Source organism: Bartonella sp. CM31XJBT (genome assembly GCF_028618555.1).
GTDB lineage: Bacteria > Pseudomonadota > Alphaproteobacteria > Rhizobiales > Rhizobiaceae > Bartonella.
Map to the genome: position 1 here is coordinate 57,672 of NZ_JAQITD010000001.1, position 57,272 is coordinate 114,943.

The 57,272-nt window shown below is 42.3% G+C and carries 61 protein-coding genes and 1 tRNA gene (2 of these 62 cut by a window edge); 9 read left to right on the top strand and 53 right to left on the bottom strand.

Features of this window, described 5'->3' with window-relative positions; translation table 11 throughout:
* A protein-coding gene (gene argH, locus PVV63_RS00225; RefSeq protein ID WP_273790089.1) for an argininosuccinate lyase crosses the window boundary here: on the bottom strand, positions 1–406 show its 5' end (the start). Its footprint begins 995 nt before the window's first position; 406 of the gene's 1,401 nt are visible here — the first part of the coding sequence; it begins with the start codon at positions 404–406; its stop codon lies off the left edge, out of view.
* A gap of 32 nt (positions 407–438) precedes the next feature.
* Between argH and PVV63_RS00230 the strand changes: the two genes are divergently transcribed.
* A complete protein-coding gene (locus PVV63_RS00230; RefSeq protein WP_273790090.1) occupies positions 439–1,134 on the top strand; it encodes a TlpA disulfide reductase family protein in 696 nt (231 codons plus the stop codon).
* 2 nt (positions 1,135–1,136) lie between these two features.
* Here the strand turns inward: PVV63_RS00230 and PVV63_RS00235 are convergent, their stop codons facing one another.
* From PVV63_RS00235 to PVV63_RS00265, 7 genes are all read right to left on the bottom strand, one after another.
* Positions 1,137–1,613, bottom strand: coding sequence for a YaiI/YqxD family protein (locus PVV63_RS00235; protein WP_273790302.1), 477 nt, complete (start codon positions 1,611–1,613; stop codon positions 1,137–1,139).
* A gap of 30 nt (positions 1,614–1,643) precedes the next feature.
* Complete coding sequence (locus PVV63_RS00240; RefSeq protein ID WP_273790091.1) at positions 1,644–2,498, bottom strand: YihY/virulence factor BrkB family protein; 855 nt, start codon at positions 2,496–2,498, stop codon at positions 1,644–1,646.
* A 409-nt stretch (positions 2,499–2,907) separates the two neighbouring features.
* On the bottom strand, positions 2,908–3,837 hold the full coding sequence (locus PVV63_RS00245) for a prephenate/arogenate dehydrogenase family protein (RefSeq protein ID WP_273790092.1): 930 nt from the start codon (positions 3,835–3,837) through the stop codon (positions 2,908–2,910).
* Positions 3,838–5,791: 1,954 nt separating this feature from the next.
* Positions 5,792–6,832, bottom strand: a complete 1,041-nt coding sequence (gene holA / locus PVV63_RS00250; RefSeq protein WP_273790093.1) for a DNA polymerase III subunit delta — start codon at positions 6,830–6,832, stop codon at positions 5,792–5,794.
* Positions 6,833–6,836: 4 nt separating this feature from the next.
* Positions 6,837–7,631 (bottom strand): ABC transporter ATP-binding protein, encoded by a 795-nt coding sequence (locus PVV63_RS00255; RefSeq protein WP_273790094.1) that lies wholly within the window; start codon positions 7,629–7,631, stop codon positions 6,837–6,839.
* The gene (locus PVV63_RS00260) at positions 7,624–8,520 is read right to left on the bottom strand and encodes an ABC transporter permease (RefSeq protein WP_273790095.1); all 897 of its coding nucleotides are present in this window, start codon (positions 8,518–8,520) and stop codon (positions 7,624–7,626) included. Before PVV63_RS00260 ends, PVV63_RS00255 begins: the two co-directional genes overlap by 8 nt.
* 64 nt (positions 8,521–8,584) lie before the next feature.
* Positions 8,585–9,562: an ABC transporter substrate-binding protein gene (locus PVV63_RS00265; protein WP_273790096.1), complete on the bottom strand. Its 978-nt coding sequence runs from the start codon at positions 9,560–9,562 to the stop codon at positions 8,585–8,587.
* Between the two features lie 186 nt (positions 9,563–9,748).
* Between PVV63_RS00265 and PVV63_RS00270 the strand changes: the two genes are divergently transcribed.
* A tRNA-Gly gene (locus tag PVV63_RS00270) sits at positions 9,749–9,823 on the top strand.
* 278 nt (positions 9,824–10,101) lie between these two features.
* Here PVV63_RS00270 and PVV63_RS00275 read toward each other — a convergent pair.
* The 43 genes from PVV63_RS00275 to PVV63_RS00485 all read right to left on the bottom strand — a co-directional run bounded on the left by PVV63_RS00275 (position 10,102) and on the right by PVV63_RS00485 (position 45,387).
* Positions 10,102–11,562, bottom strand: coding sequence for a replicative DNA helicase (locus PVV63_RS00275; RefSeq protein ID WP_273790097.1), 1,461 nt, complete (start codon positions 11,560–11,562; stop codon positions 10,102–10,104).
* On the bottom strand, positions 11,519–12,541 hold the full coding sequence (locus PVV63_RS00280; protein ID WP_273790303.1) for a phage late control D family protein: 1,023 nt from the start codon (positions 12,539–12,541) through the stop codon (positions 11,519–11,521). Before PVV63_RS00280 ends, PVV63_RS00275 begins: the two co-directional genes overlap by 44 nt.
* A complete protein-coding gene (locus tag PVV63_RS00285; RefSeq protein WP_273790098.1) occupies positions 12,541–12,795 on the bottom strand; it encodes a tail protein X in 255 nt (84 codons plus the stop codon). Before PVV63_RS00285 ends, PVV63_RS00280 begins: the two co-directional genes overlap by 1 nt.
* The gene (locus PVV63_RS00290) at positions 12,792–13,253 is read right to left on the bottom strand and encodes a phage tail protein (RefSeq protein WP_273790099.1); all 462 of its coding nucleotides are present in this window, start codon (positions 13,251–13,253) and stop codon (positions 12,792–12,794) included. The genes PVV63_RS00285 and PVV63_RS00290 overlap by 4 nt, the downstream gene beginning before the upstream one ends.
* A gap of 13 nt (positions 13,254–13,266) precedes the next feature.
* Positions 13,267–15,603 (bottom strand): phage tail tape measure protein, encoded by a 2,337-nt coding sequence (locus PVV63_RS00295; RefSeq protein ID WP_273790100.1) that lies wholly within the window; start codon positions 15,601–15,603, stop codon positions 13,267–13,269.
* Positions 15,604–15,734: 131 nt separating this feature from the next.
* Positions 15,735–16,148, bottom strand: coding sequence for a hypothetical protein (locus tag PVV63_RS00300; RefSeq protein WP_273790101.1), 414 nt, complete (start codon positions 16,146–16,148; stop codon positions 15,735–15,737).
* A gap of 9 nt (positions 16,149–16,157) precedes the next feature.
* The gene (locus PVV63_RS00305; protein WP_273790102.1) at positions 16,158–16,676 is read right to left on the bottom strand and encodes a phage major tail tube protein; all 519 of its coding nucleotides are present in this window, start codon (positions 16,674–16,676) and stop codon (positions 16,158–16,160) included.
* A 3-nt stretch (positions 16,677–16,679) separates the two neighbouring features.
* The gene (locus tag PVV63_RS00310) at positions 16,680–17,963 is read right to left on the bottom strand and encodes a phage tail sheath C-terminal domain-containing protein (protein WP_273790304.1); all 1,284 of its coding nucleotides are present in this window, start codon (positions 17,961–17,963) and stop codon (positions 16,680–16,682) included.
* A 204-nt stretch (positions 17,964–18,167) separates the two neighbouring features.
* Entirely contained in the window at positions 18,168–19,526 is a 1,359-nt protein-coding gene (locus tag PVV63_RS00315; RefSeq protein ID WP_273790103.1) for a Bgr_08870 family protein, read from the bottom strand.
* A gap of 13 nt (positions 19,527–19,539) precedes the next feature.
* Positions 19,540–22,683, bottom strand: coding sequence for a DUF4815 domain-containing protein (locus PVV63_RS00320; RefSeq protein WP_273790104.1), 3,144 nt, complete (start codon positions 22,681–22,683; stop codon positions 19,540–19,542).
* A gap of 1 nt (position 22,684) precedes the next feature.
* Positions 22,685–23,803: a phage tail protein gene (locus tag PVV63_RS00325; protein ID WP_273790105.1), complete on the bottom strand. Its 1,119-nt coding sequence runs from the start codon at positions 23,801–23,803 to the stop codon at positions 22,685–22,687.
* Complete coding sequence (locus PVV63_RS00330; protein ID WP_273790106.1) at positions 23,803–24,684, bottom strand: baseplate J/gp47 family protein; 882 nt, start codon at positions 24,682–24,684, stop codon at positions 23,803–23,805. Before PVV63_RS00330 ends, PVV63_RS00325 begins: the two co-directional genes overlap by 1 nt.
* Positions 24,677–25,057, bottom strand: a complete 381-nt coding sequence (locus PVV63_RS00335; protein WP_273790107.1) for a GPW/gp25 family protein — start codon at positions 25,055–25,057, stop codon at positions 24,677–24,679. Before PVV63_RS00335 ends, PVV63_RS00330 begins: the two co-directional genes overlap by 8 nt.
* A 3-nt stretch (positions 25,058–25,060) precedes the next feature.
* Positions 25,061–25,261: a hypothetical protein gene (locus tag PVV63_RS00340; protein WP_273790108.1), complete on the bottom strand. Its 201-nt coding sequence runs from the start codon at positions 25,259–25,261 to the stop codon at positions 25,061–25,063.
* Positions 25,262–25,273: 12 nt separating this feature from the next.
* Positions 25,274–25,867 (bottom strand): baseplate assembly protein, encoded by a 594-nt coding sequence (locus tag PVV63_RS00345; RefSeq protein ID WP_273790109.1) that lies wholly within the window; start codon positions 25,865–25,867, stop codon positions 25,274–25,276.
* A complete protein-coding gene (locus tag PVV63_RS00350; protein ID WP_273790110.1) occupies positions 25,864–26,385 on the bottom strand; it encodes a hypothetical protein in 522 nt (173 codons plus the stop codon). The genes PVV63_RS00345 and PVV63_RS00350 overlap by 4 nt, the downstream gene beginning before the upstream one ends.
* Positions 26,382–26,876, bottom strand: coding sequence for a phage virion morphogenesis protein (locus PVV63_RS00355; RefSeq protein WP_273790111.1), 495 nt, complete (start codon positions 26,874–26,876; stop codon positions 26,382–26,384). The genes PVV63_RS00350 and PVV63_RS00355 overlap by 4 nt, the downstream gene beginning before the upstream one ends.
* A gap of 1 nt (position 26,877) precedes the next feature.
* Positions 26,878–27,300 (bottom strand): gp436 family protein, encoded by a 423-nt coding sequence (locus PVV63_RS00360; RefSeq protein WP_273790112.1) that lies wholly within the window; start codon positions 27,298–27,300, stop codon positions 26,878–26,880.
* Positions 27,301–27,315: 15 nt separating this feature from the next.
* Positions 27,316–28,281 (bottom strand): capsid protein, encoded by a 966-nt coding sequence (locus tag PVV63_RS00365; protein ID WP_273790113.1) that lies wholly within the window; start codon positions 28,279–28,281, stop codon positions 27,316–27,318.
* A gap of 12 nt (positions 28,282–28,293) precedes the next feature.
* On the bottom strand, positions 28,294–28,635 hold the full coding sequence (locus PVV63_RS00370; protein ID WP_273790114.1) for a hypothetical protein: 342 nt from the start codon (positions 28,633–28,635) through the stop codon (positions 28,294–28,296).
* On the bottom strand, positions 28,632–29,660 hold the full coding sequence (locus PVV63_RS00375; protein ID WP_273790305.1) for a phage protease: 1,029 nt from the start codon (positions 29,658–29,660) through the stop codon (positions 28,632–28,634). Before PVV63_RS00375 ends, PVV63_RS00370 begins: the two co-directional genes overlap by 4 nt.
* Positions 29,661–30,375: 715 nt before the next feature.
* Complete coding sequence (locus PVV63_RS00380; RefSeq protein ID WP_273790115.1) at positions 30,376–31,581, bottom strand: phage minor head protein; 1,206 nt, start codon at positions 31,579–31,581, stop codon at positions 30,376–30,378.
* Positions 31,574–33,175, bottom strand: a complete 1,602-nt coding sequence (locus PVV63_RS00385) for a DUF935 domain-containing protein (protein WP_273790116.1) — start codon at positions 33,173–33,175, stop codon at positions 31,574–31,576. The genes PVV63_RS00380 and PVV63_RS00385 overlap by 8 nt, the downstream gene beginning before the upstream one ends.
* A gap of 12 nt (positions 33,176–33,187) precedes the next feature.
* Positions 33,188–34,810: a hypothetical protein gene (locus PVV63_RS00390; RefSeq protein WP_273790117.1), complete on the bottom strand. Its 1,623-nt coding sequence runs from the start codon at positions 34,808–34,810 to the stop codon at positions 33,188–33,190.
* Positions 34,803–35,384 (bottom strand): phage protein Gp27 family protein, encoded by a 582-nt coding sequence (locus PVV63_RS00395; protein ID WP_273790118.1) that lies wholly within the window; start codon positions 35,382–35,384, stop codon positions 34,803–34,805. The genes PVV63_RS00390 and PVV63_RS00395 overlap by 8 nt, the downstream gene beginning before the upstream one ends.
* Entirely contained in the window at positions 35,347–35,703 is a 357-nt protein-coding gene (locus PVV63_RS00400; protein ID WP_273757093.1) for a hypothetical protein, read from the bottom strand. Before PVV63_RS00400 ends, PVV63_RS00395 begins: the two co-directional genes overlap by 38 nt.
* A complete protein-coding gene (locus PVV63_RS00405; RefSeq protein ID WP_273790119.1) occupies positions 35,700–36,014 on the bottom strand; it encodes a DUF2730 family protein in 315 nt (104 codons plus the stop codon). The genes PVV63_RS00400 and PVV63_RS00405 overlap by 4 nt, the downstream gene beginning before the upstream one ends.
* Positions 36,011–36,253, bottom strand: a complete 243-nt coding sequence (locus tag PVV63_RS00410; RefSeq protein WP_273790120.1) for a hypothetical protein — start codon at positions 36,251–36,253, stop codon at positions 36,011–36,013. Before PVV63_RS00410 ends, PVV63_RS00405 begins: the two co-directional genes overlap by 4 nt.
* On the bottom strand, positions 36,219–36,557 hold the full coding sequence (locus PVV63_RS00415) for a hypothetical protein (RefSeq protein WP_273790121.1): 339 nt from the start codon (positions 36,555–36,557) through the stop codon (positions 36,219–36,221). The genes PVV63_RS00410 and PVV63_RS00415 overlap by 35 nt, the downstream gene beginning before the upstream one ends.
* Entirely contained in the window at positions 36,550–36,837 is a 288-nt protein-coding gene (locus PVV63_RS00420) for a hypothetical protein (RefSeq protein WP_273790122.1), read from the bottom strand. The genes PVV63_RS00415 and PVV63_RS00420 overlap by 8 nt, the downstream gene beginning before the upstream one ends.
* Positions 36,834–37,415: a peptidoglycan-binding protein gene (locus PVV63_RS00425; protein WP_273790123.1), complete on the bottom strand. Its 582-nt coding sequence runs from the start codon at positions 37,413–37,415 to the stop codon at positions 36,834–36,836. The genes PVV63_RS00420 and PVV63_RS00425 overlap by 4 nt, the downstream gene beginning before the upstream one ends.
* Positions 37,416–37,502: 87 nt before the next feature.
* The gene (locus PVV63_RS00430; RefSeq protein ID WP_273790124.1) at positions 37,503–37,910 is read right to left on the bottom strand and encodes a helix-turn-helix domain-containing protein; all 408 of its coding nucleotides are present in this window, start codon (positions 37,908–37,910) and stop codon (positions 37,503–37,505) included.
* A 6-nt stretch (positions 37,911–37,916) separates the two neighbouring features.
* Positions 37,917–38,534 (bottom strand): regulatory protein GemA, encoded by a 618-nt coding sequence (locus tag PVV63_RS00435; protein ID WP_273790125.1) that lies wholly within the window; start codon positions 38,532–38,534, stop codon positions 37,917–37,919.
* A 10-nt stretch (positions 38,535–38,544) separates the two neighbouring features.
* The gene (locus PVV63_RS00440; protein WP_273790306.1) at positions 38,545–39,168 is read right to left on the bottom strand and encodes a DUF3164 family protein; all 624 of its coding nucleotides are present in this window, start codon (positions 39,166–39,168) and stop codon (positions 38,545–38,547) included.
* A 14-nt stretch (positions 39,169–39,182) separates the two neighbouring features.
* Positions 39,183–39,434, bottom strand: a complete 252-nt coding sequence (locus tag PVV63_RS00445) for a hypothetical protein (RefSeq protein ID WP_273790126.1) — start codon at positions 39,432–39,434, stop codon at positions 39,183–39,185.
* Positions 39,431–39,694: a hypothetical protein gene (locus PVV63_RS00450; RefSeq protein WP_273790127.1), complete on the bottom strand. Its 264-nt coding sequence runs from the start codon at positions 39,692–39,694 to the stop codon at positions 39,431–39,433. The genes PVV63_RS00445 and PVV63_RS00450 overlap by 4 nt, the downstream gene beginning before the upstream one ends.
* A complete protein-coding gene (locus PVV63_RS00455) occupies positions 39,691–40,722 on the bottom strand; it encodes an AAA family ATPase (protein ID WP_273790128.1) in 1,032 nt (343 codons plus the stop codon). Before PVV63_RS00455 ends, PVV63_RS00450 begins: the two co-directional genes overlap by 4 nt.
* Before the next feature lie 337 nt (positions 40,723–41,059).
* Entirely contained in the window at positions 41,060–43,039 is a 1,980-nt protein-coding gene (locus tag PVV63_RS00460; protein WP_273790129.1) for a transposase domain-containing protein, read from the bottom strand.
* Positions 43,036–43,494 (bottom strand): hypothetical protein, encoded by a 459-nt coding sequence (locus PVV63_RS00465; protein ID WP_012232200.1) that lies wholly within the window; start codon positions 43,492–43,494, stop codon positions 43,036–43,038. The genes PVV63_RS00460 and PVV63_RS00465 overlap by 4 nt, the downstream gene beginning before the upstream one ends.
* Positions 43,491–44,498 (bottom strand): ParB/RepB/Spo0J family partition protein, encoded by a 1,008-nt coding sequence (locus tag PVV63_RS00470; protein ID WP_273790130.1) that lies wholly within the window; start codon positions 44,496–44,498, stop codon positions 43,491–43,493. Before PVV63_RS00470 ends, PVV63_RS00465 begins: the two co-directional genes overlap by 4 nt.
* Positions 44,498–44,896 (bottom strand): hypothetical protein, encoded by a 399-nt coding sequence (locus PVV63_RS00475; RefSeq protein WP_273790131.1) that lies wholly within the window; start codon positions 44,894–44,896, stop codon positions 44,498–44,500. Before PVV63_RS00475 ends, PVV63_RS00470 begins: the two co-directional genes overlap by 1 nt.
* Positions 44,880–45,020 (bottom strand): hypothetical protein, encoded by a 141-nt coding sequence (locus tag PVV63_RS00480; protein WP_273719933.1) that lies wholly within the window; start codon positions 45,018–45,020, stop codon positions 44,880–44,882. Before PVV63_RS00480 ends, PVV63_RS00475 begins: the two co-directional genes overlap by 17 nt.
* A gap of 73 nt (positions 45,021–45,093) precedes the next feature.
* On the bottom strand, positions 45,094–45,387 hold the full coding sequence (locus PVV63_RS00485; protein ID WP_273790132.1) for a helix-turn-helix transcriptional regulator: 294 nt from the start codon (positions 45,385–45,387) through the stop codon (positions 45,094–45,096).
* A gap of 152 nt (positions 45,388–45,539) precedes the next feature.
* Here PVV63_RS00485 and PVV63_RS00490 point away from each other — a divergent pair, with 152 nt between their 5' ends.
* The 4 genes from PVV63_RS00490 (at position 45,540) to PVV63_RS00505 (ending at position 48,117) form a co-directional block, all read left to right on the top strand.
* On the top strand, positions 45,540–46,070 hold the full coding sequence (locus tag PVV63_RS00490) for a helix-turn-helix domain-containing protein (RefSeq protein WP_273790307.1): 531 nt from the start codon (positions 45,540–45,542) through the stop codon (positions 46,068–46,070).
* An 81-nt stretch (positions 46,071–46,151) separates the two neighbouring features.
* Positions 46,152–46,670 (top strand): helix-turn-helix transcriptional regulator, encoded by a 519-nt coding sequence (locus PVV63_RS00495; RefSeq protein ID WP_273790133.1) that lies wholly within the window; start codon positions 46,152–46,154, stop codon positions 46,668–46,670.
* 966 nt (positions 46,671–47,636) lie between these two features.
* Entirely contained in the window at positions 47,637–47,819 is a 183-nt protein-coding gene (locus tag PVV63_RS00500; RefSeq protein ID WP_273790134.1) for a hypothetical protein, read from the top strand.
* 16 nt (positions 47,820–47,835) lie between these two features.
* Complete coding sequence (locus tag PVV63_RS00505) at positions 47,836–48,117, top strand: N-acetyltransferase (protein ID WP_273790135.1); 282 nt, start codon at positions 47,836–47,838, stop codon at positions 48,115–48,117.
* A gap of 1,939 nt (positions 48,118–50,056) precedes the next feature.
* On the opposite strand, the gene thiD is transcribed toward PVV63_RS00505, so the two are convergent.
* Positions 50,057–50,911, bottom strand: coding sequence for a bifunctional hydroxymethylpyrimidine kinase/phosphomethylpyrimidine kinase (gene thiD / locus PVV63_RS00510; RefSeq protein ID WP_273790136.1), 855 nt, complete (start codon positions 50,909–50,911; stop codon positions 50,057–50,059).
* Positions 50,912–51,039: 128 nt separating this feature from the next.
* On the opposite strand from thiD, the gene PVV63_RS00515 reads away from it, so the two are divergent.
* The 3 genes from PVV63_RS00515 (at position 51,040) to PVV63_RS00525 (ending at position 55,105) form a co-directional block, all read left to right on the top strand.
* Positions 51,040–51,846, top strand: coding sequence for a 1-acyl-sn-glycerol-3-phosphate acyltransferase (locus tag PVV63_RS00515; protein ID WP_273790137.1), 807 nt, complete (start codon positions 51,040–51,042; stop codon positions 51,844–51,846).
* 693 nt (positions 51,847–52,539) lie between these two features.
* The gene (locus PVV63_RS00520) at positions 52,540–53,637 is read left to right on the top strand and encodes a D-alanyl-D-alanine carboxypeptidase family protein (protein ID WP_273790138.1); all 1,098 of its coding nucleotides are present in this window, start codon (positions 52,540–52,542) and stop codon (positions 53,635–53,637) included.
* 406 nt (positions 53,638–54,043) lie between these two features.
* The gene (locus PVV63_RS00525; protein WP_273790139.1) at positions 54,044–55,105 is read left to right on the top strand and encodes a GTP-binding protein; all 1,062 of its coding nucleotides are present in this window, start codon (positions 54,044–54,046) and stop codon (positions 55,103–55,105) included.
* Positions 55,106–56,684: 1,579 nt separating this feature from the next.
* On the opposite strand, the gene PVV63_RS00530 is transcribed toward PVV63_RS00525, so the two are convergent.
* On the bottom strand, positions 56,685–57,272 hold the 3' portion of the coding sequence (locus PVV63_RS00530) for a murein L,D-transpeptidase family protein (protein ID WP_273790140.1). It continues 162 nt past the right edge of the window; only the last 588 of its 750 coding nucleotides appear in the window; its start codon lies off the right edge, out of view; its stop codon occupies positions 56,685–56,687.

Sequence of the window (57,272 nt, forward strand, 5' to 3'; positions counted from 1 at the left end):
GTGCTATCTTTTGCGTTGCTTCACGTACCCACAAGCGAAAATCAACAGCAACTTGATCATTGCGTGAACGCGCCGTATGCAAACGCCCAGCTACAGGACCTATCAATTCGCTCAGCCGCGCTTCAATATTCATATGAATATCTTCAAGCTTTCGTGAAAAAACAAATTTACCGTCTTCAATTTCTTGGCGAATAAGTTTCAAACCATGAACAATTTTTTCATAATCTGATTGTGAAATGATTTTCGTTTGCGCTAACATAGCTGCATGAGAAAGAGAACCTTCAATATCTTGTCGATAAAGTTTTTGATCAAAATCAATAGAAGCATTAATTTCTTCCATAATTGCAGCAGGGCCTGCCGCAAACCGACCACCCCACATTTGGTTCTTTAACTTCTCATCTGTCATATTCTGAAAACACCCATCCAAAGGACAAAATTATGATTTTTCAAATTTTCATCAGCAAAAAAAACAATAAAAAAAGGCAACTTTCCCTTGCATTCTTTATCATTGCATTGAGTTTATACGCAACCATAAACTACGATACCAAAAGAGAGTTTTTTCTTTTCAATTTCATTTCAGCAGCACAAGCACAAGAAATAAACATTAATAAAGCACGAGCAGAAAAAATGATGGCGATACGAAAAGCAGCAAAAGGCTTTTTTAGCCACATACGATTTGCTGATACGCCCTCAGATATGAATAAACTCTCTTTCAAGGATATTCTAGGAAAAGAGCACACACTCAGCGAATTTACTGGAAAACCAATGCTGGTCAATCTATGGGCTATTTGGTGTGCACCTTGCCGCACAGAAATGCCTGAACTTGCGCAATTAAAACGTGAATTAGGTGGAGAAAACTTTGATGTCATAGCTATTAATATCGATAAAACTGCTTCTCCTGAAAAAATTCAGCAATTTTTACAGAATATTCATTCAGATAATTTGCTTTACTATCGCGATGAAACAATGGATATTTTCAACAATGTTAGAAAACAGGGGCTCGCTTTAGGACTCCCCATTACATTGCTCATTGATAAAGAGGGATATCTCATTGCTTCTTTCAATGGTGCAGCTCCATGGGCCAATGACGATGCCAAAGCACTTATAAAAGCAGTCATTAAAGAAGCCCTATAACTTTAATAACCGCGTCTTTTTAAACGTTGTATAACAAGATCCAGTGCTGACAAAAAAGCAGAACGGTCTTTACGAGAAAAAGGACGGGGACCACCTATTATACTGCCCTGTCCACGCAAATCTTCCATCAAATTGCGCATCGCCAAAGCCTGACCAATTGAATTTACATCAAAAATACGCCCCGTTGGCGAAAGACAAAAACCCCCAGCTTGCACAACCCGTGCTGCTAAAGGAATATCACTGGTAATAACGATACTTGCCTCATGCACATGTTCTACAATCCAATCATCAGCACCATTGAATTCACCAGCAACGACCACTCTTTCAATGAGTGCTTCATCTGGAAGGGACAAAGAACGATTTGCCACAACAAATGTCTTAAGCTGATAACGATTCATCACACGATAAACTTCATCTTTTACAGGACAAGCATCCGCATCAATCAACAAAGTGATAGCAGGCTTTATTGGGATATTCATACCTTGGCTTTCAAGCAATAATAAGCTCTTTCATTCATCTGAATGTTGCAAATCCTTGCGATAAAACATTATCGCCGCGTTTATTTCTCCTCCCAAAATAAAAATTGCACTCAATATGTAGAGAAAAATAATAGCAACCATAATAGATGCCAACCCTGCATAGGTAGAAATATAATCAAACATCGTTAAATATTGCGCAAAAGCGATAGAAGCCATAAACCATATAAACATTGTCACCACTATTCCTGGTAAAATATCTATAATTTTCCGCCGCCCTGCTGGAAGCCATTTATGAACAATCAAAAGACTGATAAACAAAATAACGATTGCAACTGTATAACGCCATACACGAATAACAGCAATATATTCAGTCATAAAAAAAGAATGATTTTGCATAATTTTGATCAACAAAGGCGCCAGAATCAATAAAAAGCTAATCACAACAAGACCAACAGCTCCAAGGATTACAAAAAACAGACTTTGAAAACGACAAAATAACAAACTCCGTCGATCAGTAACACGGTAAGCTTTATTTAAAGCCGTACGCAAAGCCTCTATCCCATTAGAAGCAAAATAAGCCGCTCCAATGACAGAAAGCGTCAACACACCTCCTCGATGAATGGTTAAAACATTGACAATTTCCTGAGATAAAGGCTCTGCAATAACATCAGGCAATAACTGCACCAGTGCTTTAATTTTTTGCGGTGTATAGGTAAAAGCCCCTAGAAAACGAGCAAACGATGTTCCAAAAATAAAAAAAGGGAAAAATGCTAAAAGCCCCGATAGCGCAACATGGCTTGCAAAAGCACTCCCATTATCACGCCAATAATGACTTACTGCGTCACCCAAAATACGATAGCTATACCAAAAGATATTTTTTAACAAAACTCAATACTTTCTGGTAAAACTCTTCCTCAGTCTATTTCAAGTTTTATAAAAATCATCAAAACTCTGCAAATAAACATTTTGCAATGTTGCAATATAAAGGTCAATAATCAATACGGTCAAGCCCGACTTTATACCAAAACAAAAACAATAACCCACTCTATGAAGTTCTACAACGACCTCATTTTTTGTTACTTCTACAGATCAGTAACCTCTTCTGTACATCATATGCCCTATAGAGAGCTAAGCAAGATGATCGTGCACACATAAAACCTTTTGAAGTCATGATTATCTGTATCGGAGCAATCGCCCCTCCTTTTTATTGCAATCTATGACTGAATAAAGAAAAAACTTCTTATCGATTTCTAGAAAAAACCAACGAAATTCAACAAAACCCCCTTGCTTTTATTCACCCTTTTTTAGAAACACTCTGACGTCCAAAATCAGGAGCATCAATTTCCTGTCCAGCATCAATAATATTGCGACGTACAGCACGCGTACGTGTAAAAAAGTTAAACAGTGTCTCACCATCTCCTAAATGAATTGCCCGTTCTAAAAAAGCAAGCCCCTCACTAAAACGGCTCAACATTTCTAAAATAGCATCCTTATTATGCAAACAAATATCTCGCCACATAACGGGATCAGAAGATGCTAAACGCGTAAAATCACGAAAACCGGAAGCGGAATAAGCAATCACTTCCGAATTTGTTACTTTTTCTAAATCACTCGCTGTCCCAACAGTATTATACGCAATCAAATGGGGTAAATGTGAAACAATAGCCAAAACAAGATCATGATGCTTAGGTTCCATCTTTTCGACACGCGCACCACAAGCTTCCCAAAACGCTGTTAATTGTGCGACAGCAGTAGCATCGCTATCCGCAAAAGGCGTTAAAATACACCAACGATTCATAAATAAATCAGCAAAACCAGCATCCGGTCCTGAATATTCCGTTCCAGCAATTGGATGCCCTGGAATAAAATGAACCGTTTTTGGCAATAAAGGTGCCATTTCCGCAATAACCAACGCTTTCGTAGAACCAACATCACTCACAATCGCTCCAAGTTTTAAATGATCACGAATAGTTTTTGCCACTTCTGCACTAGCTCCAACAGGAACAGAAAGAATAACCAAATCTGCTCCTTCAACAGCTTTTGCATTATCTGTCGTATAAAAATCCCCAAGCTCCAATTCACGCGCTCTTTTCAGGGTTTCTGGACGACGTGTTGCAATAGAAATCTGAGCCGCAAGATTTTTCTTTTTAATCACTCTTGCTAAAGAAGACCCAATCAGACCGATCCCAATGAGTGCTATTTTTTCAAACTGAATATGGAGCATCTTTCACCTTCAAAGATTCTTTGCAAATGGCAATAAAGACAATTGTAAAATCATAATTTTCTTGTTTGTTTGTTCAAGAGTTATGCGTAAAACATTAAAAAATGACAACTAGGGAATAAAGAATAACGCAGCTTACCAATTATCACCTGCGCAAGCTGACAACAGATCAATTTACCTAGAAAACACATAAAAAATAAATGACGAGAAATCTAACATCACGCTCTAAAACTCCCTCTTAATTACTGATCAAAGCGCATCACCGAAACAAAATAAAATGCACTCTCAATTAGGATAACAACGACTCTACATAAATCCCATCAGTTTACTTTATCTTACTAATTTACTCACAAAAAAACACATCAAAAGCGTAAGCAGACACTAACTCTTCTCCAATTATCCCGATACGTTCATTAATTTGTACATTAGACCTATATAAAAACGTATTACGACTCCACCTACAACATCAACATAAGTTTCGCGAATATTGAAAACACCGTAAAACAACGCATACCAAAAGATACCATTAAAAACATTTTCCTCTCCCGATTCCGGATACCATAAATAAAATAAATATGAGAAAAACACGCCCTCTCAATAAAGAAAAAGTTTGATAACAAAAACACTGAACATCCCTTTAATGGAATCACACCCCTCGCGTAAAATAGAACGCCCTAAATAGAATAGATTTGGATTACAAATTCATGCGTTTGTTTTAAAAAGGCATCTCGCTCCCCAGCCTATCTCACGACAATGTTCGTAAATGTTATAACTATAAATCCATTAAGCACGACCCTCTTTACACTTAATAAACACTATTATTATATTTTCCTACCCCCAATGTTGCAAAAAACCTTGGAATTTGAGAGCATTCATAAGAGGCATTTTTAGTGCTTTCTTGCACAGTTTTTATCCACACGCCCCCACTTATGACGTGTAAAAGACATTGTTCTGATTGATTCAATATAAAAAATAATAAATTATTAATAATAAACAATGGCTAGCTTTGTTTATGAGACACATTCATTGCTAAGATAATCATCTCTGTATCAAACATAAAAGTTTCCCCATAGGTGCTGTCGTTTTCATCATAATCTATTTTGACCTTCTCCTCATCCCACGAAGATTCTTAATTCATACAGATCTGCACACCGTTCATTTTCTTGTCTAAAAGATTCCTCTGGCTCACTATTTTATGTGATTCAATTAATCTATAGTATATTGATTTATAAAAATAATAATTTTTTTCAATTTGAATCATAACTTCGAATACTGTAAAATTCTTCCATCACAAACCCTCTTATCAATTAAAATCTCTTTTCTACACGTCACAAGAAGACATGTGAGAAAAAATGATGAAAAACGCTTTCTAATGCTAAAAACTGTAGCAACATTAGAGGCTAGCAAAGTATATAATGAGTGTCGACTTGCACTTTTATTAAGCGTAAAGATAGAGTTGCTCTATGGGTTTTATATTCTTCACAAGGAACTTTACTTCTACACCATTCATAAACACCGCCGCGAAATAGATATGACGCGCATTAAAAAATATTTCTAAGAAAGCGTATGAATCTACCATACAAGTGTTTTCTGTTGTTTGAGATACTCTGTTTTACATGGGGGTGTTACTCCATTAAGACTCTATGAACCAACCTAATATTCACCAAATATCCACACAAAAAAACATCGAATACATAAAATTTGATATGAGCCTCGTATCACTACTCTAAAAAACAGTACTTTACGATACAACAAAATAATAAAACTGTTTCAAAATGGCCTTTTGAAAATAAACTATTTCTTTTGAAGAAAAATTTCTATCAAGCTTTCAAGCTCCTAAAATGCATCCTCAAAAATACAAGTTCCACCAACCTCTACTTGATAGCATAACAGTTTTAATTGCTGAAAATGCCTCTGTGGTATACCAAAAATAAAAAATCATTATATTTCTAGGCTGTTAAGCTGCCATCTGGCGTCGTGCAATAATTGTAAGCCCTAACAAAACTTGACGAATGATAGCTTCGCCCAAAAGTGGATTTTTACGACTGTCTAAAACAGCACTCTGAATTCTTTCCATTGCATAAGAAATTTGTTCTAATTTCCAATATTTTAAAGCTTGTTCAACGATCTTTTTCCGTTGAAAAAAAATGGGAGGACGAGCTTCAGAAACCACCGTAAAAGGCGATTTTCCTTCAACCTCTACCTGATAACGCAATAGCTGTAATTGCTGAAAATGCCTTTGAGCTGTACTCAAAATTAAAAAAAGTGCCCCATGCACTGCTGCATGTCGGTTAAAATGCGCTTCAAAGCCTGATATATCGCCCAATAAAAGAGCATCAATGACTTCATCTTGAGAAAGAGCACTGACATCGCTTACAACAGCTTTCACATCTTCAAGAGTAATATGAACATTTGCAGCGTAAAGACAAAGCTTTTCTAATTCACCTCGTGATACAAGGCGATCCGCCCCTAAACATTCATGCAACCATCTACGTGCATCTAAAGAAAGAGTCTTCTTAAACTGTCCTAAAACCTCATCAATCAACCCGTCAAGAGAACGCATATCATCGGCAAAACAGGGCAAAGCCATCGCTTTTGATGCCGTTTCAACAGCATTGCGCAACCCTGTTCCTTTTTTTAAATCCCCTGATTCAATGAGTATAAAACAAGCTTCTGGTGGCTTCTCAATTAAAAGTTTTAAGGCAGCAAGAAAACCTTTTTGATTAGCCGCATTAGAGATCCATATCAAACGATCTCCCCCAAAAAGCGATAACGTACGCGCTTCATTTTCCAAACGCGCAGGATCTTTATCAATTTCAGCAGCATCCAAACGAATTGTCGAAAATGGATCTTCTATTGCTACCTGTGTAAGTTTTGCAAAACATTGTGCACGCTCACAAACAAGACCACGATCTGGCCCATAAATGAGAACAATAGGAAAAGCACGTGAAAAACGCGTTAAAAACTGATCAACTTCATGTGCTTTTTTCTGAGCCACATTATTAATCCATTAACAGTTCATCATCATCAAGAACTTCCCCGCGAACTTTCTGAAACATGCCAATTAAATCATTGACATTCAATCCCTTACGCTCTTCATGACAGACATCCAAAATCACTTTTCCACCATGCAACATCAAGGTGCGATCGCCATAATCAAGAGCCTGACGCATAGAATGAGTCACCATGATAGTCGTTAATTTTTTCTCTTCAACGATTTTTTCAGTCAACCGCATCACAAAATCAGCCATTCCAGGATCAAGTGCTGAGGTATGTTCATCAAGCAATAAAACATCCGCATGTGCTAACGTTGCCATCACAAGACAAACTGCTTGGCGTTGCCCACCTGATAAACTATCCATAGGATTATGAATATATGCTTCAAGACCAATGCCTAATTGAGCAATTTTCTCTCGAAAAAATTGCCGTTTCTCATAATTTAAAGCTGCACGCAAACCACGACGACTTCCTCGAAGAGCAGCAAGAGCCAAATTTTCTTCAATTGTTAAAGAACCACAACTTCCCTCTAACGAATCTTGAAAAACACAAGCAATTTTTCCAGCGCGTTCACTGACTGATTGCCTAGAAACATTTTGTCCATTGATAACCACTTTCCCTGTTGAAGGAAGCGTTGCACCCGCTAAAACACTGAGCAAAGTTGATTTACCAGCACCATTTGAACCAATAACCGTAACAAAACTACCCTGATCAATTTTCAGGTTAATATCAATTAAAGCCTGTTTTTCCAAAGGTGTTTGCGGTTTAAATGTGACCCCAACATGAAAAAATTCAATCACGTTTACGCCTCCTCCAATAGCGTGGCACAATAAGGGTTAAAATAACCAACAGTGAAGTAATCAACTGAAGATCTGTCGACGTATCAATACCAATTCCATTTGCTTCAAATGCAAATTGCACCGCCACACGATAAAGCACAGACCCTACAATACAGCTGATTATAATCCAAAAAATATTGCGCGTACGAAAGAGAGTTTCACCGATAATCACGGCTGCCAATCCAAAAACAATTGTTCCAATTCCACCGGTAATATCTGTTGCAATCGCAGTTTGAATATAAAGAGAACCACCAAGTGCCACACACGCATTGGAAAGCCCCATTCCAAAATATATCAATGCTGATGTATGAACACCTTGCGCCGTCGCCATGCGTGGATTAGCTCCCATTGCACGCATAGCAAGACCAATTTCACTTTCCAAAAAGCGCCAAATCAAAAACGCCATAACGAGCAACACAATACCAACGAAAAGAGGGCGCACAAAAATATCAGACAAACCAAACAGATTATAAAAGGGCGTTAACGCCGTATCAGCAAGAGCTAAATTAACATTAGACCCTCCCATAATTCCCATAATACGAAGATTAACCGTATAAAGTGCCGACATTGTTAAAATAGAAGCTAAAAGATTCAAAATGCCAAAACGCAAATTCAACATAGCCGTTAATAAACCAGCCACCATACCTGCACAAAAAGCACATGCCATAGCTGTCCATGCATTGAAACCCAAGAGAATCAAAACACCACAGACACAGGAACCAAGAAGAAACGATCCATCAACTGTTAAATCAGGAAAATCTAAAACCCGAAATGAAAGATAAACCCCTATAGCAACAAACGCATAAATAAGGCCTAATTCCACAGCACCAGAAAACGCAAATATATTCATGTAAAAACAATCTCCATGAAAACTTAACGTATTTTTATAGGATCAACACTTTGATCAATAAAAGTTATTGAATCACTTTTGTTGCACGGTCAATAACTGCCTGCGGAATAACAATCCCTGCTTTTTGGGCTGCTTTCAAATCAATTCGAATGTCATTATTAGCTGCCTGTACAACATCAATATCACCAGGTTTTTCACCCTTTAGAATACGCACGACCAATTTTCCAGCATCAACCCCTACATCATAGAAATTCACACCTTGCGTCATAAAAGGCCCGCGCCCGATAGTATTAGCATCAACAGTAAATACAGGCATATTGGCTTCCTCTGAGACCTTTATTGCACCTTCTAAAACAGATAAAATCGTATTATCAGCAGGAACAAAAATAATATCGACCTTACCGATTAAAGCGCGTGTTGCTGCCTGCACATCTGAAGGCTTTGGTGCCGATGAGGGAATAATTTCAATTCCAGCTTTTTTTGCTACATCCTTTAACGTTTTAAGTGTCGAAACAGAATTTGCCTCAGAAGCATTATAAAGATAACCAATTTTTTTCAAATCTGGTTTTACTTCTTGTAAAAGTCTAACACTTTCTGCAACATCTATACGATCAGAACTCCCCGTCATATTACCGCCAGGTTTGGTAAGTGAAGAAACGATTTTAGCTCCGATAGGATCAGAAATCGCTGCAAAGACGATAGGAATTGTTTTTGTTGCCGCAAGCATCGTTTGTGCTGAAGGCGTGGTAATTGCTACAATAACATCTGGTTTATCACCAACAAATTTACGTGCAATTTGCGTTGCTGTTGAAATATTACCCTGCGCTGATAAAAAGGTAAGTTGAAAATTTTCACCTTGCTTATAACCATTTGCTGCAAGCACATCTTCTACACCTTTACGAACAGCATCCGCAGCAGGATGGACCATAATTTGCGTTATTGCAACTTTAACGTGTTTAACTTGGTCATCGGCCTTTGCAACACTGTTCATCATAAAAACAGTTGCAATGATAATCCCTAATATATTTATTCTCTTCAACATTATATTCCACCCCTCTCCATGCAAAAATTAAAAAAGGAATAATTTATTACTGAAGAATTTTCTAAAATCAATCTTTATTTCATTTTATTTAAACATGGACAAAATAAATCAAACTAAAATGATATTTTTTTGTTGCAATTCGTAGAAGCCTACGCCATACAGACAAGACATATATCGAATCGGTAAGCGGGTGTAGCTCAGGGGTAGAGCACAACCTTGCCAAGGTTGGGGTCGTGGGTTCGAATCCCATCGCCCGCTCCATTGAATTTTGTATTTATTCGTTCTTGTGTGGAGTTATAGCTTGTCATCGGTTGTTGTAGCTGTATGTATCTTGCCAGCAGGTTTTGTATATTTTTCCACTCGGTTTTGTATCAATTTACTTTTTTCAAAGTTGTAGCTTGCCAGCAGGTTTTGTATATTTTGACACTAGGTTTTGTACCAATTTATTTTTTCTCAAAGAGTTTTAAAGATGTTCTCAAAGGGTCTTCAAATGCCTTTCAAAGGGTCTTTAAAGCTCTCTTTAACGCATTTTTCTGCTCCTATTTTTCCAAATCACTAAAGCATGTAAAATCGGATTGAAAGGCAAGGGGAACGATTCCTGTCGGACCATGGCGTTGTTTTGCTATAATAACCTCAGCTTTACCCTTGGCTTGCTCCATTGCCTCTTGCCATTTGTTATACTCAGCAGTGCTTTCTTTGGGTTCTTCATTTTTGAGATAATATTCTTCACGATAAACGAACAGAACAATGTCGGCATCTTGCTCTATTGAGCCAGATTCACGTAAATCGGAGAGTTGTGGACGTTTATCGGTTCGGTTTTCAACTTGACGTGAAAGTTGTGACAGAGCAATGATGGGAATATTGAGTTCTTTTGCAAGTGCTTTTAATCCGGTGGTAATGGCTGTAATTTCTTGAACGCGGTTTTCTAATGAACGCTTTGAACCGCTTGTCATGAGTTGGATATAATCGATAATCAAGACATCTAGACCATGTTGTCGTTTAAGACGCCTTGCACGGGCGGCTAATTGTGCAAGGGATACACCACCCGTTTGATCAATATAAAGAGGGATTGTTTGTAAGGAACGCATTGCGTAAATGATGTTGGTAAATTGCTCCTCTGAGATATTACCACGACGCATATCAGAAGAAGAAACCTTTATTTGTTCTGAGATAATACGAGTTGCAAGCTGTTCGGATGACATCTCAAGTGAGAAGAAACCTACAACGCCCCCTTCATTTTCTTGGCTGTTATCACGCTTACAAGCATTGGCAATATTAAAAGCAATATTGGTCGCCAGAGAGGTTTTCCCCATACCAGGGCGCCCTGCAAGGATAATTAAGTCAGATGCTTGTAATCCTCCCATTTTTTCATCAAGTGTTTTGATATGGGTAGCTATCCCTGAGAGCTTTGAAGAACGCTTTTTTGCAGCGCTTGCCATGTTAAGTGCTTTTGCAATGGCTGTATCAAAGTTTTCAAACCCACCTCCATATTTTCCTTTTTCGGCGAGCTCAAATAACTGATTTTCAATCGTTTCAATTTGTTGGGAAGGTGTAAGTTCGACAGGAGCATCAAAGGCTGTATTGGCAACTTCATTGCCAAGATTAATCAAAGACCGGCGGATAAAAAGATCGTAAATGACGCGTCCATAATCTTCAGCGTTAATAATAGTGACTGCCTCTGTGGTTAAGCGAACAACATACTGGTATACAGTAATATCTCCAACTTTTTCTTCCATTTGGATATAGGGCTTGATTGTAATGGGGTTTGCAAGATGACCATTTTGAATAATTTGTAAGACAATCTCAAAGATCTTTTGATGTAGCCTTTCAAAAAAATGTTCTGCTTTAAGAAAGTCTGAAACGCGATCGAGTGCATTATTATTAATCAGGATTGCTCCAAGTAATGCCTGCTCTGCTTCAATATTATGGGGAAGTTGACGAAAAGAAGAAGCAAAATTATCTCTTGGATTTTCTGTTTTTAGCATGTTCAGTGTTCTCATTGCTTTCTTTTCCCTTGTCTGGTGCCTCAAAGGTGATTTCTGTGGTATAACCGCTTTGTTTTTCATAGCAGTGGGTGACGGTCGCAGCTTTCCATGGACCATTGATTTGCCCACGGAACCCTTGAAGAAGCAGAGGTTGATCCGCCATGATTTCAGGGCGTCCCTCTAAGGTCAAGGAGCCACTGCCCACAGCACGACACAACCTGTCCGACTCGGAAGCAGCAGCAGCTCGTGCTTCCTCCTCACAAGTGTAACAAGTCCGTAAACGCCGCACGGGACCGCTAAACCCTGTCTGATGCTTGACTTGGCATTGCTGCCCTTTTGAGCGATCAAAATAAGAAGCTTCAATAGTGCCATATTGCGTGCGTGGCTCTAACGTAAATTCCCAGTTGGAACAGTCGTGTTTATGAAGTTTGAGTGCTGGTAAATTGTCACCGCTTAAAAACAAAAACTTATTGTCCTTGACCAAAAAACGTGCCTGCATACGGTCTGCAAGGCGGGTTAAAAAATCAACAGCCGATTGATCCGTACGAATCACATAAGGCAAAGGTTTTTTAGTGAACTGGGGACTGACCTTTGCTTGATAGCCATGGCGTTTGGCGAGTGTCTCAACAATCTCCCCAACAGTTTTGTGATCAAAATGCTCACTCACCTGTTCTTTGAGCTCTTTACGCATCGAGGCACTTTTGCCACAAAGACGCAAGATCTCTCCATCACTGCCACCACAACTTACAACCGATTCGACAACAAAACACCCCATAAATGCACTGATGCTGTTCTCATAGCCAAAGATCACCTGTAGCGCACTGTTGCTTGAGGGAACCTCTAAATCATTGCCACCATCATCAAATTCTGCTTCAAATGTATCGGCTTCATTACCGGCATGGTCAGTGATGGTTGCGGTTAAAAGACGCTGGTAAAAAACCTCATGAACAGGTTTGTCTCCCACCTTGACCACAATAAAGGGGTGTGTACGCATTAATCCCATAACCGCTTCACCATGCTTTGGGGATTAGAAAACACAAATTCAGGCAAAGTAACCGTTAAGCCCCGCGGTAAAAGCACACCATATTTGGCAATCTCTGGATTGGCTTCCAATGTAGCTTCTAAATAGCCATTGAGTAAACCAGCTTGCCTCCGGTCTCTGAACACTGCCATGACATGGTGAAAGCAAAGGAGATCGAGGCTCATATCCTCTAGCTCTACAACAACATGCTTTTCTGGTATCTTCATGGAGTTTGCCCCACTTGGGTTTGTCCCACCTGATATTGTCCTTGTGGTTTTCCGCCATTAAAAAAGGGCAAGAGCGTAATGGAATAGCGGATGCGCTGGGATTGACCAGAGCGACTAATATAGTCGTGGTCTTTATTGATCGTGGTGATCACCACGGGTCCATGGAGAAGGACACTATAGGTGGTATCATTGATCCAATGAAGCATCTGCACCGGCTTTGCTCTTCGGATAGTTGTAGTGATGGCATCAATGGCTACCCGATCACCAAATTCTTCTGGAAACCAAACTCCATGAATGGTCTTTGCATCATTGCCATAGCCGGTAAATTGCAAACTGGGTGCCTTGCCAAAACGCTCCATACAAACCCATGAGGCAGAAAGCTCTTCTTCAAAAGATTGGAAATTCAGCCAGTCCACATAAAATTGATGCGGACCTAACATCATCAAAGGATCTCTCATAGGCTCCCTCCCCTCATTCTGTCCCGCCATGCAGAGCATTAGCGCGTGCACGTTGAATGGCATGGGCAACCGCACGACCAGTGGACACAGGATCACGGGCGCCATTGACATGCACTGTGACATTTTGATTGTGTGTGATGGGGGAGCGCTCTTTGTCTCTTTGCTCTCTCACAGAGTAATTGGCATACCCCGCCCCTGCAAATTGTGCAATCGGTTGAATGGTTGTTTTGCCTCCCAAAAAACTTGGCAAAAAACCTCTTACATCAATGGACCCAAACCACCCCTTAATGCGATGAGGTAAAGATTTACAATAATCCATCAATTGTGAGATAGACGACATAAAGCCATCGACAATCGAATTAGCCAGATCTTCGCCCGCTTGTTCCATACCAGCCTTGGCACTCTCCGAGAGCTTTTCCTGTGTAAAAAAACTCTTCAACCATTGCCAAAAGTTGGAAAAGCTTTGTTTAACGCCCTCCCACAAATTGCCAAACCACTCGGCAACAGAGGAAAGCTCTTGTTTAAACTTTTGCCAAACTTGAGAGAAATCAAAAGCAGCAGCAATGATATTTTTCCATTTGGTGATGGTGGTGGTATCAGCACCAAAAAAGCGCATAACGGCTTCAAAGGCTTGCCCCCAAGCCCGAGATACCCCCCGTGCCAAACCTTTGACAAATGAAGAAAAACGGTCCCAATATTTCCACAAAGCAAAACCAGCTGCCAGTATGACCGCCACAACAGCAGCAATGACCGCCCCTATTGGGGTAAAAATACCCCCCACAACAGAGGAAAGACTTGCCCCAACCACTTCGATCACTGTCCCCATAAAGCCAAAAGAGGTAGAAAATGCCGCACCTGAAACGGCTATCCCTCGTAAAGCCCCTACCAGTAAAGTTATGGGGCGAAGAAGACGCAGCGCACTTCCACCAAAGCTTGCTGCTATTAAACCCAGAGAGCGCCCTGCGGCTGCTAAGCCCCGCCAACTTGCAGAAAGACCACGACTGAGTACTCTAAGCTTAATAAAAGACGTGATCAATTGAAGAAACCCAAGGCGTGTCCCGGCAAGAGTAAAGCGCAAAACCCGTAGAGCAATATTAAAAGCCATAAGGGCGGCAATGGTTTTGATAATGGCACTTGTTAAAGTGGGATGGGCATTCGCCCACGCCATCAACCCATTGGTAAAATTGCCAACACTTTCCATCAAACTGTTGAGGGGGGGCAGAAGCACTTCACCAATGCTAATCCCCAAAGCCACAATGCGGTTTTGCAACAATTCAAATTGCCGCATGGCACCGGTTGCTTGTTTGTCTGCTTCTTGCTCTACCGAACCTTTAAAGACTTGTGGATCTTTCACATAATCTAAAGCTTGCCCTAACAATTCGGGATTGCCCACCAATTTGGCAAAATCACCGGTAAAATCGCGCCCAGCAATGGCAATCAGGGAACGCATCCCCTGTTCGGATTTACCCAACACATTAAAAAAGCGCACCAAGGTACCTGTGGCATCTTTGTCCAGATCTTGCATGAATTTTTCGCGAGAAAGCCCGATATTGGCAAAAGCATCTTCAATATGTTTGCCCCCCGCCTGTATGCGCGCACTCATGGCATTAAAACCACGCGCGGCACTCTCTGGAACAATCCCAGCAGAAATCATCGCTGTACCAAATGCTGCTGTTTCGCGCGCGGTCAGCTTAAACATGGTTGCCGCACCGGTGGCTCGATTGGTAAAATCAGACACCTCACTTGCCTTTGCCGCCATGTGATTAGAGAGATGATTGATAGCATCGCCTAGATCTTCAATGCCTGCTTGATTAAGCTTAAAGACATTGCGCAATTTGGCAAAGCGCTCCCCAATCTGATCTCCCGTCATATCAAAAGCTACAGCTGCTTTAGCGGCATAGATGCTAAAAGCTTCTAGATCTTGTTCGCCAATCCCTGCTTGGCTGGCACTGGTCATCAATTCTAAGACTTCACGCGCCGCTAGCGGAATCTTGGTGGAGGTTTCAAGCGCAAAACGGCGCAATTCCTTTAAGCGATCAAGGGGCGCATCCAGAACCTTTTCCAAGCCCTTCATCGATTGATCAAATTGCATGGCTTTATAGAGGGGTGCAATTAAGGTTGCTGTTTGCGCAATGGCACCCACCATACGCCCGCGTGCTTGGATAAAAGCATTTTCCGCATTGGCTGTAGCTTGGCTCAAATGTTCAGGGTCAAACCAATTTTTAAAGTGTTGCCTTGTCTTGTTTTGGAAATGCGCAACATCTGAACTAAAGGCTGCAAGATCTCGCTTGGCAGAAGCGATCCCCTCTTGCAGATGATTAACAAAACGCACAACAAGGGAAACATCCATGATCGTCTCTTATCCTAACTGATGACTTTCATATTCTTGAGCTTTCAGGCGTGCGAGTTCTTCTCGATAGGCAATCACATCCAGCCAATCCATCTGGTTAATCTCTGAAGGCGCCCAGTGATAATAAAGGGCTAGTTCTGCCCCAAATTGTCTGGCAGAGAGGATTGGCGTTGCGTAAAAAAAGCAAAAAAAGCCTTCAATATTGCGACAATATCCATCACATCAACTCGATCAATCAATTCAATAGATTCATGTGACATATCAGCCAAAAGTGCTGTGATGCCTTCTGTTGCCTCACTTGTGAACAAAACTTGAGAAAGCTTCGTGATAAGCACATCATTGCTCAAAGTTGTTTTTTGCTCTCCAAACTCAGGAAGCAGCAGCTCTGTCAATTGTGGTCCAATGAGCACCGCTAATTGCTTGGCATGCTTAAAAGTGGGGCGATAAAAGGTCAGTTTCTTGCAGAGAGATTCTTTGCCACCTTTATCTTGATAAGGAAGCGGAACCTGCAATTCCACGTCAATGCTGGTTTGTAAACTTGTCATGATCAATTCCTATAAGTTGAGAATAGAGCGGCGGCGAGAACCAATCTCTTGCCCATTGCGGACAAGCCAGCCGCCCCGTTTAAAAGAAAAGCGGTGCAAAACAGAGCCATCCCAAAATTCCGTATAGTCCCAAACATTTTTGATCTCGCAATCATAGCCTGTCGCTTTTCCAGCCGTTAAGCCTTCGCTATCCACTTTGACCAAGCGCCCTGTCACATCAATGGAATGCTCATGCTCGCGTCCATCTTCTTCAGAGATCACATGTTTTTTGCCGGTAAATTTATGACGAAGACCAGGAGGACCACCAAAGATGCCGATAATTTCGGGGGTGTGGCTGCGGATTTTCATTTGCATGCTCAAAGCTTTCACACCAAGACCGCTCACATCAATTTGCATATCAGAGCCGCCCGGTTGATAGGTTTCAGTGATTTCTTCCAACGTGGGCAGTTTCAATGTCTCAAGATCAAGGTGAAGATTCACATCATCATCAACAATCAAGGTAAAACCGCGTACAATGCGTAAAGTCATGCTTTAACTCCTTGCTGCTTTGCGATAAGTTTCAAGCGTATCGCCAAATTGATAAGTCATTTTCTTTTGGATATCTTGCGCCAAACGGTCAAAATAAGCGCTATTGCGCCGGCTGCCGAAACTCAAATCTTCTAAAGGTGGCACTTCTTCTGCATCAAATTCCACCCGCAATTTTCCCAATTGTAAAGTGCTGTTGGAATTTAAATCGCGGTCAAACCAAACCCGCCCACCCAAAAGGGCACCACGCGCAATCATATCATCAAGAAACTGTGTAAGGCTGCGGGTAATGGCAATAACATGTTGACCGGTCAGATTCTCGTCATTGGCCCAAGGGCGGAAACTGTTGATGATGGTTTTTTCCAATGCTGCACGGGTGCGCACCACATTGACAAAGCGCCACAATGGGTCACTAGAGGTGGTATGATTTCCCCATAAAATGCGGCCATTGGCGGCAAATTGACCTTGGGCATTTTGGCTAAGGAGGGCGGGAATAAAGGTCGCAATATCGGCTTGGTTAAGGCGATTTGCCTCATGATCAATTTCACCATCAAAATAGCTAATGGGGCGTGCCGTGCCTAAAATGCCTTTAACATCTTGGTTGGAAGGAGACCAAAAAACACCACCCCTTTGCTTATCACGTTTGATAAACATGGCGGCAGCAAAAGGACTTGCGGGTTTAACACTAACACCCCCCTCACGATTTGCCACCCGTACAAAGGGGTCAATCAAATAACAAAAGCGTGAGGAAAAATCTGCGCGATAGGCAAGGCTTTCTTCCGCATTTTTACCCCCCGTATCAAACACGGCAATCGCTTGTAGCTTTTCTGCCACTTGTTCCAATGCATCCGCCACGGGGTTTTTGCCATTATCAAAGCGCCCTGCACTATAAGCCGGTGCCAGTAAAATCCCAGGCTCTACCCCTAAATGCCCCCGCGCATGCGCTAAGGCATGCACACCAGTCAAAGCCGTATTGGACCCCACCATCTCAGTTTGTGTCTCAGCAATGGTTGATTTTTCTTCCACACGCACAAGGATAATTTGTGCCTCAATCCCCTGTGCGCACACGGCTTTAATCACATCAAGAGCCGTGCCTCTTGTTCCAAGCTTTTGGATTTTCTCACCCTCATGGCTAAAAATAAGGACAGGCTCGTCGAGGGGAAAAATTTGGTTGTCAGCATCAGGGGCTGTAACAACCGCCCCAATGGCGGTCTGATCAAATGTTGCTAAAGGACGGGAATCCTCACCAGCCTCTACAATGCGAATCCCATGATTAAATTCTATTGCCATCTTGCTCTCCAAATCAATGAAGAGAGAATAACAACCATCACCATGCTCCATAAGTCTGACACTGTCAGTCAAAAAGCTCTTTAAAGGGCTTTGAAGGAGCTTTAAAGGGGACTTTATAAGAAGAAACTATACAGTTTACAAGCCATCAGACAATAATTGTCCGTTTAGAGCGTATCATTCGTTTTTTATACTTGCATAAACCATTCATTCTTTCCATAATCTTATAAGAACGGCACCATCAGCTCCAGCACCGCTTGGAGAGGAATCTCCATGAGAGCCAGCACCACCTCCACCAAAACCACCCCCTCCTTTTCCTGAAGCACGAAAACCTTTTCCTGTTCCTCCAGGACCACCTCGAGATGTATCACCCCCAGCATCACCTCCACTTCCACTTACACCACCACGATTACCATCTGTTCCAGGATGGCCATTCTCGCCCTTGAAAAGACCGGGGCGATCATTCGTCGCCAAGCCAAAATTTCCCCCCACTCCTCCAGCTCCACCATTTCCTGGAAAAGATGATGAATAAGCCCCTCCACCACCATGACCTCCTGTTGCTGTGATAAAATCCTTGCCAATGATTGTTGTTCCTCCAGAGTTTCCTGTCGCACCACGCGAGGCAACAGAAGCTCCTCCTTTTCCAACGATGATAGCTTCATTCCCAGCTAAACTCGCTTTATAGCCATACCATACTGAACAACCACCACCACCACCTCCTCCTCCTAAACTTGGTGTATCAGATCCACCCCCACTACCGCCGCCGCCCCATGCTTGGATCTCAACTTTGGTTTTATTGCTTACCCAATCTGGCCACTGAATTTTACCATCCTGCGTATACAGCAATTCAGCATCAGCAAGTTCTGGCCAATTAATGGGTTTATCAGTAAAAACTTTTTTAAGACTCTTTATTTCTGCCCATATTTCCTGCTTGAGGGCATCCACTTGCGCCTTGGTATAAACAACATCACCGTCCACTTTAAGCGGTCCTTTAAGAAAGCTTCCGCTTGTGCTTAAACTGGTAACCATTTCACCATTGTGGATGAGGCTAAACGACGAATTGCCCAAAAGCTCTAAGGCACCACTCATAGTCACTTTGCTGGTAAATTTATTGTAATTTTTCCATTCATTTGGACTTGTGAGGCGTCCATAGCTTGTCAGATCTTCGTTGATTTTGGTTCTAAAATCATCAAGCCCCACAATATCTTCGGTTTTATGTTGATGCGCGCCTAACAGAGAGATAGCACTCCCAAAGGTGAAGTTATTATTGCTTGATTTATAGAGAACATAATTGTTGGCAGCATCTTGTGCACCCTCGATATCACCTAAATCTTTTAAAGTGAAAGTTTTATCCGCTGCCATCTTGCCCTTCAAGGCTGCTTCAAGATCTGTGACATCACTTATGCTATGCGTGTGTTTTGAAGGCGCTTTTTGGTCTACCTTGTCCTCAATATCAACAATGGCTTGATCAATTTTGGTCAAGTTTTCGCGCAAGATTGGGAATTCAGAACTGATAAAACGACCTTCTTTAGGCAATTCCATGTCGAGTTTTTTGGTTTTTGTCATGTCTGTTTTCCCATCACAATATGCCGGCGCCAAAATCACACACCATTGACCGCGCTGCTGGTCCACCGGTAAGGGTGAGTTTGAGGCGCGCTTGTTTGGCGCCTTTATCACCACTGATAAATTTGCGCTCTGTCCAAAGGGGCTCGGATAACTGCTCTGTTTCCTCTAATGTGAGAGGAACAAAAGCACCATCATCCAGTTGCATCTCGAGTGTAAATGTTGCACCGCCTGGTAAAAATGTTTTGATATAACTGGTCAACCTTGCCTTTTCCCCAAAGGCAAAAGCACGCGTGACATAAGTGGCTTCTTTATGGATCTTCCCCGCAACCAATTGAACAGGAGCAAACAAAACAGGTGAGAGTTTCTCTGTTCCTTTAAGAATGGCACGAAGTTTTACTTTTTCACTGATATATTCAGTAAGGCTTAGCAATTGAAAGGGCAGGAGTTGATAAATTGTGCCATTGTTTCTTTCAATTTCAAAGATGACAGAACAATCGCTTGAAGGCAATTCAATCGCTGCGCGTACTTGCAAATCAGAGCAGTCCACAAGATCAAAAGTGCCTAAGTCTACGACTTTTTCTGTTTGTGTGTAGCGTGCCGCCAGCACCCTAAAAGCTAAAGCCTCATCTTGATGAGCGGTCCAGCTCCTAGCATTGACAGAAGAAAAGCGTGGACCGGTCACGTAAGGGTGGCTCGAGACGTATCTTTGGTGTTCTGCATCAAAATCTCCAAGCTTTGCTAAAGAGACGGAATGATCAGCATCATCGGTTTTAATGACAAAAGCCGTTAAACGGTCATCCATCACAAGGAGTGGTACATCATAGCGTGCCTCTGCCCAACCTAGCTTTGCGCCCTTCATAGAATAAAAGCTTTGCGCTTGAATATCGGCGGTCGGATAACCGTTTTCTGTGGTGACCAAATCAATCACCAGATCATGGTTCTGATTGCCGATTTTACAAAGATGAAAGTCAATTCCGGTGATTTGCCGTGTTGCATCAGGGGTAAAGACTTGCGCTTGTGGGTCCACTTGCGTCCAGATCTTCACCGTGGTGGTGCGCCGCATCACTTTCACATCAATCACGCCTTGCCCTGTAAAAAGACCCGTAGCAATGGTTCCACCTTTTCCCCGTGCCACAACATTTTTTGTGCCAGCGGTGATATTTTTAGGAATGGTAAAGCTTCCTTCAAGGGTGCCTTTGGTGTTAGCAACAAGCTTTGTTTTTGGTAAAACATTCACACCATCAAAGGTAAGACTTTCCAAGATTTCGCTACTGCCAAAACCTTCAATTTTAAAGTGAAGGGTAATTTGTCTTAAAAAGTCGATTTTCTCTTGGGTTGCACTCACCAAATCATCACTGATTTCTGTTTTACGAATGCTTCTCCCACGGTTCCATCCCATGTTCAGTTGATTGGTGATACCCGAGAGCCAATCTGTGCGTTGTTCATGCCAAAAGTCTGTCGCGGGTTCAAGGGTTACTGTACCAGGCAGGGGTGCAAAATTTTGATAAGGATTGATTTTTTCGCAAGCCGTTGTCAACTCTTGCGCAATAATCACTTCATTTGTCCAGTCAAGCGTGACAGGCGCTGTAAGATTAGCGGTGTAAAAGGTTGGGTCAATGGCAAGCTGCAAAATGCCATTGCCTACAGCACCTGTTTGTTGAAAGCCTTCATCTCTGTAACTATCATCAAGAAAAGGGTCTGCAAACATGCCCTTTTTGGCAACAGGTTCTTTAGAGTCCACATTGCTTTTAATGCGCTCTAATTGCATGAGACGGTCAAGCGAAAGCACCCGTTGAAAATAGCGCCACATCTCATCATAGGGGGCAACCCGTGTGCCATCATTGACCACAACCGGCGTTTCAAGCCAATTGTTGGTAATGGTTGCAAGGGACAACACATCATCAGGGACACTGGGTGCCATGGGTTGGTCTACTGAGATACCTTTGATGTAAACCACATTGCCCCCCGTGTTCAGTCCTATGCGGTCAATGCGGGGCAATTTATAAGTGTAACTGACGATAATATCACCACCCTCCGCCCCACCTGAGACTGTGATTTCCTTTGCTGTTACCTTATCAGCGGTAATTTTTGCGCGATAGCGATAAGTCACCTTATAGCTACTTCCCGCTAAAGGTTCGTCTCCTACGGGCGCCCAATCAATGGTGTCTCCGGTTTTTTTAAAATCTGTGCCTTCTTTAAATTCCTTGCTTCCTTGAACGACTTTGATAAACGCGGTGATGCTTTTATCAGGAACCCCATCACGCCCTGCGGCAACTGCACCACGGGTGACGTTAACGGTTTTTTCTTTTGTCAACAAAAGAGACTGAATATCGGCAATAGGAAAATAATAGGGTTTAAAGGTAAAGCTTGTTTTCCCTTTTGAAGGCGCAAAAATATGCGTTTCGCTTGGAACAACGCTTGTCGAAAAATCTTGCATCTCTTCATGGCGCAAGGCGGCAAGGCGTTTACGTTTAAAGCCATTGATATTGGCTTCTCCTTCTTGAATACTAAACACTTGGCAACTGTTGTTTGGTCCTAATGCTGTCACACGGCAGCCACTCACGATATAATGCCCATGGGCGCGGTCGTACGTCGCAATAGCTTGCATGGCGGGTTCAAGCAATGAGGGGGATTTTTGATCAATCAGAACACCATCTTGTAAAATATAAACCGGAAAGAAAGTGCCATTCTGCGCATCCTCTTTTAGTGCCCAAACAAGCTGTGCTGTTTCGCGTGCGGCACCAGGCTCTCCTTCTGCCAATGTGCCAGGGACTTGCCCCAACAACTCTGGATCATCCTCATGGGTTATCCATTTTTTTTGCAGCTTCACACCAATTTCCAAGCGCCCAATCATGGCAACATTGTTGAGTACAGCTGGTGCAACGGGGAAAATATCGCCTGCGATATAAATCTTGCCATCCGTTAAAGTCACTGTTTGCGTATCTTTGTTGACAAACGCATCTGCTCGTTCAACACGGTCTCCTTCTTTGGCAACAAGGCGCCCCAAACGGTCATGCCGTCCCCTTATAATGGTTTGAACCTCATTCAGTTCACCACTTTGAATAAAGGGACGCGTGCCATAAAAGACAACACTTTGTTGTTCCTCTTTGCCGCGAGATCTGTCAATTGCAAAGGGTAAACCACTTTCATGCTTCATATTAAAACCTCAATAAAATCTTGAATTGTTCGCGAACATCGGCACGCAAAGGAATATTGATAGGTGTTTTGAGTATCTCGACACCGCCATTTAGTTCATTGGCGTCACACCAAAGCTTGCCAAAGGGGATATCAAGAGGGACATCTTGTTTGGGAATGCCGTGAACGAGAATAGAAACAAATGCTGCTTGTTTCCCATCAACATCGTGAAAGTCTGTGCGTGCTGCCAGAAACAACAGAGTGCCCATCGAGGAGGGCTGAAACCTGACGCCACAATGGCTGTACACACCATCCAAAGCTTGTTCGACAGGCGCTACAGCATAGCATCTGCGATACCCAATCACGCCATCTTGGCTGTCTCTTAACACGAGATAAAGCGTGCGACCATGAAACCATTCTGCCATGAGCATATCGCGTTCATGTTTTTTGACCGAACACCACGGAAAATTTGCCAAATCCCAAGGATAATCGATTTGGTTCCAGCTTAATTCTTCATCCCCATCATCTATCCAATTGCCAATAAGTTTGCCTTCTTCTCTTGTGAGAATGCGCTCTATCTCTGTCGTGCGTCCAAAGGAAAACAAAGTATTCCCAGCTGTTAAGCGCACACCGCTCTCATACTCCAACATGCTGTCATCAAGGCGTGACATATTGCCTTCCATGGCTTGCACATCATACCCCGCAACACCACGACGAAAATCGGAGCGCAAACTTTTGGAGAGATCTGTAATCGCTTCAATAGCTTCAAGGCTTTTGCGTTCAGGCAACTGATCAAAATCAAGTTGAAAGGAATTCCACCATGCTCGCCCTGTCCATGCGGGTTGAAAGCGTGCCGAAATCCCTAGCCATTCAAGCCCCATCTCTATTGCCGCAAGGGAGCCGCGAATATTTTGCCATGCAAGACCCTGATCAATTAAATCATAAAGGGTAGAGAAATAAGGGTTTAATTCTTGTAAGCCATATTCGTCTATTAAAAAGGGCAACCAAGAAGGCGGACGCGTGATAAATTTCGCGCGGGGTATTTCTTCGAGTGCCGTTTTAACGTGAGGGTCAAGAGCCATTGCTTCGGCAAAACAACGTTCAAACAAGCTCGAATTTGGAGGCAAAAGTGAGGAAAGCATCAATAAGCACGCCCCCGTTCAGACAAGACAATATCCCCCAAAGCTACAGCTTCATCAGGTGCGACCAAAATATCCTCACAAGGTTGCGTTATGTTCACATGGTGAACGCCCTCAACCATCAAGCGGCTTAGTATCCAACTTAAAGACAAATCACGCCCAAGCCTTTGCGCACGCGCCCATTCTGCTCTTAAATTCTGCTCCGCTCTTTCCAAAACAAAGGAGCCTTCATCCGGTAACAACCAAAAATCAGCAGAAACATTGATCATCCGCTGTACCGCGCTTTTCACAAGGATGTGGTCATTGGTCATTTTAACATGGGGGGCATCAAGGGCTGCTTGCACCTTTGCAATTAAAGCCTCATCAGCCACCCCTGAAGGGGCGTCACTGAAAAGCGCAACATGAATAAGCGGACTTTTACCCTCACGATAAACAAAAGCATCTTTGACATGGATATCGCTTGAGAGGGCAAAATATTGATAACGTGGCGCTGTGCCACCTGTGGAATGTCCTTGTCTATTCAAGCGAATGCGGCGGCGCAAACGCTCATCATCTTCATCCAAAAGGCGCGTGACCCCATGAAAATCCCCCAAATGATCCAAACTTGTTCCACGCGCAAATGTGAGTAAATTATCCCGCGCCACTTCATTAATTCGCTGGCGCAATAGCAACTCTTCATAAGCCGCCGCTTGCAATTGAATGACAACCGGATCATAAGCCGTCTTTTCCACATTATAAGGAATATGATGCGCCGCAAAAAGCTCAGTCAAACGCGTGATCTTTTGCTCTAAAATTGCTTCAACAGAAAGCTCTTCAATAATTTGTGGCAGAGGGAGTTGTGGAGGGGGAATCTGTGAAAAGGATAAAGGTTCAAACTCAGTCATCACCAACCTCTAAATCAATACTCATTGGTTCTTGGTGTGACCAATCCCCCAAATGCCCATCGGGATAAAAAACACCCGTTAAAACAAAATGGAATGTGCCTTCACGCGTTGCTTTTGTCAGATCAATCCTCTGCAACGAAAACCCAGGATCTCCACACTCTGGATCATCGAGTGCTTCAACAATTGCTTGATAAAGCTGCATCATCGTCGCAGGATCAGCATTGGCGTCTTGGAATGCTCCAACATCACATCCATAATGACGACGCAAAACCCGTGTCCCAATTCTTGTCGTCAGACATTTACGGAGTGACTGTTGACAATGCGCAAAGCCATATAAAAGAGAGCCATCCTTTTCGCTCATCCCGCACCGCATGCTTTAAGCTCCTTTGCTTGTCTTTGTGGTAGAAACAGTTGGGGGCGCAGAAACAACAGGTGCTGGTTTTTCAGTGATCTGACCAAGCAGCAACGGATATTTAGCCTCTTCCTCACTTAAACAAATTTCCTCACCCTTGCCCGGTGAACGCTTGCCTGCAACAAAATCGGCATTGGTTAAAATAACATAAGTGTTCTCACGCATGATAAAACTCCTTTAAAGGGGGGAAGAGGTTGTGGAGGGACCCATTTTGACCCCACCATGTTTATGGCTTGCACCAACAGATTTTTGATTGTGCTGCAAATCTTCTGCTTGAATCCGCACACTACCCGTTAATTCAACACGGGTTGCTTGATGAGAAAGCACCAAACCTTTTTCACTCAAATGGATTTGGTTTTCCCCATGGGAGAGAATAAGTTCATCTTTTGTCATTCGCAAAGCGCCACCGGCATAACAGAGCGCCAACTCTTGGAAAGAGCGTGCGGGATTAGGTGCATCCTCACTATAACTATCGCGCACCACCAGAGAGGCAGAACCAATTTCGCCATGGGGGTTTAACAACCGCACCGGGTCACCAACATGGAGGGGCATATTGCTTGAAAGAGCGCCAGAAGCTTCTTGCGCTTGCAACCAAGGCGATAAAACCGCTTGTCCATTGGAACCCTGTTCGGAAAGTTTCACCCGCACCCTATGTCCATCAACTTCTGCAACCCGCCCAATCATGTGCTGGTTGGCAAGACAGCGTTCAAGCGCATCAAGACGCTTCATGATTTGCCGCAAGGTGTCACTCAAAAGATGTGCGTCATTCATGCCCCCACCTCATTGTCCCATGAAATCAAACCACTTTTGAGTTGTCCTTCATCACAAAAAATATCCTGTCCCAACTGATGCAAATCTTGGTGCCATTCCACCACGCTTATCGATACACCACGCTGCTTAATCGCCGCAGAGATAATCGGTTCAATTTGCACCTCACGCGGGGCACTCAAATGCGTTAGTCCCCACAATTGCCCGCTATGACAAAGCACCGCAATGGCTTCTGCTAAAAGCCAACTGGAAACATCACGCTCTTTACCTGTGGTAATAATAAAAGCCCCTAAATGAAGATCAGCACTCATCTGTCCAGAAGCAACAGAAATTAAACGGCTTTCTAACACCGCAACACGCACGGCTGGAGCCACCAGCATCTGTGTTTCCAATTCTTCTAAGTTAAAACGTCCAAATTGACAGCCGCAATCACGCACATCCGGTAAAGCGCCTTTAAGGCTTCTTATCACCGCTTCACGAAACTGATTAATGCGCCCAGCATTTTTAATCGTTTGACTCATGAAAAGACCCTTTCCAGCCAATCTTCTGTCGCTTTGACAATTTCCACTTTATTGTGCTCTGAAAGCCCCAAATAAGGGCGTGCGGGCATGGTCACTTGATGCACACAAACAAAGCGGTGTGCATTGCCGCTTTTAAGAAAAAAGCGCAGTGTCTTGCCATTTTTCGGGCGAATAACCCCACCCAATTGATGAATCCGCGCATAAACCAACCCAGAGCCCACAATCACCTGTTCTGGTGAAGCTTTCATATCAATGGAGCGTGAAAGCGCCCCACTGGCATAAAGAATGGAGGTGCGGGCATGATTGTTTTTCCACTTCTCTCCTTGAGCAGACATTTTTTCACTTTGAATCCGCCGCCTTGTGCTTTCTTGGATGAGACGCCCAACCCCTTGTGCCAAAGTCCCCATCGAGCTATCAGCTCCCTTTTGCAAAAAGGATAAAGCCGCTTCAAGCCCTGTCTCTTTAATCTCAATATGGGTTGCAACAGACATATTATCTTCCCATCAAACGCGGCTTGGCATGGAAGAAAGCCCCATCACGCACGGGACCATCTTCGCTCATAATTTTAGGTTCATCTATGCCTAAACCCGCTTTGCCTTCGGCAATACGTTTCAGCAAATCAACCGCCTGTTTGTAACGATCTTCAATAGTCGTGGTCAGTGCCGTATGGCGTATGGCTAAATTATAAACAGCAATATTGACACAGATCATACCCAGAGCCGCTGGCTGTCCAGCAATGGGGACGCAGTAGCGATGAGACAAATGCACATCAATCTCACCACTTGCCTGTTCGAGCGCGCGGGCAATGGCTTGCTCTGAAAAAACTGGATCAGAGTTCTCATCCATCCCACACAAATCATCCAAGAAGTCATCACCCCAGAGCTCTTCAATCAATGTTTTGCTTGCATAAGCCATGTTTAAAAGTTTCCCTTAGACAACTTCTTGCAACAAAACACCGGCATCTTTTGCGGCAACCAATTCACACACACGTTCCCCCACACGCACCCGTTTACCACCCGACAAGCCGATATCTGGATCTTGGATCACTCCAGACAAACGCTCGCCCAACTGGGCGCTAAAGCCCCAACTGATCACCGAACCATCTGCCTGTTGTTTGGTAGGGTCAATATAAAGCAGTGCAATCTTATTGCCCCACACGCGTGCCAATTGTGCCGAACGCCCTTTACGTGCCAAATTCACTTGCGATTCACCAATGAGTAAACGATCGGGGTGTATTTCCATCAGATCAGCAAATTGCGCCTTGGTGATAAAACCATCAGCAGTGCCACCCCCTTTAACGGCTTTAATGATTTTGGGATGACGTTTGAGTTTTGACCAAACAACTTTACCCATCACAATGGTGTTGGGCGTATAGACGAGAGCTTTATCCATCGCCTCATCTAAAGTGGCATAAGGATCAGATTTCTCATAATCACTGAATTTATTCTCACCTTTGAGCGTTATCACGCGCTCTGGTGCGTAATTTTCACTTCTTTGCACAAGGGCTGCAACACGCACTTCACGCCCCAATTCTAGCAAATTGGCAAGTCCTTCCACAGCTGTCTTTTCGGGGTTATAACGAGAGCGTCGCTCCGCCCTGGCGCGTGCCGCTGCTTCAATATCTGAATTGGGGATAAGATCATCAAGTCCGTAATCTTTGACACTGGCTTCCCGTTCAAAGGCAGAAAATTCCACCACATTCGGGCGCCCTTTTCGCCCAACCTCAAGTTCAGGCACCGTAAAATTTTCCGCTAAAGGAAATTCACTATATTTAAACACCTCACTTAAAACACAAACGCGTGGCAAAACTTTATCGCCAATAAGAGAACCTGCTGGATTGCGATAACCAATAGCAATAGCAGTGAGTGTTGGATCAATGGGAAAAGGTCTGTTCATTTTAAGCCTCGATTAATTAATTTTAAAAGGAATAACATCACCAGCAGAACCATCACTCATGGCAATACCAATGGTGCGGTCTGCTGCTTCTGCCTTTATGGCGTGCCCTTTGGGGTCAGAGGTTAAAAAATCACCAAAGGAAACATTGCCCCCACAAACAACTTCACCCCAACCACATTGGCCAACATCAATCATCTCACCAGCCTTGGCTTCACAAGACCCTGCAGTCCCTAATAATTTATCACCCTTACCAGAAGCCGTTGCCACCATTCCCTCAGTGCGGGCTGCAACAATGCAATAAGGTGAGATCACATCTCCAGCGCGAAAAGATTTAATCAAAATCATCGTACTCATGATTGGCGCTCCTTTTGCTCGCTAATATACTCAACCGCTTGGCTAATGGTGATGTCGAAGCCTTTTTGCTTCTGCTCTTGTTGATAATGGCGTGCCGCAAGGGCAACCTCTTCTGGCGCAAGCTTTGGTTCTTGTGCTAAGGCACACACTTCTAAAGGGCTTGTTGAGGCAAGCGCCGGCAACTTTTCGACCAAACTTTTAAAATGCTCCATCCCCCCTTCAAGGCTACAGAGCGCACGATATTCTTCGCGAGCAGCCGGCAAAATCTTGCCCTCTTCAATGGTCTTATCTAAAAGACTCTCAATGGCACTGTTTTTTTGCTCTTCTTGCAAAAGCGCTAAATCTTCTTGCGCTTTTGTTAATTGGGCGTTTAATTCCACGCGTTCCTTTTCGCGCGCTTTAAGCGTTGCTAAAACCTCATCCGCTTTAGCATCTTCTGCCAGCGATAGTGCACTGGCAATGGCTGTCAAATCCATCTTTTTCTCCGTCAAAGTTATAGGGGAAGGCTGTTCACGGCTTAAAGCCGTCATGACAAGGGCTGGACGGTTCACCAAACCAGCACCGGCTAAATTCAAAATTTCACCTTTCTTGGAATGGCGAAACTCAGGCGAAAGATAGCGATATTCTCGGGCAATAATTTTTTTGGTAGCCATATCGGTCCATTTAACGCGTCCCCAAATCGCACCATCCCGCTCTGCTAATTCTTCAATCCAACCACTAGCAGGCGCTTCTAAACCATTTCTCGCACGGTGATGTTGCCCATGCTCATAATCAATCACAAGCGGTCCTTTATTGGCTGCAAAGGCTTTTAAAATGGTTTGCGGGTTATAATGCCATTGTCGTCCATCACGTGCCTTCACATGGGGCGCTTTGGGCAAAAGCTCTACCCATTCAGGCGCTTGGCTAACGGTGGCGTCTTCACATGAAATGTCTTCACATAAAACGTCTGGGCAAAGATCTATTAACGCAGCATGAAATATCTCAGCATGCTCATCTTCGCCATTTTCGTGAAATTCCTGTTCCATCATTGCCTATTGCTTTACAATTATCATTGGCAATACAATGCATGAAACTTACTCCCACTATAAGTCTGACACTGTCAGTCAAAAGAGCATTTCTCAAAAAAGCACTCTTTTCCCTATTATTCTCCTTGTAAGAAAAACCTCCGTGCCAAACCATCCCATAAAATCGTTTTCAAAGGCACTTCAAAGGCGATAGAGCGCCGTTGTGAAGTGAAAGGTACGAATTTATCACTCCACACAAAAAAGCCTCTCTCAAGCCGTTTTTTTAAGATTGCTTTTTGGCTTAAAAACATTATATCATGGGATGTAAGGCGTGAGCCAGTTTTGCCAGGACGGTTTTACCGGACCTGCGAGGAGTTGACCGCCCTCCACGCCTTCTCATTTCACAAAAGCCAACAGGTCTTTCCGGTGTTCTCTTTACAACAACCGTTCATTCTTCTTTTCCCTTTTAAAGAAAACACCCCCAGTCAAACACTCTTAATAAAAGTCAAACACTCTTATAAAATTGTTTTCAAAGACACTGGCGATAGAGCACCATTTTTTTAAAAGATTGCTTTTAAACTTTTAAACTGTTACTTCTATCCACGAGGCGTGAGCCAGTTATACCAGGACGGCTTTTCCGGATCTGCGAGGAGTTGACCGCCCTCCACGCCTTCTCGTTTTTCCTCACACACCGGTTCCTTCTCACAAACACCAACAGAGCTTTACGGTATTCTCTTTACAACAACCTCTCGCCCTTTTTTTCAGCCGCATCCAATAAGCGTCCAATTTCTCTAGAGCTTTTTTTATGCATGGAGGTCAACCACCATTCTTGTTTGCTTGCTACCCATTTAACCACAAAGCGCCACCATGTCCCACCACTTTCACCAAAAAACATAACACCCTGCGTATCTTTACGTCTGATAACGCCATAGGGCTTTATGAAGGTTTGAATGGCACCTCGAAAATCCTCCAAGTGAAGAGACCGCGCTTGATGCTCTAACAAAATATGTTTCACACTGTCTGAAGATAAGCGAATAAGAGAACTTTCTGTTGTAAAAGCGTCACGCACCTTTTGTGGTATAGGTGCAATGGGTATAAACCCGCGAGACATCCGTCCTTCAAACATGGCTTCCAAAAGTGGTGAGCCCACAATATCTTCAATGGCAATACGCTTGTCATTGTCCTCCATTACAGAGACTTTATCACTCAAAAATCGGCTTAAATTTTGCGCACGATGTTTCCCAGGATTAGAATGCCATCCAGGATCAATCCCTACGGGTATCTTTTCAACTTGTCCCGTCCGTTTATTGCGCCAAACCTGCTTTTCAACATGAAGTGGCTCTACCCCCTCTTCATAGCCTAAATTGTCCGCCTCATAACGGCTTACCTGTCGCACACTGCATTTACACCGCCAACCATTGGGGGGATAAAGCCAATCCCAAATGGGATCATCAACAGGTGCCGTAAACCCCACCCAACTTTCATGTTCTAAACGCTTATGTTCTGAACTCGACAAAGCATAGGTGAGATAGGGCAAAAATTCTTTATTATTTTGTGTGCGCTCCCATTCACCTGCTGCATGCGCACTCATGGTATTGGCCCAATAGACTGTTTCTAAACGCCGTGGGCTGCCCAATTGCACCACGCTCTTTTCACCCGTTTTCGGGTCAATGGCAGTCTTTTTACCCCACCAACCCTTTTCCTGTAAAATCGGCATCAAATTTTTTTGAAACTCTTGGAAAGGAACTTGATGTTTTATGGCCTCTCCAACCGCTCGCTTAAAATCATCCAAAATGTCATAGCCTACCGATTTTGCCACCGTAAAGGAAAAAGCATGTTCTTCTGGTGCCACATCACGCCAATCAAAGCTTGGAACAAGTGCCTTGGCTTCAAAATAACGGGTAACCTCTTTAGGGGCGGTTTTAAAAAGTTCCTCATCCATGATACCCCAGTCCCCGCGCAATCATTTGCACCTTTGCCAAGCGCGCTGCTAATGCGTGATGATCCATCTCGCCCAACAATTCATCTAAGCCTTTGAGGATATCCTCATAACTTTTTGCTTCTCTCACAAGCTTTTTAAAAGGCTCTAAAAGGGGTTCTAAATCCTCTTCCCAGTCACTTAAAGCTTCTTCAGAAAGTCGGTCCAATTCATCGTGATATTTCCCACCCTGCTTTTTTCCACCCTTGCCCTCTCTTGTCACAGAAACATCAACAGCACCCCCACAATCAGCACAAACATGAGCTTTTTGTTGCCCCGCATCATCCTCTTGTCCCCTCTCTTCATCAGGCGCATTATCAGGAGCCTTTAAAACATCTTCTTCTTTTGTTGGTTGCGAAAAGCCAATCTTATTGCGCACTTCTTGCGCCCCAACACGCAAACCTAAAGGAACAAGTTTTTCCAGCGCATCACTAATCGCTTTAATATCTTCATTTTCCGAAATCGGCCAATAGACAAGGGGGGTGCGCTCTTGGCGCCCAAAATTAATCTCAACAAAAGGCACAATCAAATCACGATTGGCCGTCAAAGCCAATTGCCGTGCATCAGCTCTGGCAATATCATGGCGCACATTTTCATGAATGCGCGCTTGCGAAAAGGACGACCCATCATCCGTCGTCATCGTTTGTCCCAACACACCCTTTGAAATCTGCCGATCTAAATATTCAGCCTTTGCGGCAAAAACCGCATTGCCACTGCCCCCTGCCGCTTCAATAAATTCAATCTCCATCTCTTTGGGAATAATCGCTGCCGCATCACTAGATAAATCACGCACCGCTTGAATGAGAACCCGCCGTTCCTCATGAGAAGAACTCGCACCATATTTCCCCACACGCAACGGCATGCCGTAAACTTCTAAAAAAGCCATCCAATCTTTTAAGGTATAAGACTTAAACAAAAATGCCCAAGCTGCAAGGCGTGCAAGCCCCGTGCGGATAGGTAAACCACTTTTTAACTTTGGGCGGTGAATGGAAAATTTATAAGCAGGCAACTCAATCCCATAGTGAGACCCCTCTTCTTTTAAACGCAAATGAAAACCATCCCGTCGATCTAATTGAAAAAACCGCTGGTCACGCCATTTCCAAGCAACCGGCCACCATTCCTTAGCACTCTTGTCCCATAAGGTTTCAACAACCGCATAGCCTTTTCCCAAAGCATCTAATAAATCCGTCACATAATCATCAACAAAGGTGGGCGCACTAATCATTTCTCGCACCGCATCTGCTATCTTTTTGTCCTGTGTACTGTTACTTGCTGCAATCACTCCAGGCTCCACCCCTGTCAAAGCATTTTTACGCATGCCAAGCACAGCACGATAATGCAAATCACGCTCTTCCATATCATCGGCAAGTTGGAAAAACTGTTCTGGATAACCCCGTGCTGCCTGTTGTAAAATATCGGCAAGTTGCGCAGGGGTTAAACCACTCACAATGGTTTGTGACCACACATCACGAACACCATTAATGCTAGGCGCTGCCACCTCCCGCTCTAGCCCTTTGATATTAAGCGCCCTGCCCCACTGATCTAAAAGTTTTACCATCTCATTATCCCATCAATAAATCTTTGATCGCATTGTTGAAAAAAAAGGGGTTGAAAAGAGTGAGCTTTCATCAAAACGATAAGCCTCTCTCACAGGTGTATAATCATAAATTTCAGGCGTCTGGCGGCTGGCAAAATAAGCCAAAGCGCAAGCAATCGCGCTATCACCATGACGCATAAAACCATCACTGCCTTTAAAACGATGATTGTCTGGAATTTTCACAATGCCATTGACATAAGCAAGCGCTTGATGATCCGCAACAATGTCACTATCGCGCGGCAAAACAATGGACCCATCCCCAAAAGCTTCCAAATAAGCCGGCATCTCTTTGCCATACCAACTTTGCGACAATTGCACTTCCCGCACCAGCCCCCCATAACGCTGCGCCGCTTTTTCGGCTAAATAAGCCCCATTGCCCCGTGCATCCAAAGCGCCCCCCAACAAACGCGGCAAGCCATTCACCACATAAAATAAAATCTCTCTTTGTTGGTCAAACGGCGTATTGCGCAATTCCACCATAAACCGGACACGGCGCACCAGATCTTGTCCCACTTCCATCACAACAATCGACGTCGCATCACCCGATCTGGCAAAATCAACGCCAAAAACATGTTGGCGCCGCCGGTCAAGCCCAATATGAAGAGGTTTTATATGTTTCTCACACCAAGCAAAAGCAGCAACACTTCGTTGATGTTCCGATTGATTTTTAAAATCATCCACACAAGAAAAACGCAGCACCGCAATATCAGGCGCACAACAATTTTCAATCTGTAAGCGTGTTAAAGCCGCCCCTTCTTGATCGGCCGGTATCGCATCTAATTCTTGGCGCATAGCAGCCAAACGCACCCCATAAGAGGCACGGATTTGCTTTTCCCATTGTTGTTCAGATGCTAAACTCCACACCTCCCCCTTCATAGCACAAACTCGTTTAAACAAGCCATTTTTAACAGCTTCACCAAAGGGGTAACAATGCACCGAAAAAGGCACTTTGCCTGCGCGCGCCTCACGGATCAATTCATTGAAAGGGTTTAAAACACCGTTATGGGTGGAGATCACACGGATCTTGCCTCCCCAAATCAACAAAGCATTGACCGCATCCAAAACAGAGCGCACATCTTGATGAAACGCCGCCTCGTCAATCACTACAATACCTTGTAACCCACGGATATTTTCAGGGCGGCTCGAAAGCGCCTCAATCCGAAAACCTGAAGCAAAACGCACCCGATAAGCAGAGATATATTTTGTTGACCCATCCCCCCTTTGATCAGAGAATAAAAATTCCTCCACATCCCCACTATGGCTCGTAATTGCCGAAGCAAAATTGCTCACATAGCCAATAAATTCCCGCCCCTTGTCTTTGGTGTCTCCAATATAAAAAACATTATCGCCCCTCGCTTCACGCGTTGCTGCCGCAATCAGTGTATCATCCAAAGCTTCCGCAAAAGTAATGCCGGTCCGCCGCCCCTTTTCAACCAATTTTAATGGAGACTTATCTTCAATCCATGCGCGTTGATGCGCCATCAAAATCCCTTCCGCTAAAGGATCTTGCTCTTTTGGAAAAGTACTCGCCTGCCAAATATCAAAACCACTTTGATGATCAAAGACATGACTTTTTAAGGGAAGCCTTTCAGTCATTTTTAACCCCCAACACTTGCGCGCGAATAGCCCGCGCCCGCTCTTTAGAGAGCCCCGCCGCTGCTGCTGCCACCTCAACCGCTTTACTTGCTTTGGAGGCAAAATCCTTTTCCAACTTTTGCCGCCTCGTGGTCGACAAATGTTCAGCCGCCAAAACCCCTTTGAGCGCATTGGCCAATTCTTGTGCCGCTTTTGGTGAAAGGTTTTTGCCACTGCTTAACGTGGAAAAAATCAGTTCTTTAATCGCCGCCGCCGTCAACAGAGTAATATTATCAGAAGCTTTGGCATCAAAGCGCTGCGAGAGGCTTGCTGCAATTTCTCTTGTCTGTTCTAAGCGCCGTGACATCACCGCTAAACGCAAAGAATAACGATTAAAACTGGAAAAAGAGGGAATGGAAAAGCTTAAACCCGTTTCCTTTTGTAAAGCCTTCAAAGCCGCTTTAAACTCACTATAAATAGCCATTTGTGTCTTCTCACGCCCGTTTAAAGCCTCAGCAGCTGCAGCAATGATTTGATCACAAGCTTGCGGCAATAAATCAATCGCCGTTAAACGTCCACGCCCGACCTTGCGCATCCTTCACCTCGTCTTTTATTGATGAACGTTTAGGCCGCTTAATCCCCTCAATGGAAAAGCTTCGGTCTAAATGACGCGCTCCCCGTTCTGTTAAAGCCGCAAGAAAAACCGAACCTGCCTGTTTTAACGTGACAGCACCTTGATCTTCCATAAAAGCCAGTTCATTATGCACAAAATCGCGATCGCGCCGGATACCATAACTGTATAAAAGCCGCTCAATCATTGCACTCGATAAAGTTTCACTGCGCTCACAAGCAAGCCCTTTTAAAATAATCAGCCGCGCTTCTTCACGGATGATTTTATCCATATCTGCTTTCATTTCTTGGCATTCTCCAGTAAAAACTCTTGCAAGCGCTCACCAATCGCCCCCACCGTTTGTAATTGTGCAGAAAGCGTATTGAGACGACCATCTAAACGTTCCATATTCACTTCCAACCTTTGCAGCGCATCACGATCAGGCAAAAAGTCCATCTCTGTTTCTAACTTTTGCACACGCTCTTTAAGCGTCGTGATATCTTTCAGCATTTCCCGCGCACCAGAAGAAAAATAGGCTCTCAAAACCCCACAAATCGCAATAACCGATAACAATAAAGACAACCAGCCATTGGCAACACTGATATCCAAATTCACTTGAAAGCCCCCTCCCTCTTGCCTAAAAGCGCTCTCTCCGCTGCTTTTCTGCGCTGTTCGCAGATCAATAAAGCTGCGCGATCACGGCTCCAATAATGCACCACTTCGCGCCCATTCAAAGCACGCTCTGGCAGTAAAGATGGGCGGGCACACGCCATGCGAACAACAGGCGGCAATTCAACCGATAAAAACTGATACGCAAAACTATCCCTTGGCTTGGGTGTTGAGCAAGCGCACACGCTCAAGCCCAATAGCACAGCCAGTAGTTGGCAATACTGCATTGACCTCCTCCATTTTCTCAAGCTTTTGTTCCAAAGCCGAAATCACCCCTTGCGCTCGATGCTCAGCTTCAAACGCGGCTTGCCTTTGTCGCTCTTGTACAAGCAGTGCACGTGCAGAAGCCTTGGCAATCTCCAACTGCCAATACAAATCACGCGCCTTTTCCGCCTTTAAAATTTGCGCTTTCATAAAGCCAAAAGCCGCCAACATCACACTGACCAAAAAAAGCAGACCAAAAGACAGTTTTGAAACAGAGCTAAACATTGCGCTTATCCCCCCACCCCGTTATCTCCACCCCATCATAGGAACTGCTATGCCGCTTATGGGAATGTTTCCTATTGGAAAAATCCACAGAACCAAAACCGCGGTGCACACCCAAATTGCCAACGATAATCGCCACCATCGAAGGAATAGAAATGCTGGCCATATCAACAATATGCGGTGCCCCCCACAAGCCACCAGAAATGAGCAAAAAAATAACCCCCCAAGCAAACCAAAAGGACCACCATAAATAAAGCCTAGAACCACGATAAGACGGTTTCATGCCTTCACCTCGCCTCCAATCCCCAAAAGCTTTTTGGCGCGATTAAGATACGTCAAACGTTGCACAAGTCCATTCTTGCCCCCATTAATTGCCTTGGTAATCCTCACGACATCATCTTGGTCAGCAAACCTATTCAAACCTTTCGTCTGCCAAAACCAAACAGCAGACCAAAGAGCAGCTGGAAACTGTTCCACCACTTCTGGAAATGCTTCACAATCAACCGCTTGTTCATCGACTAAGCGCCAAAACTTCGTAAAACGGCGATAATTATTCCGCCCCGTTAATTGGATCAAACCACGCCCCTTAAAATGCACCCCATCCCCAGGGTTGACATTGCCTAAATCACGCCGCCCCTCATAAGCGCGCCCTGAGGCATATTCACAAACGGTAAAAAAGCCATCACTCTCATGGGCACATTGGCTTAAAAAATGCGCAACACGCAATGGTGTCGTGATCGCACCATAAGACAAAGCTTCAGGCAACACACGTGCCATTTCAACAATAATAAAATCTTGGCGCGCATGATGCGCCAATTTAGGCGCAAGGCGATGAAGAAAAGAGGCATCTATTGAAACCATAACAAACCACTCAATGAATAAAAATCCATTCGCAGTTTATCGGGTCTCACTCCCCCAATATAAGCCTGACACTGTCAGTCAAAACTCTCAATACTCATAAAACTCTGGAAATAATAAACCTTGTGGTTCTTGCAAAGAAATTTTCTTCTTCAAGCGATAGGCTGTACGCACATGCATACCAGAAACAGCAGCTGCAGTATCCACCGACCAGCCTTTTTGCAACGCTTGCACCATTTTTTGCCGCCGTTCAGCATCTCTGCCAAGGGGGATAAGAAGGCGCACACCAGAACCATTAAAACAAAAATGGTTGATCAATTGCTGCGCCTCTTCAAACCCAACAATTTCAATCAACCAATCCGCACTCTCAAGACGCCCGGGTATATAAACTTCTCGTCCACCAAAAGCCCGCATCATATTCCATGCTGCTTCACTGCCCGCAACATCAGCTATTTCACGCAATAAGGCAGGAAAATCGCTATAGATTTCCTCTTGCATACATGCTTACCCCTCGCTTTTAACACCTTTACGGATTTTCCGCCCCCAAACATTCATAACTTCTCTAAAGTCGCCCCCATTCATCTCACCCAAAGCTTTACCACTTAACGCCATAACACTTTGGTGAAAAGCCCCAAGATCAAACACAGCATCGGGATTCAAACACTTCCATTGGGCACACAAAATCAAATATCCTGGCATTTTCTGCCAAGAATCTTGAATCTTTTTCCCTTTCCAGTCAACCCCACCCTCACGCTGCAACCAACCTTTCAACGCCTCAATAGCTCTGCATGCATCATCGCTATCGCGTAAAAAACGAATATGATCAATCCCTGTCTGTCTTTTCACAAAGGCAAGCAACGCCTTGTCTGAACGATCACGAATAATGCCAAGATTCCACCCAGCAATCCAGAGCGCCTGTAACTTCTTAGCATATTTACCCTCTAAACGCTTCACATTCGGCTCAAAACCACACGCTTTCATTTCAGCGACGACTAAACGCTTCTCTAAAACACTCAAATCTTTCGCCGATTGCTTGCCTGTTAAGCGATAGAGCAGTGCGCGATAGGTCTCATCATCAAGACCTAACGCGCGTTTTCCCATATGAAGGACAGCTAAAGACATCTCTCCCCCCTCACGTCTTCGCCAGATCAATGGTTACAGCACGCCAAGCGCTTTCTAATGTTTCACGCTCATAAAAACGCACATATTCCTTAGATGTCGTCACACGAATGGCTTCACGGATCGCACGCATCGCCTCTTTCCAGCGTGGATCATCAATATCCAAACGCAACAGCATAAAGATCTCCCCCCGATTCACCTTGCCTTCTTTATCCGTATTAAAAGCACGCGTAATAATCGCACGGATTTCAGGGCGCGCATCCGCAGACCACTCATTCAAGCACTCATCAAGAAGGCTTTTGGCAATTTGCAATTGCGGTCCAAAATCAACACTCTCTTGAACTTGCACCTTAATGCGTTGCAAACCATCAAAGCTTGTGTAAGTACAATTGCCCTTTTTGCCACGCCGCTCCACACCATATTCTTGCGCAAGCAAGCTATCAAAATCACTCAAATCCGCAATCGTATGGTTGTTAAAACGCGCAATCCTTGCCGATAACTCTTTCGCAAAAACCATAATTTTGCGCACCGTTTCATCCTCTAACAAATCCGCAGGGCGGATCAGGTTTACCGGCACCAAAGCCCCTTTTGCATCCTTCATATAACGCGTACCTTCAAGTTCAATTTGTGGATTCATCACCAACTTCCTCCTTATGTTTTTTGAAACCGACGAAATGGCACAACATCCCCTGAAGAAGGCGCACATCCCGCTTTCAATTGCCAACGACACCGCATAAGCTCATGACCTAAAACGTGGTTATAGCCTGCCAAACGACGCAAATACTCATTCAATTCTCGAACATCTTGTCCATGCAAAAAAATCCCATCCATTTCATGTTTTAACAAGGCAGAGCGCAAAGCAATCAAGCTATCTCTCACCATATAGGGGTTGCGTTCCATCATTTGCTTCCTCCAAAATCCATATAAATCACACGATTGCTCTCATCCGCATCAGAGCCTTCACACTCAGCCAAAACTTCTGAAACTTGGCCTTCCAAAACCGCATCCGCTTCCCCCAAACGGTGAACACTCAACTCCAATTCAAGCAATAACGCCAAATCAACACACAATTTAAGCTGTTCTCCAATATCAAAACCGCATTGATAATCGTCATAAAGACCAACAAGCGTATCGGATAATTCTTTGTCGCATAAAGAGATCATGCCAATTCCTCCACGTCACGGTTTTTCCATGCCGCTTTGACATGTTTCAGGGTCACCTCACACCCATCTCCAAGCGCTGCCATGCGTGCCAACATCATGGTTTTGTCAATTTGCCGCAAAGCACCAGCCTTTAAGCCAATCCCTGTCAAAAACTTTATCGCACCAACATCTTCAATCCCCCAATCATGAATGCGCGCAGCAATATCCTCACTATAGGGCTTGCGACGCTTCAGATGCATCGCCAATCGGCTTTTAATTTGCGCATAAGAGGGACCATTTTGACGGTGAACCAACCGCCCCGAAATTTCATCATTACCAACCAAAGCGAGCCCCGTACCATTGATATCAACAAAGTGGCGCAACTGATTAATCGCTTCATCCGTTAAATTTTGCGCCTCATCAACGATCAACAACGTACCACTGCCCACGCGCTCTAACTTTTTGCCAATCGCACGCGTTAAGCGGGTGGGATTATATTCCACCACTTCCAATTCTGCTGCCATATCATTCAAAATACCGTGAACACTGCGCGTATGCGGGCTGGCTGTCACCAGATAAACATGCGGGCGGGTAGAGCGATAATGGCGGCAGGTTTCGGTCTTACCACTGCCCGCATCAAGCGTAATCATCACCATATCCCCCGTACTTTGTGCCAGTGTTAAAGTATCAATAATCTCACTGGCAATTCGATTTCTCTGAAAGGCTGGTTTTTCAGGAATGCGCTCCAAAAACCCCGCCGTTTCCTTTAAAACCTCAACCCATTGTTGAACCTTTGCATTTTGCTTCCCCAACTGTCCCGCATAACTGCCCGCATACCATTGCGAAAACGTCCCATCCGGCATGCCAATGCGCCGCGCCACCTCTGCTTTCGACCAATCATTCATTTGTCCCAAAGCTCTCACCGCATCCACAAGCTCATTCCATAAAGCAATGTCATCACTGTTGCGGTTTTGTGCTGTTCCATTAGGCTGGATTTTAGGTCGCGCCCAAGGATTTTTATCGACCGTTGCATTTATCGCGTTTTTCATGTATATTCCCCTCTGTATTGATTTTAGACTATTGATAAGGGGAAGGGCTCCCACCCGCCCCTTATCTTTTGTCTTTAGAATGAACATTTAAAAGCCGTACGCGATACTAAAACGGCTAACCTTGCAAATCCCCTCTCTTTCTCACACATCAGGGAACTTGCTAACTCCACGCATCTCACCCGATCAGGTAAAGATACCTAGAAACTTCATGTATTGATTAGACTTTTAAAGGATTAAGATTCCTCCCCCCCTTTCTTTGTTAACGCTTCAAGCTGATACGCGATACAAAACCAGCTTCCTTTTGAGAATTCTTACAAATCCCCCCTCTTTCCTTATTCTATTGCTTGGGAAACTTGATCACCTCACGCCCCTCATCAGAGGCGGAAAGCTTTCTCAAAGCTTTATGCAAGTGTTGACTGAATTCTTCCTCCCCCAAAGCCTCATCATCGTCTTCTTTCAAAGCTAAATTCCCCACATTGTTTGGCATCAAGCGGCTCACCTTTGGCTTTATCGGAAGCTTAGATTTGAACGCTTCATCCTTTTTCTCAAGGCGCCCATAAACATCGGCCAAGTGATCAGGCGCAAGCTTTGCCGCTAGCTGTTTTTCTGCTTTAACAGCCTTCACATATTCTTTACGCAAACGCCCATTCAAGCGCGCCGCCTGCTGGTCATAAAAACCTACATCAGAAAGGCATGGTGCCAAACAAAGCAACCGATTATTCAAATCATAAACCCGTAAATCTTGATGCAAATTATCCGGATCAAAGCGTACAATCACCTTTTGCCCCGCATACTGGTTAAGTTCACGCGCCCAATAACGATTGCCATAAAAATGGATCTCGCCCGTACCCTTTTGCGCACGCAATGCCTCAGAGGTTAAAAGCCATAAAGCCCGTTGTGCTGCCGTTGCTTGCCGAATAATCGTCCCCTCGGCTTGCAAGCTCTCAGTAAAGGTCTCATCAAAACTGCGCCCCGCACAATTAACCGCCTTACGCCCTGCTTGCGCATTATGCGCCACAATTTGCGCACCAACATGGGCTTTAAACGCTTCAAATCCTATCGCGCGTTTTCCATAATCTTCAGGCTTGGCATCCGGTTTATTGCCCGTATAAGCCCCCGCACAAAAGGGATGTTTCGAAATCACTTCTGCCAGATCACGCCATGCCCGCTCAATCGGTTTAGACTGTCCGCTATAAGGGGTGGTCCATTGCAATTGCACACCCAAGCTCGTCAAAAGCCCCTGCGGATCATCCGGCTTAATCTTAAAACGAAAACGGTTTTGCACACCTCCAGAAATCCACTTGCTGGTAAAAGCGCGCCCATTATCCAAGGTCATACGCTCTGGTATGCCATAAGCTTCCACCATGTCCCCAATCACCAAACGCACGATTTCCCAAGTCTCAGCATCCGACAGGCGCCACGATAAAATCTTGCCCGAATAAAGATCTTGTATCGCTATCAGATAAAGCCGCACAGGCTTCTCTGTCCAAGGAACGCTCACAAAAACATCCAGCTTATGCCCGTCCATATTCACTGCTTGCAATGCATGCAAGCTCGAGCGATCACGCCGTTGGGCTGGATAAAGCTTTTTTGCCTTTTCTTCTCCCTCACGCGCTAAAACCACAACCGCTTTGGAAACTTGCGCCTTAAAACGACGCCGCAAAGCCCGCTCTGAAGGAATGGGCTCAAAACCCCGCTCCTGTGCAACCGAAACCATCCGCCGATAACACGCCGAAAAAGCAGGTTTAGAGGGGCGCAAATAATCCGAACAAAAAACCTCCCACGCCCCCTCATGACACGGCGCAAATTGCGAAACATTCTCCTCACCATAACAAGGCGCTAAAGCTGCCAACCAATCAGGGCGCTCATACCCCTCCACCATCTGCCGCCAATTAAAAAGCGACATCCGGCTCACACCAAATTGCACCGCACTCAAACTTGCCGCATCATGCACACCCATACCGGCATGGAGTAAATCTTCCCAAAAGCAAAGTGCCTTCAAACGCTCTTCACAGCGCCTTTTATGCGCCTTGGAAAGCCCCTCATAACGCACCCAAATGCTTGCCTTTTGCTCCCCTTGCGTTTGTTTCACATCAACAGCCCCACCAAACCGCACCAACAATGCCGCCCGCGCCCCCTCCGGCAATAAAGAAATGTGATACTCCCAAACCGGCTTGGTTTTGCCTCCCACTTTCCTCGAAAGTTCAGAGTTTTTTCTCCAATATGCCCGTCCGTGGTTTTCAAGACTTTTATATGTTTTCGGCAACCCTGGCAAAGCTGCTTCAGCCAATTCGGCAATAGTAAACCATTCCTTCATGGCTGCCCCCTTTTAATGCGAACCGGCGTTGCGCGCATGGCTTTCAATTGCGCCGCAATCTCCCGCTGTTCCTGCTGAAGCCGCGCAATTTCTGCTAACCGCGCCTCATCCCCTTGCAACAGCAACAATCCATCTTCACTCACCACCTCATCCCAGAGCCAAAATGCCTCTGTCGCCCGCACAAATGCCTTAAACCGTGGCAGGGAAATATCCACCTGCTTACTTTCTGCCACATAAGCATCCAAACTCGCCTTACTTAAACACCCAATCCCTAAATAATGCGCCATACGCTCCGCAATCACACTGCGCTCATGCCGGCATTCTCTCAAAGCCCGCGCCATCGCACGCTTAATGCGCGAGCGAAACCGCCCTAAATCAATCTGCGCAACGGGTTCACGGCAGGGAAAAACCGGCTTTTGGAAAAAATCAAGCTGCCCGCAACCATGCCTCTTCATGACAGCACCTCCCCCGATTGCTTGTTCAAATAATCATAAAACCGCGCCTTTGTCTGCGCATCCGCCCTCTGCCACACCCCTAATAACTGAGCAAAAATCCGTTCCTGTTCATTAATTTGCGGAGGTGTATTAATCCCATTGACCAAATCAACAGCCCGCCGTAAATCTCCCTCAACCTGTTGGAGCGCAATCGCCACCCGCCGTTGCGCAACCGGCTCCATCTTGGCTAATTTTAACAACTGCGCTTGATTATCAGCCAATGCCGTCCCCCGCAAAACAGAGCGTAATTCTGGCTGTAAATGCTGGGCAATACAGTTGAGACGTTTCACGACATCTTGAGAGAAACCAATGCGGTCCGCCACATGTTTAGCAAAAGATAAAGTTCTCCTCTTGCCATCTTCTCCCTCCATTTGAGCAATAGGGACAACTTGTCCCAATTGCTCACCACCGATCAAAGGGACAAGTTGTCCCTTTGATTTTTCATCCCCTTCACTCCCGATTTTATTGTGATCTGAAGTTGCATTGCTGTCCCTTTGAGAAATAGGTGCAAGTTGCACCAATTTCTCAAAATCTGTCTCACCACCGATCAAAGGTGCAACTTGCACCTTTGATTTTTTATTTCGACCAACCTTAATCTCCCCATACTTCTTTTCCCACAATTCGCGGTAAGTTTGCACAAAAAGCGCACGATCAATCACCGACAATTCATTGCGAAAGAGGTTTTCAGCCACTTCTAAAAGCGCAGCATTGTCCTTATCCGCCTGCACCACAACCGCATCAATTTCGCTATAGCCTAAAAGCTCCGCAGCACGAAGCCGATGCGCACCAGCTATAAGCGTGTAATTACCCTCTTTAGCATTGGGGGTATGGCGCACCGTAATCGGATTCATCAATCCCTCCCGCGCCATTGATTGCGCAAGTGCCTTGGCATGCTCATCATCCACAGGGCGTATACGCTCCGGCACCACAATCACATCAAGAGCAAGCTTTTGAAACTGTGCCATTACGCCGCCGCCTTTCTGATCTCTTTAAAGAACAAATCCATCGCACGCCCCGCCCATCTTCGATAAGCTTTCGCAAAAACGGGTTCTTCCAAACGCCGGTTAATCACTTGCATAGATAGAGAAATAGAAGTCCGCTGACGTGCCTGTATCGCAACAATACGCCGCCGTGGCACCTCAAACTGATAATGCAAAATATGAATAACAATCTGTCGTGCTAACGCCGCATCAAATAAGCCATGCGGAGGGTCAATAATATACCGGATCGGCAGATGCTTAAATCCACTACTCACGGCTTTTAAAGAACAGGAAAGCATCACCTGTAAACGTTCAACTTCTGAATAAGGATTAACGATATCGTTTCTGACATCTGGCATCCATAAATTACAAGCAGCAACCATAACCACCCCCTATAAAAACAATATGACCACCATTTAATCGCCAGAACCAACCCATCCAAACGGCTGTTCTATGATGCAACTCTATGCAATTTATCTTGCCTATTTCGTACTGATCTTTAGACATTGATAAACCTTTTTATCTTATGGTATTTAAATTCATGGCAAATGCGCAAAAACGCAAAGCCGTGTAACGAAGTTTAAGCAGCATTACCGCGCAAAGCAGAATGCGCACGCGAATCTGTGTTGGCATGTTTTGCTGCTTTAAAAATGCGACGGCGACTTTTGGGGTAGCGGTCGCTAAAAACCTGCTCAACGGGCAAACCGATAAAATCGGCAATAGCACGTTCGGCTTTCTCGTTAGACCGTGTCCAAATGTGTTGAACACTGGATGACGAGAGTTGATAAGCTTTCGCGAGCTCCGCCAAGGTCATGTTACGGCGGCGTAGCTCGGCTAAAATACTATGGCGATCCCATTTTTGTGTGGTTGTCATAACTTTCGCTCCTGCTTCAAACGGATGCTCAAACCATCCGTTTTTTGTGGGGTTAATTGTAAAATATCTGCCCTCTATATCGGGCGGTAATTAGATGTATAATGCCAAATTCGGCTTTTGTAAATACCGAAAATGGATTTGGAGTGATTTTTTTGGCACGCCCTGAAAAAGAACCTACAACAGAACTGGCAAAACGATTGCGTGAAATACGGCACACCCTTGGTTTTACAGAGCGCAAACAATTTGCTAAACATTTTGAAATCCCCGAAACGACTATGCGCAATTATGAAACGGGTTTGCAAGAACCCCCTGCATCTATAATGCGAATATATAAAGATCGCTGTGGAATATCCTTAGACTGGCTTGTCACTGGTGAAGGCGAAATGTTTAGTGACATGGCAAAAGCGAAAGCAGCAGGCTTTAAAGCACCTACCATTCCTACTGGACTCATGAAAAAGCTTGGTCGCATAGCTTATACAACCTATCGCGATGCTAAAATAAAACTCCCCCCTGAAGATATAGCGGAACTCGCGGCGGAACTTTATGGAAAACTGCAAGAGCTTGTTCAAGACATCAACGACACGGAAGAAGTCGAAGCGACTTTCTCTCTTCTTAAAATTCATTTAAAGCGTCAAATAGAGGCTGAAAGAGTACATCTAGAAACTACACAAAATACGGCTTAATGCCTCTCTAAAATGAATGGGGAAATCTCTTTTTAAAATCCCGTAACTTAAAACAAACCTCAATATGAATAAGGAGCATTTTTGGCACGTTTAGAAACAGAACCTAAAACACCATTGGCAAAACGCCTGCGTGAAATAAGACGAATCCTCGGAAACGAAGAACGTGGTGCTTTTGCAAAATCTCTTGATTTGGCGAAAAATACGCTTGCAAATTATGAGCTCGGTATAAATGAGCCACCAGCATCTATCGTAATTGCCTATCACAAAATTTATGGTGTAGACTTTCATTGGCTTCTCACTGGTGAAGGCGAAATGTTTAGTGACATGGCAAAAGCGAAAGCAGCTGGTTTTAAACCACAAACTATCCCTACTGGTCTCATGAAAAAGCTCGGTCGCGTGGCTTATACAACCTATCGCGATGCAAATATAAAAATCCCCCCTGAAGATATAGCGGAACGCGCGGCGGAACTTTGTATAAAGTTGCAAGAGCTTGTTCAAGACATCAACGACACGGAAGAAGTAGAGCTTATTTTACCTCTTTTAAAACTGCATTTAAAGCGTCAAATAGAAGCTGAAAATGCACATCCAGAAACTACATAAGATACAGCTTAATGCCTCTTTAATATGAAAAATGAAAGTGGAAATCTTTTTACATTAAAAAAATTATATAAATTATTGATAAACAATACTTTTTACTCAATTTTTAGAGATTTCCACTTATATATGGAAATCTTTTTTGCTTTTTTGGTTATTTTTGGCTGATTTCGGAGTGAGCTTCACAATTTACCGAATTTTTTTCACAGGGTCTTCAAAGGCGGTTTTCTGGGCTTTCACAGACTTTTCAAAATTTTTCACAGGGTTTTCAAAGACCTTTCAAAGCCTTCTCTCATTTTTACCATGAAAACGCACTTTTTTCTGATTTTCGCTCTTTTTAGCTCTTTTTTACAATTTTAGGTGTCAAAATCTATTTTGACAAAACGCGCATTTAATGCTAAATTTTATACATAAAAACAACAAATTATCACGTATTCCTACCTAATCCTACCTCTTCCCACTTAGTATAAAACCTAGTGTCAAACTACAAAAGTTTTTCTAAGATTCGTAATTTCTTGTGAAGCATCTATTGGATTGGGGGCTTAGATCTAAGATAATAATTTTTAACTTAGACGGATTTTTTTACAGCCCCCGTATAAAAGATTAATTAGAAATGATGAGCAATAACAAGAAAAACAAATGTTAAACAAATCAAAAATTGACTTATCATTAGAGAATAATTTTTGTTCAAAAGTACGTTTTTTACCAAAATTGTGCCCTAAAATAAAGGTTGTTTATTTTTAAAATGGCGTATCTTCTATTAATTCAACATTTGCTTCAGATACATTCAATATTATCTCTGCTAAAAATTTACAAGAAACTATACCGGTAGAGCAGGCAAAATCTATAATCGCTTCCTTTAATGCGCAGAAACTACCTTTAGCTTGGTGGGTTGGACCTCATTCGTCTCATTATAAAGTTGATGAAGTTCTCTTATCTATTAGCTTAGAGCATGTTGAAACAGAGGTAGGCATGGCAGCTTTAGCGCAAAATATAGACTCACATGTTACTTCTATGCCGGATAACTTCAAAATCAAGGAAGTTGAATCACTTCAAGATTTTAGAGATTATGGAAATGTTATGGCATCAGTCTTCGAGCCTTTTGATGAAGAAGCAGTTATATTTTATGAAACAATAGGCCGTTGTTATAAATAAAGACTCTGATGTAGAGATGTTCGTTGGTTATATAAATAACAATCCTATAGCAATATATTTTTGTATTAAAGCAGATGGAGTTGGTGGAGTGTATGATATTGTCACCAATCCAGATTTTCAGAAAAGAGGTGTCGGGTCATTCATGACAAAAATTGCTATTGAGCATTTAAAAAGAAAGAAATGTCATGTTATTGGTATGCAAGCCTCTCACGAGGGAATTGGCATTTATAAAAAATTGGGCTTTACAAACTTTGGTGAATTTAAAATTTATTCCAATAAACACATGGTCATTGAGTGATGAATTCTTTTTTGCTCATCAACTAAAAGAATTTATTATTTTCAGCAGAGCTCAAATATGATCAAGCAATCGATAAAACCAAGGACGCTTGGCCAATCCCCTTGACTACTGATAGTGAAAAGCTAAAATCATTGACAAATATAATTGTTTTAAATGACTCACTCAAATTTTCTTATTTTCTTACTTTGTCTTAAATAAAGATATCTATCACAAATCTAAGTTGAATAAGTGTAAATTTTTTATATGATCAATAATCTACTGTTTGTTACTGATAATTATGAAGAACTCGAAAGCAAATATTTAGAACGACAGTTGCATTATAGTTTGTTAGATGGTTAGTCTGTTAGTTAATTAATAGAAAAAATTTTCGCTTTATAAAATAACCAAAGGAGCTTAAAAAAACTTTCAAAGAGCATTTAAAGGTCCTTTATGTGTATTGTTTCTTTTTTATATCACAGTTGATGATCAGAAATTTCTCACGCTAATTGTATTATTTTTACACGAAATAAACTGTTTTCACCTATTATGTAGAGTAAATTAAGTTTTTGGGATTTCTGGCACATCATTTGAAAGACAAAAGAAATTTTCCCTTGTACTTGTGCAAACAGCGTGGACATCATTTGGTAATCCTCTTGCTTGAACAAATTCTTATCCAGAATAATCTTCAACACAAAAATAAATTAACAACTTGATTTATAAAGATAATTTATAATTATTCATATTGAGCAAGCGTCTCAAATATCATAGGACTATCTCATTTCAAATCTCTATACATTAAAATCACTCACAATCATCTTCTCACGCATAACAGGCAAAATTGACGTATCGATAAAATTCACTTGAAGAAAGGAATAAAAACTCTTCTTCTGAACGCTCTGAAATACCAAAGATTATCGCAACATTGGGAGCTAAAATAGTATAGGGGGGGGACCCCTTTCACCTTGAAAACGTAAAAATGGGAAGCATAATAGTTTTATACACTTCATAGAGGCTTTAGACCATTCACGAACATTATTATAAAATGGATGTTACACACCTTGAGAGAAATCTCTTTAAAATAAACATGTGAATTAACAATATAAGTGCATTCTATTTTACATGAGGAACATAACTTTAATCAAGATAAGGTAACATAAGGTGTTGAAACCGTCATAGCGCACAATAAAATCAGGCCATTTTAAATGTTTAATGGTAACATCTGCTAAACAACAGAATAAAAATTCAATTTTGAAAAGATTAAACCATACGCTACAGGTCTATTGAAACTCCGATTGTACGATCGACTATCTTCTCGCTAAAATTTAATCACTATAAATATAAAAACCTTAAAACCCGCTCTAAATGCGTGAAAGTTTCTAGATCTTGCTGTATTAAATATTGAAACTCCTCATGGCTACTCATCTGAAACGCCAATAATTCCATAAAGCAGTTCCATAAAAAGGATAATGACGTTGTAATATCCGAAAAAAATTTACCACATCACCTGAAAGATCATTGATAATTCCATCAGAAAGTATCAATTTCTATTTAGAAAACCCTATCCATGCCGACAAAAAACTCTGTAAATGTTAGATATCTTCAATAATTTTGATAACGATTTTGGCTCATCCTGTTTTGCCACCAATATAAGAAACAGCAAATATAGTGGGATCAGACAGCTTTAATATTGGTCTTTCCCTCTATCCTTTTTTCTATCAAATCCTGATTTTACAATTCCTTTCTCTCTCTTTTTTTATACTCAAAATTGCCTCTGAAACAGGATAGATTAATCGTAAAAAATATATAAAAGAAACAAATTATAAAATTTTTTTCTCATCCTTCTTAATACAAAATAACTGTTAAGCTACAATGCGCTAACACTTATAGTCATAAGTCCAAAACAGCATATAATGACGAAACAAATTCATAGAGTGAAGATTTTTCACTATCAATCGTTGTATTAATCTTTCCATAATGCATAAAAATGATGAAGCGGCCCTCGCCCTTTCCCTACTTTTAAAGCATCTGAGGCAGTTAAAGCGCCATGCAAATAATCTTTTGCTTGTTTAACAGCGCAATCCAAAGGTTGGGTAGGTAACAGAGCTGCAATGGCAGCAGAAATGGTACACCCTGTCCCATGATCATGAGTGGTTGAAAGACGAGAGGCTTCAAGTATAACAAGGTTTTCACAATCACAATAAAGATCTGGACTAGAACAATCGTAATTTTCTGTACTATTTCTGGTAAGCGTATTCAAATGTCCCCCTTTTAACAAAACTGCATGACACCCTAGCGCCAAAAGTCGTGGAGCGTATTGATACATAGTCTCTAAAGACCATTGCACTTCACATCCCAATAACAATGCAGCTTCAGGCAAATTTGGCGTGATCAAAGTTGACATCGGCACAAGAACATCACGCATAATTTCAATTGCATCAGACTTTAAAAGAACATCACCACTTTTTGCAACCATAACCGGATCAAAAACAATAAAACGCGCTTTATGATAAGCAAGACGTTCTGCAATAACCTGTGCAATCTGAGCATTTGCAACCATACCAATTTTAACAGCATCAACATGGATATCCTCAAAAACAGAATCAATTTGATCTGCAACAAAAGAAGCATCTAATGCCTGAAAAGAACGCACACCCTGAGTATTTTGTGCAACAACAGCTGTAACCACACTCATACCATAAGTTTTCATAGCTGAAAAAACCTTCAAATCCGCCTGCATTCCAGCGCCACCAGAAGGATCTGTTCCCGCAATAGATAAAATCCGTGGAATAAAAAGTTTATCTTTTTGTAATTCCATCAACCTCTTTCCTTCTGTTTTTAAATATCGGAAAATGAGTTACCGAAAAATAGATGCTTGAAAAAATATAAAGAAGATGTTTTCTCATGTGAATTATATTATATACGAAGTCTTCTTATAGATATAAAATGGAAAATGTAGTGCTTATCCTTCGTTCTATTCTTTTTACGTTCGCTTTTTATACAACAACTTTCATACAAATGATTCTTTACGCTCCCGTTTATTTTTTAATGCCCCGCAAAAAGGCATGGATTGTCCCTAAAACATGGGCGCGCGTTACTCTCTTTTTGCAAAAATACATCGCAGGCACAAGTTATGAGATTGAAGGTTTAGAAAATCTTCCCAAAGGACCCTACATCATTGCTCCAAAGCATCAATCGGCTTGGGAAACTTTCAGTCTTGTTCCCTATTTTGATGATCCCACTCTCATTTTAAAACGTGAATTGATGTGGATTCCATTGTTTGGCTGGTATATGGCAAAAACGCAAATTATCCCCATTAACCGCACAACACCCATCAAAGCCTTAAAAATGATTATACAAAAAGCAAAAGAGAAAGTAAAACAAGGGCGCCAAATCTTGATTTTTCCCGAAGGAACACGCCGACAACCCGGTCAAGAACCAGATTATAAGTCAGGAATTGTCGCGCTCTATAATGAATTAGGACTTCAAGTTGTTCCTATTGCACATAATGCGGGTTTATATTGGCCACGCAATAATTTTCGCCGCTATCCTGGAACAATTCGTGTCCGTATTCTTCCCCCGATAGAGGCTGGTTTAAGCAAACGTGATTTTCTAGATCAACTTGTCCAAAAAACTGAAAAAGCGTGTGATGAACTGCTTCTCTTAGCAGCTCAAGATCCTACCCCTCCTCCTATGCCACCATACGCTGTTCAGAAACTTCAAAAACTAAATCATCATGAAACAATGCACTGATTGATAAGAATAATGCATCACTTTGTATATTGAGCGGAGTATAGGGAACAAAAATATAAGAAAGATACTTCAAACTTTCTAATTCAAAATTATAAAACACATGTACATGATAAGAAATAATCAATGTGTAAATTTTTTTGAAAAAGAATTCTTCCTCTCTTTAAAATCATTTAAATAACATACATCTCATTGATTTATAAGGATATTTTAGCGTTATTCAACTTGAATGAGAACCCTGAATACCGTAAGATTTTCTCATTTCAAATATACTCTAGGTTGAATCAATTAGAATTATTTTCTTGCACATTACAAACGGGGATACCTCGTGTGAATAAAACGATACAAGAAAAGATTAAAATACTTTTTACGAACCGTCTCAAATACCAAGGGCTGTCCTAATAGGAAAGCAAGAAAAATGTATGATTATGCAGATTCGTTCCTTCCTAAGAAACATCAATCCCCCAAGAATCTGAAATCTTGTACAATCTTCATTATTTAAAAAGTATTTCTTGAGATACTTAAGTCATCAAACCAAATTCAAGGGGAAAATAAAAATGAGTGTTGTTTTTTATCCCACATACACAACGGATACAGCAATTAACCATCTTTCCTCCTTATCCTAGACTTAAAAGCTTTGTGTGCTACATTAAAACAATTCTAAATAACGAATAAGAGGGAACTAGATTTAAATTAATGCAACGTCTCTTCTATAATTTATTTTTTTCTGTGATTTTGAGTTTATCCAGCGCTGTTGCTCTAGCGCAGCCTTTTATTTCTGTTGATGTTACAACGAGGCGTATCTTAAAACATAATCAAGCTTTTGAGCGTTGGTATCCTGCTTCCTTGACAAAATTAATGACCGCTTATGTTATTTTTCGTGCCATGAGCCGAGGGGAAGTTTCACCAAACAAACATATCACCATCAGCGAATACGCCGCAAAAGCTCCCTCATATCGTTCAGGCTATAAAGCTGGTTCTGTACTCACACTTGATACAGCCTTAAGTATTACCATGGTTAAATCTACCAATGATTTAGCCATTGCCATGAGTGAAGCTATTGCGGGTTCACAGAAAGATTTTGTACGTAAAATGAATAGCGAAGCTAAACGTTTAGGCATGTTTGGCACCCATTTTGCGAACGCAAGTGGTTTACCAGATCCTCAAAACTACTCCACGGCACGCGATATTGCTCTTTTAGCCGTTCAAATACGTCGAGAATTTCCACAATATGCTCATTATTTTTCTATTCCAGCCATTGATTTTGGTAATAATCGAAAAATCCAACATAACTCAAACAACCTCATTGGCCGTTTTTATGGGATAGACGGTATGAAAACAGGCTTTATTTGTGCCTCTGGTTTTAATCTTGTTGCCTCAGCCACCCGCAATAAACGTACAATTATTGCTGTCATTCTAGGTGCTAACAACATAAGTGAAAGAGAAGAAAAAGCTGCACAACTTCTTGAAACAGGATTTTTGCACCAAGGAAACCCCCAATTAACACTAGCAACATTAAAACCTTATGGGAGCAACATAACACAAGCCAACAATATGAGACAACAAACATGCACACCTGAAGCCATAAAAATGCATGCAAATTCATATGATGATCAAGGAAATATTATTCTCACCTCACCTTTTATCACTGCTCCACCTTCTTTTTCTCATCCTTTATTAGTACATCTCATTCGTACGCCACAAACACCTAAAATGACAGTAAAACCACTAAGAAAACCCTATATTCCGTATAAAAGGCACGCAAACCATTCTATAAAAAGTCATAAATCATAATCTAAAATTAATTATAATACTTTGATTTATAATGATAATTAATTATTTTGTACCTTATGTCAGAACCACAAGTATTGTGAGATTCTCTCATTTCAGATCTGTATTTGTTGAAGCAATAAAAACCAGTTTCTTGCCACCACAAGGTGGATAAACATGTAGATAAAATAATTAAAACAAAGAATAAAAATTCTTCCTATAAGTCCTTTCAAGAACCAAGAATTATCGTAACATTGACGCTAAAAAGTGTATGATATACCCACGTGCACCTACCTTTATAAGCGTAAAGATAGTGGTACAATGGATTTCATGGGGGATTAACCATTATATCCCTCACGGACACCATTATAAATTGGTTAGACATAGTGAGATATATTTTTTAAAAACAAAACTATGATTGATGATTAACATGAAAATAAAGCGCATCCCCCTCACGCTTATTACAGGTTTTTTAGGCTCTGGCAAAACAACTTTGCTCAACCGTATGCTACAAGACCCTCTTTTAACAGAATGTGCTGTTATCATCAATGAATTCGGCGAAATCAGTATTGACCACCTTCTGGTTGAAAAAACGACAGAAGGAATTATTGAGCTTGCCAATGGCTGCTTATGCTGCAATTTACGCAGTGATCTCATCGACACATTAATTGATTTAATAAATCGCGTTCAGACAGGACAGATCAAACAACTCCATCATATTATCATTGAAACCACAGGGATAGCTGATCCCACCCCTATTTTACAAATACTTTTAAGCCACCCGTTGTTTATTCAAACATTGTCCATAAATGCTGTTCTTGCAACATTTGATACATTAAGCCCGCTTTCCATATGTGAGCGCTATCCTGAAATATATAAACAATTAATATTTGCTGATAAAATCATTCTCACCAAAACAGATCTTAGAGACCCACAAACGCTTTCAGATACACTCCTTAGCACACTTAAAACAATGAATCCTACAGCACAAATCATTGACGCCCATTCTGAAGATTTCTGTTCAAATCTATTAATAAATAACACATTATGGGCTGAAAAAGTAGAAAATACAAAACTTAAACAAAATCTTACGACTACCCCGCATGATCATACCCCCCATAAAACCATTCGTACCTTTTCACTAAACTGTGAGGGTCCTGTTGATTACGCCACAATTGAAGCCTTTTTAGATCTCCTACAAGAGCGTTATGGTACAAAATTATTACGTATTAAAGCAATTATCGCATTGCGTGATGACCCTTATCGCCCACTCGTATTACATGGCGTACAAACATTTTTTCACCCTCCCATAAGATTGCCAGCATGGCCAAAAGGAATAAAACAAACACGTTTCGTCATCATTGCTGATGGTGTTGAAAAAGAAGCTATACAAAAACTCCTCAATGCTTTTTTTAATAAACCAGCAATAGATACTGCAGACAAAACAGCTCTCTTAGAAAATCCTCTGGTCATTCCAGGAATAAAATTTTAATTTTTTCTCCTCTTCAATGATATAGCATTAAATTCATTGACACCACCATCTTTATGTTTTTAAAGGAGCAAACCGGCACATCATTACACACTTTGCTAATTCCCAATGTTGAAATAGCTTTTGGCACTTGAAACGGTTTGTAAAAAGCATTTTAGTCTTTCTTGTACAATTTCACCCACGCAGCAATCCTCGCTTGTAATGTGCAAGCAAATGGTTTTAATTTATTCAACATGCAACAGCTTTGAAATGTGGAATCTTACGGTATTCAGGGTTCTAATTCAAGTTGAATAACACTAAATTATCTTTATAATCAATATGTTATAAATTTATAAAAAACTTTCATAAATATTTCTATTCAAGTTTATTAACATAATGGAATAAAAAATAAGAAAATACACATTTTTAACAATGCTTTCTGCACAATAATGCCTCTCATAAAATTATTCGTACCTTTTCACTGAGCGGCAAAATCCCCATAGACTACCACAATTGAAACTTTTTAGCTCTCTTACAAAATCACATGCCGGAAAATGACTATCTATTAAAACACTCCAGCGCTAACATATTACCCTTATCTGTAAAATCGTCGCCCTCACACAAAATAGAATACCATTGTATCACGAATTCACGCACTCGTTTAAAAACACCGTCTCTCAATACGCATTATTCCTATTTCAAGACGCTACCCATAAATAATATAATACAAAATTCTCCATGAAATGTATAAGGCCCATTCTCCATCTTTACTCTATAAATATGTAAACTGATCGCCTCATACTTTTGCCAGTTAAAAATGTTTTGAAAAAACTTGGCACTTTAGAGTACTCATGAGAACTATCTGTACTCCTTTCTTTAAAAATTTTATTCACATGCCAATCCAATTTTATGGCGTGCAAAAAATGGTTTCGATTGATTCACCATAAACAAATTTTAAGATAAAAGGATCTTATGATATTTAGTCCCTAATTCAAACTGAAGAATTATAAACTATCATTATAAATCAAATTGTTATGATAAAAATTTTCAATATCCATCAATCTGTAAACAGATTGTTTTCTCTCTAAATGCGCTTCATCTGCAAACCACTTCATGTGATTCATTTCACAGACAGATTGGCCAAATTCTTGGTTCTAAAATATTCTGCTCAACTCTATATTTATTCAAGCTAATTGAAATCAAAATCCCTGTTAAGAAAAAAACCAAAATCAGACAGAGGCAATATCGCATTTTAAAATATGTGAATGTATCTTATATAACAGCACGACAAGACAATATTTTACAGCATAAAAGAATAAAACTCTTTGAAAGAAATAAAAAGAGAGGTGCATTTTATGTTAACTTACTCTTCACTAAAAACGAAGATTGACACCAGTGCCGATGTGCAAACAATCCAACTTCTTTGAGAAAATTCCTCTTGGCTTCCCACCTCATCTGATTTACTTACATAAGGCTCTATGAAAAAACTCTGCGCTTTAAAATATTGACTACTCACTTAAACACCTTATGTGCAAAGTTTTTGCATATCCTGTATCGCCATTATTAAGTGATAGTGTTACAGTGCAATAGAATACAATAACACTCACGGCATTCGAGAAACTGAAGTTTTATCAATATCGCGATTAAAAACGTAACGTTTTCCATAAACCTCAACAGTTGGAGGTTGACGATTTTTTTCAAAAAAATCATAACCTTTCTTAAGCATAACCCAGAATTGATAATGAGGATCCTTGCTATGACGTGACATATTATCCTCGGTCATGCGGAAAGGAAAAGCCTGTAACTGAAACTCTCTTTGTCCTCCTTTAAAAGCATCCCGTGCAAACGCATAAATCTGAGCCATGTTCTTATCACTCATAGAATAACAACCTGCGGAAAAGCAAGAACCATGCACCATAAGATTGCTTCCTGTGCGACCATTTTCTTGATCATAAAGGTTAGGAAATCCTATATTAAAAGAAAGATAATATTTTGAATAAGGATTCATTTGGTTTGCGCTAATAGTATAAAAACCCTCTGGTGTCTGAAGATCCCCTTCTTTATATTTAGGTCCAAGCTTACCAGACCATTTGCAAATACCATAGCGAGCAACCAAGATAAAAGGTCCTGAACGAGATTGTTTCCAAACTTCAGCAAGATTTTCTTCCTTGAAAAATCGCATTACAATTGG

What these genes read in the sequence shown, in the direction of transcription:
- PVV63_RS00260 (WP_273790095.1), bottom strand. Translation starts at nt 8,520, where the DNA reads ATGAATATATTTGCGTTTTCTGGTGCTGTGGAATTAGGCCTTATTTAT.
- PVV63_RS00460 (WP_273790129.1), bottom strand. Translation starts at nt 43,039, where the DNA reads ATGAAGGAATGGTTTACTATTGCCGAATTGGCTGAAGCAGCTTTGCCA.
- PVV63_RS00430 (WP_273790124.1), bottom strand. Translation starts at nt 37,910, where the DNA reads ATGCAAGAGGAAATCTATAGCGATTTTCCTGCCTTATTGCGTGAAATA.
- PVV63_RS00485 (WP_273790132.1), bottom strand. Translation starts at nt 45,387, where the DNA reads ATGACAACCACACAAAAATGGGATCGCCATAGTATTTTAGCCGAGCTA.
- PVV63_RS00415 (WP_273790121.1), bottom strand. Translation starts at nt 36,557, where the DNA reads ATGTTTAGCTCTGTTTCAAAACTGTCTTTTGGTCTGCTTTTTTTGGTC.
- PVV63_RS00395 (WP_273790118.1), bottom strand. Translation starts at nt 35,384, where the DNA reads ATGCGCAAGGTCGGGCGTGGACGTTTAACGGCGATTGATTTATTGCCG.
- PVV63_RS00355 (WP_273790111.1), bottom strand. Translation starts at nt 26,876, where the DNA reads ATGTCTGTTGCAACCCATATTGAGATTAAAGAGACAGGGCTTGAAGCG.
- PVV63_RS00275 (WP_273790097.1), bottom strand. Translation starts at nt 11,562, where the DNA reads ATGAGAACACTGAACATGCTAAAAACAGAAAATCCAAGAGATAATTTT.
- PVV63_RS00470 (WP_273790130.1), bottom strand. Translation starts at nt 44,498, where the DNA reads ATGGCACAGTTTCAAAAGCTTGCTCTTGATGTGATTGTGGTGCCGGAG.
- PVV63_RS00230 (WP_273790090.1), top strand. Translation starts at nt 439, where the DNA reads ATGATTTTTCAAATTTTCATCAGCAAAAAAAACAATAAAAAAAGGCAA.
- PVV63_RS00340 (WP_273790108.1), bottom strand. Translation starts at nt 25,261, where the DNA reads ATGCGTGAGAACACTTATGTTATTTTAACCAATGCCGATTTTGTTGCA.
- PVV63_RS00375 (WP_273790305.1), bottom strand. Translation starts at nt 29,660, where the DNA reads ATGGAACAGGAATTTCACGAAAATGGCGAAGATGAGCATGCTGAGATA.
- PVV63_RS00280 (WP_273790303.1), bottom strand. Translation starts at nt 12,541, where the DNA reads ATGCGTACACACCCCTTTATTGTGGTCAAGGTGGGAGACAAACCTGTT.
- PVV63_RS00450 (WP_273790127.1), bottom strand. Translation starts at nt 39,694, where the DNA reads ATGATCTCTTTATGCGACAAAGAATTATCCGATACGCTTGTTGGTCTT.
- PVV63_RS00525 (WP_273790139.1), top strand. Translation starts at nt 54,044, where the DNA reads ATGAAAATAAAGCGCATCCCCCTCACGCTTATTACAGGTTTTTTAGGC.
- PVV63_RS00465 (WP_012232200.1), bottom strand. Translation starts at nt 43,494, where the DNA reads ATGAAGAGGCATGGTTGCGGGCAGCTTGATTTTTTCCAAAAGCCGGTT.
- PVV63_RS00475 (WP_273790131.1), bottom strand. Translation starts at nt 44,896, where the DNA reads ATGGTTGCTGCTTGTAATTTATGGATGCCAGATGTCAGAAACGATATC.
- PVV63_RS00285 (WP_273790098.1), bottom strand. Translation starts at nt 12,795, where the DNA reads ATGAAGATACCAGAAAAGCATGTTGTTGTAGAGCTAGAGGATATGAGC.
- PVV63_RS00500 (WP_273790134.1), top strand. Translation starts at nt 47,637, where the DNA reads ATGGCAGCTTTAGCGCAAAATATAGACTCACATGTTACTTCTATGCCG.
- PVV63_RS00455 (WP_273790128.1), bottom strand. Translation starts at nt 40,722, where the DNA reads ATGAAAAACGCGATAAATGCAACGGTCGATAAAAATCCTTGGGCGCGA.
- PVV63_RS00320 (WP_273790104.1), bottom strand. Translation starts at nt 22,683, where the DNA reads ATGAAGCATGAAAGTGGTTTACCCTTTGCAATTGACAGATCTCGCGGC.
- PVV63_RS00305 (WP_273790102.1), bottom strand. Translation starts at nt 16,676, where the DNA reads ATGACTTTACGCATTGTACGCGGTTTTACCTTGATTGTTGATGATGAT.
- PVV63_RS00445 (WP_273790126.1), bottom strand. Translation starts at nt 39,434, where the DNA reads ATGATGGAACGCAACCCCTATATGGTGAGAGATAGCTTGATTGCTTTG.
- PVV63_RS00350 (WP_273790110.1), bottom strand. Translation starts at nt 26,385, where the DNA reads ATGAGTCAAACGATTAAAAATGCTGGGCGCATTAATCAGTTTCGTGAA.
- PVV63_RS00265 (WP_273790096.1), bottom strand. Translation starts at nt 9,562, where the DNA reads ATGTTGAAGAGAATAAATATATTAGGGATTATCATTGCAACTGTTTTT.
- PVV63_RS00345 (WP_273790109.1), bottom strand. Translation starts at nt 25,867, where the DNA reads ATGAATGACGCACATCTTTTGAGTGACACCTTGCGGCAAATCATGAAG.
- PVV63_RS00515 (WP_273790137.1), top strand. Translation starts at nt 51,040, where the DNA reads ATGGAAAATGTAGTGCTTATCCTTCGTTCTATTCTTTTTACGTTCGCT.
- PVV63_RS00390 (WP_273790117.1), bottom strand. Translation starts at nt 34,810, where the DNA reads ATGACTGAAAGGCTTCCCTTAAAAAGTCATGTCTTTGATCATCAAAGT.
- PVV63_RS00420 (WP_273790122.1), bottom strand. Translation starts at nt 36,837, where the DNA reads ATGAAACCGTCTTATCGTGGTTCTAGGCTTTATTTATGGTGGTCCTTT.
- PVV63_RS00435 (WP_273790125.1), bottom strand. Translation starts at nt 38,534, where the DNA reads ATGTCTTTAGCTGTCCTTCATATGGGAAAACGCGCGTTAGGTCTTGAT.
- PVV63_RS00385 (WP_273790116.1), bottom strand. Translation starts at nt 33,175, where the DNA reads ATGGTAAAACTTTTAGATCAGTGGGGCAGGGCGCTTAATATCAAAGGG.
- thiD (WP_273790136.1), bottom strand. Translation starts at nt 50,911, where the DNA reads ATGGAATTACAAAAAGATAAACTTTTTATTCCACGGATTTTATCTATT.
- PVV63_RS00440 (WP_273790306.1), bottom strand. Translation starts at nt 39,168, where the DNA reads ATGAATCCACAAATTGAACTTGAAGGTACGCGTTATATGAAGGATGCA.
- PVV63_RS00520 (WP_273790138.1), top strand. Translation starts at nt 52,540, where the DNA reads ATGCAACGTCTCTTCTATAATTTATTTTTTTCTGTGATTTTGAGTTTA.
- PVV63_RS00480 (WP_273719933.1), bottom strand. Translation starts at nt 45,020, where the DNA reads ATGTCTAAAGATCAGTACGAAATAGGCAAGATAAATTGCATAGAGTTG.
- PVV63_RS00295 (WP_273790100.1), bottom strand. Translation starts at nt 15,603, where the DNA reads ATGGATGTTTCCCTTGTTGTGCGTTTTGTTAATCATCTGCAAGAGGGG.
- PVV63_RS00335 (WP_273790107.1), bottom strand. Translation starts at nt 25,057, where the DNA reads ATGCGGTGCGGGATGAGCGAAAAGGATGGCTCTCTTTTATATGGCTTT.
- PVV63_RS00325 (WP_273790105.1), bottom strand. Translation starts at nt 23,803, where the DNA reads ATGCTTTCCTCACTTTTGCCTCCAAATTCGAGCTTGTTTGAACGTTGT.
- PVV63_RS00245 (WP_273790092.1), bottom strand. Translation starts at nt 3,837, where the DNA reads ATGCTCCATATTCAGTTTGAAAAAATAGCACTCATTGGGATCGGTCTG.
- PVV63_RS00370 (WP_273790114.1), bottom strand. Translation starts at nt 28,635, where the DNA reads ATGAGTACGATGATTTTGATTAAATCTTTTCGCGCTGGAGATGTGATC.
- PVV63_RS00380 (WP_273790115.1), bottom strand. Translation starts at nt 31,581, where the DNA reads ATGGATGAGGAACTTTTTAAAACCGCCCCTAAAGAGGTTACCCGTTAT.
- PVV63_RS00290 (WP_273790099.1), bottom strand. Translation starts at nt 13,253, where the DNA reads ATGAGAGATCCTTTGATGATGTTAGGTCCGCATCAATTTTATGTGGAC.
- PVV63_RS00360 (WP_273790112.1), bottom strand. Translation starts at nt 27,300, where the DNA reads ATGGCTTATGCAAGCAAAACATTGATTGAAGAGCTCTGGGGTGATGAC.
- PVV63_RS00300 (WP_273790101.1), bottom strand. Translation starts at nt 16,148, where the DNA reads ATGACAAGTTTACAAACCAGCATTGACGTGGAATTGCAGGTTCCGCTT.
- PVV63_RS00315 (WP_273790103.1), bottom strand. Translation starts at nt 19,526, where the DNA reads ATGACAAAAACCAAAAAACTCGACATGGAATTGCCTAAAGAAGGTCGT.
- PVV63_RS00505 (WP_273790135.1), top strand. Translation starts at nt 47,836, where the DNA reads ATGTTCGTTGGTTATATAAATAACAATCCTATAGCAATATATTTTTGT.
- PVV63_RS00400 (WP_273757093.1), bottom strand. Translation starts at nt 35,703, where the DNA reads ATGAAAGCAGATATGGATAAAATCATCCGTGAAGAAGCGCGGCTGATT.
- PVV63_RS00425 (WP_273790123.1), bottom strand. Translation starts at nt 37,415, where the DNA reads ATGGTTTCAATAGATGCCTCTTTTCTTCATCGCCTTGCGCCTAAATTG.
- PVV63_RS00235 (WP_273790302.1), bottom strand. Translation starts at nt 1,613, where the DNA reads ATGAATATCCCAATAAAGCCTGCTATCACTTTGTTGATTGATGCGGAT.
- PVV63_RS00365 (WP_273790113.1), bottom strand. Translation starts at nt 28,281, where the DNA reads ATGAACAGACCTTTTCCCATTGATCCAACACTCACTGCTATTGCTATT.
- PVV63_RS00310 (WP_273790304.1), bottom strand. Translation starts at nt 17,963, where the DNA reads ATGGCAATAGAATTTAATCATGGGATTCGCATTGTAGAGGCTGGTGAG.
- PVV63_RS00330 (WP_273790106.1), bottom strand. Translation starts at nt 24,684, where the DNA reads ATGACTGAGTTTGAACCTTTATCCTTTTCACAGATTCCCCCTCCACAA.